Raw genomic sequence first — 57,671 nt, forward strand, 5'->3', positions numbered from 1 at the left:
GGAGGTGGACGACCAATGACCCCAGTTGGGTCGGCCGAATTCGCGATATTACTCTGGGGGACAGTCTCGGCCGTTTCCGCCGTGTTCCTGTATGAGGTGTATGTGATCGCCGCTGAGTTCGGCTGGATCGGTGGCAACGGGGGCCACACGGGCACGTCCAAGCCCGGTGACGAGTTGTGAGCAATCAACGATCCGAACGTCTGTCCACAGGTGGCAGTGCAGTTCGTGCATACCTCAGCGAGATGGGTCCGTCGTGGGTAGCCGGTGCCATCGCCGCCGGCCCGGCGACGATGGCCAGCCTGATCGCCGCCGGTGCGAGCTTCGACTACACGTTCCTCTGGGTTGTTATTTTGTCCGCGGCCGCGGGTGCGGTCGCGCAGTTTCTCGCGATGCGGCTCGGGCTACTCACCGAACGCGGTATCGTAGACGTCGTGGAGGACCACGTCGGTGAGGGGTGGGCGGTCGTCCTCGTTGTCGACGTTGTTGTCGTCGCGGGCGCGGCGCAGTTCGTCATCATGAACACTGCCGCGTCTGTCTCGGCGTCGTTGACCGGTGTCAATGCCCGGATTTGGGGATTGGTCTGGGGGATAGTTCTCGCGGCCGGGCTTGCCGGTCGAGGCTACCGGTTCGTTGAATTCCTCTCTAAGGCGCTGGTGACGGTCGTCGTGCTCGCGTTCGTCGCGTCGCTGTGGGTCGTCCCCGTCGACTACGAGGCCGCTGCGACCGGTCTCGTGCCGTCGTTACCCGCGGGTAGCGGGCTGATCGCAGCTGGCATCCTCGGTGGCGCGGTTCACATCACGCTGATAACGATGCAGTCGTATACGATGCGAGCACGGGACTGGACCGTTCGAGACTACGACCTCGCCGCACTGGACATCAGCGTCTCGATGCTGGGGGCGTTCGGCGTCTACAGTGTCGCCGTGTTCCTCGTGGCAGCGAGCGTGCTGTCCGATCCGGAACTGACCGCGATCGGTGCCGGAAAGACGCTAGGTCCGCTGGTCGGTGACAGCGCCGGGACGCTGTTTCTTCTGGGCCTAGGTGGCGCTGCCGTCTCCACCCTCGGTGGAAACACCGTTGTCCCGCCGTTTCTCGTCGCAGACAAGCTCGGCTGGGGGACATCGGTTTCGGACACGCGATATCGAGTCCTGCTCGCGGGGTTCGCACTGGTGTCCGCTGCTGGCGCGTTCATCGGCGGGGAGGTTATCAGTCAACTCGTGCTCGTCCTCGCATTGGGAACAGTGGGGACGCCGTTCGCCATCGCGATCGTACTCTACCTGCTTAACAGCGATGCGGTGTCCGAGCCGCCTTCCACGCTGGCAAACGCCGGAGGACTTGGCCTACTGGTCGTCTCCGGAACGCTCGCAGTGAATTTTCTCCGAGAGCAGGCCGGAAGCGGTATTGACGTCCTTTCCGGGACCGTCCTCGCGTTTGCCCTCCTACTCGGCGTGGCGACGGTCGTCTCGGGTATTAAATACGTCCGTGAGGAGGTGTTGGTGTGACAGAGACACAGATCCCGCTGACCGGACGGACACTGATCGTCGGGTCATCTGGGGTCGGGAAGACGAGTCTCACCGCACGGACACTCACGAATTGGCTTGAAGACGGTCGGACACAGGAAACGGTTGTCTTCGAGTTCGGCCCCGAGCTGGGTCGAACCGACCGCGTCGTCGGCCGCCGGTTGTGCCGGTTCGTGGAGATTCCCGACCAGGTCTGGATCGACCCCGTCGAAGCAAACGCCCCGCGCTCACAGGGCAGTGAGACGGCAGACGTGCTCAAATTAGCCCGTGAAAATGCCGAACGAGCCAACCGCCGGTTCAACGACGCACCGTCCGCTCCTGCCGCCGTCTTCGTCAACGACGCCACCATCGGATTCCAACATGAGGCGGGAGACCTAGACAAGTTCATCGAGTACTGTAGCCAAGCTGACTGCGTCGTCGTCAACGCCTACGAGGGAGACGAGTTCGGGAGCAATGATCCCGTCTCGCGGCGTGAACAGACGGTTTTACGCCGCCTGAGGAGTTGGACTGATCGAACAATCGAACTCAGTTAACCCTCCCTAAGGAGCTCCCTATTTGGCCGCCGCAAAAAGTTGGCCGACGCGGCCGGGACGTGACGCATCCTACGCCGTGTTCACAGCAGAGGAATCAGAACCGATGCTATTGGCTACTCGTCGGGCCTTGCATCAGTCAGGAACTGCGTTCGCTGTAGGACAAACTCGTCAGCAAGAACCGATTCGTCACCCTCAGTATACACCCACACTGTAATATTTTTCAATTCAGCATCAGCCTTGAAATACTCACACTGTCCGCGGTATTCTCCCCACGTCACCTCCCAGATGGCGAGGTGATTTTTGGGTCCACCGTCGGCGTGCTGGACGCCAACCCATGCCCGTCCGCCACTCTGTTCGTCAAGACGAGATTCCGCACACAGACGGTACTCCGCATCGGGTCTCAACACCGTGTCAAGATTTTGTTCAACGTAGTCTTGCTGCCCGCTGACACTCTGGAGTCGCACCGCATTCGAGCCGTCTATCCCGCCTCCCTCGACAATTTTCGCGGCAGAGGTTGTGTTTCCAGTGCCGTCTTCCCAGCTGTTGTTTCCGCGTTCAAATCCGGGATTCTGGATCAGGTTATCCCCGTAGGTTACAGGGGCCGTCAGATCTCGAAGATCGTCGCTGTATCCCATCGCCGTCATCCCGACAGCGACACCGATGACTACGACGATCGCGACCATGAGTATAGTACCAATAACTGGGGATGCGCCACGATCGTCGATCGATGTCATGGAGTGATTTGCGCGGTTATCATACTAAACGTTTCATCGGTAGCTATCAGTATCGAAATTACAAGTACACGGCTCTGTTGAAATCCTCAGCAGGAGATATGTTCCAGACCGATCACGGTCAATACAGAGAATTCATCGACCGGCTGTTTCAGGTGAAAATCTATCTGATGAATGGGATTTCAACAGAGCCAGTGACCTTATTTGCGGCCTACATCTATTGTCCATCACTTGACGAACGATGCGTTCCGATCAGTCACTCGAGCTTCTTGTCGTGGGCATACTCTATCTTTGCGTATTTGTATATATCGTCGGGCCAGCTCTTGAGTCAGTTACCGGGTTGGAGACGCTTTCTAAGGGATCTAGAGGCGTTGAACGCACATGGAACTTAGTCTCAAATCCACAGGGCTGGTTATTCTGTCTCGGCTACGTTCCCGTACATTTCACGTACCTGTTTGTCCGCGCACGGCTCGCTGGTGAATCGGTTGACTCCTACTGGGAGTAGTCTACCGCCGGTCGAAATGTTCTCTCCGGAATACTTGTGGGGACTTCGATGTATTGAGAACGGTTTGCTGGACTAGTTGGGTCCGCTGTATCCCGTACGCCGACCTGTCATTTCTTAAGTATTTCAACAGAGCCGTGAACTTACTATCGCTTGTCTCGTTCATAATCTTGATCGATCACTCTGAATTATTCAAAACGAAATATATCGAAGGTTAGTGCTAAGGATTCAATTGGATATGACTTTTAAACCCTAAGCAACGTGGCATAAATAATGTCCGGGCAATCCTCCAAACGCGAGTCCCTCGGTTCGCGCCTCCTGTTCCTGATCGCTGGAATAACGGTCGGATTTCTACTGGAAATATTGAGCATTGGTGGGATATGGGCCGTTCCCGTCGGGATTCTCGCTCTCATTTTATTCGGTGAGGCCTACCTGTTTTTTACAGGAAATTGGTCACCGGGTCGATAAGCATCGTCACACTGACCAGCGGTTTTGATAAGGGCATGTCTGAGGAATATGATTTCAACAGATCCAAATGACCGTTATGAGATCCCTATCCCCAACTCTTCTGAAATCGTTCCATCTGACCATATGTAGGCGATACCGAGTAGTACAAACAACAGACTGAGGGCTAGTCCTAAGGGTGTAACCGCATCATAAATCAAACTGAATCCACTTAGTGCGATTCCAAGAAGCACAAACAAGACACCGAGGAGTATGCGGCGTGGTTCAGTATTCATAATTCCTATGTTTGAGAATGAGGGCCTATATATCTACGGGAGCGACTCTATTGAAATCCTCAGTAAGTGAGATATTCTGACTCAGTTGCGGCCAGTACAGAGGAACCTCTTTCCGGTAGGTACTTTGTTCAATTCTGTTGATTTACGATATGGTCTCCCGCGAGAACCAGAAACTAGCCGCCTCTGTTGTAGTTGCCATTGGTGTTCTGATCGCCCTACGGGCATTGACCGATTTTGGACTGTTGTCGAGGTTTACCATTGTCACCGTCGTTATAATCGTTACACAGTCTGTTTTCGAACGGATGTATCAGTAAGCAACTCTCATCGACCGGCTATTTCAGACGAGAACATATCTGAAGAATAGGATTTCAACAGAGCCAAATACACGACTCTGTTGAATCCTCAATCGATAATATCTCTAGATATGATATTGCAGAATATGATTATTCAGAATATTTTTATTCCGCACCACTAATTCAGCGCCATGACAGGCTTCGTGAACCGCTCAGAGGAGTTGGCTCGGCTCCACGGGCTTTTCGACTCGGAAAACGCGAATCTCGCCGTCGTGTACGGCCGACGACGGCTCGGGAAGACGAGACTCGTCAAGAAGGCGCTTGAGAGACGAGAGAACGCGGTCTTCTATCAGGCACGACAGAAGACGCGGGAGCTCCAACTGGAACAATTCGTCGAAGCTGCGGCCGACACGGTTCCTGGTATCGAAGATATCCGTCTTGATTGGGAGCGCCTGTTCCGGTATCTAGCCGACCAGAACGCGATTGTCGTCCTTGACGAGTTTCCGTACCTGATTGAACAGGACGAGAGCCTCCCGTCGGTGTTACAGGCGCTGTTCGACCACGAGTTCGACGAGTCGGAGACGACGTTCGTGCTGGTCGGGTCGTCGATCAGCATGATGGAGGAAGCAACGCTGCTCGGAGACAGTCCGCTGTACGGGCGAACCTCCCTTACACTCGACATCCGTGAACTCTCGTTCGACGCCGCGACGGAGTTTTTCCCGGACGATGCGACGGCGGACGAGGCCGTTCGCGCGTGGAGCGTGTTCGGTGGTGTTCCCTACTACCTCGAGGAACTCGACGCGGATCGGTCCCTCGGCGAGAACATCCAGCAGACGGTGTTAACTCGCCACGGATCGCTCCGTAACGAGCCGGAGTACGTTCTCCGGATGGAACTAACGGAGCCGACGCGCTACTTCTCGATCCTCGAAGCGATCGCCGGCGGGGCAACAGGCCGCAACGAGATTGCCAGCGTGACAGGTATCGACTACAACCAGCTATCGACGTATCTGGATCGGCTCTCCCGGCTCCGACTCATTGAACGGCATGTGCCCGTGACTGAGAAACCTGAACGATCCAAGCGGAGTCAGTACCGACTTCGGGATCCCCTGTTCCGATTCTGGTTCCGATTCTTGTACGGGAGTGCGGATCGGTACGACCAGTTCGGTGAGGAGGCCTACGACCGACTTGTCGACCCCGAGCTGGCCGATTTCGTCGCTCCTGCTTTCGAGCAACTGTGCTGTGAGGCCCTGTGGACCCTGTACGACGAGACGCCGATCGTCGATGTTGGGCAGTGGTGGTATCAAGACCACGAGATCGATGTCGTCGGGCTCACTGACGAAGACACGCTTGTCGTCGGCGAGTGTAAGTATCAGGCATCGCCGCTTGACTACGGCGCCCTGGCATCGCTGGAGACGCACGTCGAGGAAATCCGGTGGCAGCTGTCGGGCGGTGGCTCGCGAACCGTCGAATACGCGCTGTTCTCCCGGAGTGGATTTGCCGACAGTGTCCAAGGCGCCGCCCGCGAGCGCGACGATGTCCGTCTCTATACGATCGACGACGTCGTCGCCGCGCTTGGATAGTAACGGCTGGTTGGCACAGCTTGGAGTCTTCCTGTCCGACCACGAGAGCAGGTCGTTCAACCGAAGCGGTAGCGCGGGTCGGTACGGCTCCGAGCAGTAGTCTGGAGAGCCTCGTAGCGACATTTGACCTCCTCCCACGCCTAAAGTCGCGGGAATCCCACCATGGGATTTCAGGCCGAGCACGGTCTTAAGGTTTCAAGACGCATACGTTCCACGCGTCTCTTGCTGGGTCTTAGCATCGGCGTGGCTGTCTTGTGGGGCGGTCAAACGCCCCCCATCCTCAGCCGAGTCATCGTCATTCTCGTGTTCTCTTGAATGGCTCTCTCCGCTGAGGTAGCGGTCTGTAATGTTTATCGCGCCGTTCACGTCCGCTTGGTACTCGCCCATCCAGCAAGCGTCGTTCGTACACGTGAACGTCGCCTGTCGTGGGCGGTATCCTACCTCACCGCAAACGTGGCACTCCTTCGACGTGTGACGCGGATTCACCGTCTCGACGGGGATACCCTTCTCGACAGCCTTGTAGCGTATCTGCGCGTGGAGTTTGGCGAACCCCCATCCGTGGAGACGCCGATTCATATACTCGCCGTAGTCCATTGACTCCCGTATGTACGTCAGGTCTTCGAGAACGAGAACGGGATTCTCGACGGATTCGGCGTACACCACGACTTCGCGGGTGACGCGGTGGAACATGTCGTCTATCTGGTTCCACAGGTCGTCACCGAACGATTCTGCGATACGCTCGCTTCCGCGCGTCTGAAGCCGCCTTGTGGCGGTAAAGTAGGTCTTGCGGAGCCGACGAACGGTCTTCCCCTCGTCGGCCCACAGTTCGGGAGCGGTCGGAGAACCGTGGTCGTCGCGGTGACACACCGTGACGAGCGACGCTTCCCCAATATCGACACCGATGGGCGTCAGTTTCTCAGCGGACATCTCAGAGCGTTCCCCCACGTCGCGGGTGGCGGTGACGTGGAGATACCACGTCCCGTCCCGCTCAAACAGTTGGCTCTCGCCCATCTTTGCGTCACCAGCGTTCACCGCTTCGAGCCGGTCCCGCTGTTCGGGGTTCGGCTGTGCTGGCATCCAGAGGTGGTAGTCTTCGTGGTGCGGGATTTTGACGTACCACTCGATTGCGTTCTCGGGCTTGTGGTCGAACCGGATCCCCTCGTTGGTGAAGCGAACAGGGTGGTCGTCTTGAAGTTCGCCCGCGTTGTACGTCGTCGTGAGTTGCGGGACGTACTTCTTGAGCGCGTTCTTCGCATACCCGCTCAGGTCGTAGTTGACCACCACGTCATTCGCTTCGGTCTGCGTGGTACAGTTCTGGTTGAAGGCGTCTTGGAGGGCGTGCTGGTACGCTTCTCGCGTTTCACGGAGTTTCCGCCGCTTGTGGGCGTTTGGATCCACGAGCTTGAGTTCCAGCGTTTTCGTGAGTTCGGTCACGAATCGCCCTCCTTGTGTTGCTGGATGTAGTTCTCGACAGTCTCACTCGAAACGTGCCCGGCAGTCCCTGCGTAGTATCCTCGTACCCATCCGATTTTCTCGCCGTCGTGGTCGGCGTATCGATGGTTGTACTTGCGGGAAGAGATACCCTTGAACCAGTTGGCGAGGAGCGCCGGTTCGTTTTTGGGCGGACTACTGACGAACAGGTGAACGTGGTCGGGCTGGACGGTGAGGTCAAGAATTTCGATTCCTTTGTCGTCGGCGATCTCGTGGAGGATGTCTCGCACACGGTCAGCGACCTCGTTGACGAGTACCGAGTTGCGGTACTTCGGCAACCATACTATGTGGTAGTTGAGGTTGTAGGTCGCGTGCCGTGTGGTCTTCATCCGTGTTACACACTATGCCAAACAGGGAGTTAATACTGCCGATGAAACTGTTGGAAATCCGGCCGTGGCGTCTTCGATGGTGGTGTAGGCTATTGTCCGCTTAACCCCCGCCTAAAGACGGGGGTATGCGCTCGTGTCTGTATCAGAGATACGCGCCCTGTATCTTGCAAACCTGTTTTCGCGCTTGAAAATTTTTTATAATATGAGAATATATTACTATATATACATATGCGGAATCAGAGAGGGCCTTCCAATTTTGAGAAGCGTTATGAGTCATTTCGTGACGACGATGGTGAATGGTCGTTTGAAATTCAAGAGTATCAGGATGACCTCAATTTAATCACGCCGTCAGATGTGCCTGCTACCCTTACCCCCAAAGAGGCATACCGTGCTGTTGTCTTTCTTGAAGGGTTTATTCAAGAGAAAAAGAGTACAGAGGAGTGGTCGGACAGTGCGCTTGATAAGTTCAGCAAGTTTGAGTCCACTAAGGAAGTTGAGGCCGTAGCAAAAGCGCTCAGAGAACTCTCGAATCAGAACGAGCCCAATTGAGATAATATGTGAACCGTGCTGAGCGGTTCAACCCGATCAAGCCGGAAGATGACTGTCTGCGAGGTACACGCCCGATATATTTTGTATGCTAACATACTACAATGTAGTACGAGCCAAGTGGGCTGCCCACCGTACGATGAGTTGAGTCGATGACCGACAACTGGATGCCAGCCGAACAAGAGAAACAGCTTCGAACGCGGGTGGCACACGACCGAGAGCGATTGCATTTTCAGTTTCGGTGGGATCAACCCGACCCCGGCGGCTGGATCCACGATATGCTGGTCTACCACGAAGGCGAGTGGCAACAGTTTGCCGACCCGTCACCGTGGGTGAACGACAACGACGAGCACACCGGCTTCTACGAGGACCGTCTGAGCTTCTTCCTCGACGATGGGAGCGTCCGCGGGTTCGAGGAGTTCGCCGGATGGCTCACGGCTCACGAGGGGATGCGCTCGCTGCCGAGTGCAGCGTCTGTAGCCGACGTCGAGTCTCACCCCCACTACGGCGACCGTCTCGGGAAGTCCGATATCCGGAAGTTCCTTCCACAGGCATGTGCCGGCGAGTGGTGGGAAGGCGACTGGCAAGAGGTGCGTTCCCCCGGCGAGCTACGGGCGATGAAGGCCCGCGGCGAGTTCCTCGACCTGCCGATGTGGCGCGCACACCGGTCCGACCCGGTCGGATACGGGACTGATGCTCATGTCCTCGACTATCGGCATGCCGACGACGGCCGTCGAACCTACACGAGCCAAGAGTGGACATCGGACGGGGGGCCAGAGTTGATGTTTGATCCGGATGTCGTAGACGGGGGCGCACTCGATTACCACGCCATCTCGGCCAGCGAGTTCCCCGCACAGGGTTCGGGAACGTACGCGCTTACACCGGACGTGACCGTCTCGTTCGACCCCAGTGTGGCCGAGTGGGAGGGGGCGATGATTCCACGCCGCCCCATCCGCGAGCCCGCCGGAAGTGCCGCCGACTGGACCGCCTCGGGCACGTGGACTGGAGACGAGTGGGTCGTCACGATGTCACGTCCGTTGGTAACCGACGACCCCTCGGACACCACGCAGCTGTCTCCGGGCGAGACCTACCTGTGGGCACCCGCGATTCACCACGGCGCCGGGAAGCGCTGGCACTGGGCTGGCTACACCCACCGGCTTGGTCTCGGGGCGACTCCTGAACGGACGGCAGACCTCCCGCCGCCCTTGGTGGCTCACGAGGTCGAGTCCGCGGCTACTGCGGCCGATGTCGACTGGGCGAGACTCCCTGTGCACACGACGCCGCTCATATTCCCAGGGATTGAGTCTTGGACAGACCTCGTGAACGGGCAACACGCTACGGCCATCCGGAACCTGGAGACTACGATGTGGAAGCTCCACGGACGAGCGGACGAGTGAGCACGGCGGCGAACACCGTTCCGGGCCCGCTGCAAGTGCTGTGTGTTCAACAAGGTCTCGGAAAGCTACTCGGTGACTGTCAGTGTCGATGTGCGAGAGACAAAGGATACAACTGTCACCGACCGGTTGCGCTTAGTTATATTCCCACGCAGCGTCCAAAGCCGTATGATCACGTGGCAGCAATGCTCGGTGACGTGGTGGCGGGATATGGGTGCCGGGGTCGTCGCGGCGGCGGTGGCACTCGCCGCCTCTCTCCTCTATCTGCTCGTGGCGATGGTGGCTCCATTGCGCCTGTCGCCGGACGCGCAGTACTGGGTCGGATACGCGCCTCAGTTCGCGTTTGTCTCAGGGTTCGTCCTAGGCGCTGTCGTGTGGCGACGAGTCGCGTCTCGGGTGTCTACTCCGAAACAGGGAGCGTTCGTGGGTAGTGCGATGGGCCTCGGCATCGTGACAATCGTCCCGACACTGGCAGGAGTGTACGTACTACTGTTTCCGCTCCTCCTCAGTGTCGTTACCGGGCAGGGGTTACAGTACGCAGTCCAACTCTATCCGAAACCGTTGTGAACTGCTGTCGACGTTACCCGAACCGTCGCTACTGCGTGGAGCCCGCTGGTCGGTGCCTTGCTCGTCCCCCTCGGAGCGGTCGCAGGGTGGGCGTCTCAGCGCCGCCGTCGGATCAGCGGGCACTGACTGTTCCGACTCGTGAGCGGCCCGGTGTCAGCGGACACGTTTGCTACCCACCTGGCCGACTCGAGCTCTCTATTCAGCATAGCCTCTCCAAACTATCAGCAGCTGAGGATTTCAACAGATCCTCTACTTTCACTTGATCGTCTCGACGCCTTTAATTACTTTTAATCATAGCAGGTACAAAGCTGAGATCTCGACTTCTGGACGACGAAGAAATTAAGCGTCCAGCTCGTCCAGCTTCTGGCGGATCTCTTCGAGTTTGAAGTAGGATGCCACGGCGAGGATCGTCGTAGGCCAGAGGCCAACGAACTGTCCACGTTGCTTGTCCCCGCGGACGTAGTAGAAGTACAGGGCCAGCGCAACGGAGCCAATCGATGCGATCACCGCAGTACCTAGTCCATCGGCGTCGATATCCTCTGCGACATCAGCCACCGCATCGTCTGTATCAACCATATATTGAATTGAAACTATAGCCGTAAAGATGTTTGCCCCAGCCCATTCATCCTTCTGACGCCGGTGAATTCTGGTTTTGTTCTCCGGCCCTCGCTGTCACGTCGGGTTCGTCCTCAGTGCGCTCGGTTCGTCGTGTCTTTTTCCACGTCTTGTAAATGTCCACGAACGCGAGGGTGCTGAGTAGCACCCCGGCGATGACCATCATTTTGTCTGCGTCGATTGTCGCCATACCGCATTATATGGTCTCAACGCGTAAATGATCCACCGACGATAATGAGAGGTTTTGAGCGAAAGCCACTCTCAGGTGCGTTCGTGCCGCTTGATCTTGACGTCTTGGTGAACGCAGGTGTCGTCTTGCGTCAAGTGGGCCTCCCAAACCTGACCCTCCCGTATGGCGGTATCGCGATCGACTACTCCTTTCAGGCGTACCCAACTGCGTAGTGCGCTGTGATCCTTTCTACTCCGGCTTTACAACCTTCTCACAGGACGGGCACTCCGCGAAGATGCCTGTGTCCCCGTCTGCTTGGTCGTACTCGATGAGCTTCCACGCAGCTGAGATCTCGCGTTCGCAGCTTGGACAGTGTCCAAGTGGCGGCGGGCTGTCGGTCATTAGAGGGGAAGGAGGAGCGTGTGACTCTCCTTCCATCCAGTCATTTAGCTTCATTTAGCATAAACACTGGGAGATTGGCGGTACACCAGAACCCTCTCGAATTCTGCCCCTCTCTATTCACTCGCCACGGATGTCGCAGATCCAAGCCCCGCCAGATTGACATCCTCCCCGCGCTGAAGCGCGAGGATTCCCACGGCACCGTGCCGCTGGGTTGGGATATTGTGGTTTACCACGTGGCCCGTTCTTGAGGTGCGAATGCACCAGTTTCCTTGTCAAACAGGAACGTCGATGGCTGTGCCAACCAGCCGTTACTCCTATCACCGCCATCCGTGGCGGGACTCGGAGATACTTTCTGTCGGATATTCTCTGCCCCGTTCACATCCGCGTTCGCTACCGTCCCACACTCATCGCACACATACAATCCACGTTCAACTCGGTTCGCGTCACGCTTGCGATCACAGCACGAACACGACTTCGACGTGTCCTCCTCGGAGACTTCCTCGACGGTGATACCTTCCATCTCCGCCTTGTATTCGAGAAGGTCGGTGAATCGGTCGAATGCCCACGAGTGCAAGTCGAGGTTACCGTGTTTGCCCCAGTTTTTCGACTCGTCAGAGTCATCCTCTTCACGAATCCCTGAGAGATCTCCCACTACGATCGTTCCAACGCCTTGCTCAACACACCGTTCAACAATGTGTTTCGAAAGCGTATGGAAATAGTGAGTCCGACGAGCCGACTTCTTGTGGTTCAGCCGGGTGGCCTGCTCAGAGTTCGAGTCGTCACACCGGGCAATCCGCTTGCTGAAGTAGTAGTTGTCCTGCTTCAGACAGTTCAGCGGATACAGTTCGCTGTGGCCGTCTTCATAGGCAAGCGCGGCAAAGTTGTTGATCCCGAGATCAACGCCCACCGCCTTCTCACCGGGGGCTTCAGCCACCTCTAGTTCAACCTTACAGACGAAGTGCAGTTCCCATTTCTCACCTGTCCAAACTGCCCGAACCTGTTGGACGTTCTCAACCGTCGAGAGATCGATGTCGGGGCGAGTCTGGTACTTACACAAGATGAAGTCCGACCAATACTCCTTGAGGTTCGACCCCTTTGAGAGTCGAACGCGGTTGTACTGGGTGTCAAGTTTGAAGCCAGCGGCTTTGAACGTCACCGTCGAGCGCGGGTGTTCGTCGCCGTGTTTACGGTAGCCGGGCGGGTTCGCTCTCGTATCTCCGTTGCGTCGTTTACCGTACCAACCGTTGAACGCTTCAGCGAGTTCTTGAAGGACTCGCTGACTTGACTGCGAATGCAGGTCAGCATAGCGTTCGTGGGTTTTGAGGTACGTGGTGAGTTCGGTGTGGTTCGGGATGTGATCGATTTCATCCCAGATCCGGCTACATGTCCACCGTCCGACGTTCCAGAGTTTCGAGGCAGCGAACCCGAGCGAATCAAGGTCGTCTTGCACCCGAGACTGGTTCTGTATGGACGCAGTGTGGGTGCGGGTGACGACCTGTTTCGCTATATGTAACCTATGTAGATATACTTACTTGAAGGTGTGTATTTGCTCAGCGTGGAATATCCAGCCGTACCATCGAACGGTGGAGTGTGAAGTGTAGTGTCGGATTCATCCACGCGCTAAAGCGCGAGGCTTTCTCCTCGATTCTCCGTAAGACAGTATCTCTGACCCATGGCAAGGGCGCCTCACGGAAGAGATCATGAAAAAAGTCGTTGAGGAGATTCTCTATGCGTTCAACAAAGACGTTGGTCGGGTTTGGTTCCAGTATGGGATTTTGGCTCTGTTGAAATACCATTCATCAGACATATTCTCGCCTGAAACAGCCGGTCGGAGAGAGTTGCCTACGCCAGTTTGTAGTAGACCGATGCCCCGCTTTCTGTCTCTACTTCTTCGGTCGTCACGATTCCTTCCTCAACAAGTTCGGTGAGTGCTTCATCGATGTCATTGACGACAATTGTCGTGGCGGCAACATCACCGGCGAAGTCAATCAGACCGTCAACGAACGCCCCGAGTGGATTCCGCGTCCGATTCATGAACACGGGGCTGAAATCAACGCCGAGGACGATTTCCCGCTCGGTGAACGCTCTGTCTGGTCGCTCGCTCAAAAACGATGTGATGAGATCTTTTTCAGTTTCGATTGGCCCCTCTTCGTCGTTGGCAATCGGTTCGTCGCCGCTGACTTCCACCGTTCCTGACTCGAATTCTTCTTCGGAGATTGGCACTGTATTTCGACATGTGGGATGACAGGGGTAATTAATTGTCGGACGTACTGAGAAACATATTATATCTGATAAGTTTCTCGGACTCTGTTATTGTTGGTCTGACCAATACAGAGCGTAAGTCTAACACATCATGTAGCAGATCTGCTCGTATCTGACTTTTGAGTTCGTTTGTAGTAGTCTTTAATAAAAAATATTCCGAGAGTCAAAAATGCGACTGAGGTGGCTGTTTCTGTTGGTGAATATCCTTCTATCAAAACCACCAATAGGCTCATGCAGCCTGCAAATGTATTGGTAATAGCCAACGCCAATAATAGCTGGTTGGAAACTCCCATCTATAAGATTAGTAGCACAACTCCAATATAAGGAAATCGACGTTTGTCATACCTCAATCCTAACGAATATACCCTCTGTATTCACTACAGCCTCAACGAACTATCAGCGATGACGGATTTCAACACGGCCGTCACAGAATGTAGTTGCTCTATTGAATCCGACGATAGCGGCCGGATCAGCGGGCTAGTGATCAGCGTACGAGCAGGGGTCAACGGCAGATAGCTGGTCTGCTCCGGTTTCACTCTTCAAAACCACGGGAGCGCGAACTGCGTGCTCCGGTGTCCCCCATACGGCTCATGCCGGTATATAATATATTTTGTTCACATATACAGATTGAATCTTCTGGTACGAGAAGTACGAGCTGCTATGGCAGAAACCGCATCCGTCCGCATTGGTCACTGTTGTCCGGACGCACCGAACGTCGATGTCCACGTCGACGGCGAAATCGCCTTCGAAGATGTGCCATTCGAAACCATCAGCGAGTACGCCGAGCTGCCAGCTGAAAGCCACGAGATCGCTGTCACGCCGCATGGCGACGACGAGGCAGTCCTCGATCTGACAGTCGAACTTGAGGCAGACCGTGCGTACTCGGCGCTTGCGACTGGTATGCTCGCTGAAGTCGAGTGTACAGTACTTTCCGACGCCCCCGGTGATGTCGAAGCCGACCAAACTCACGTCCGGTTTGTCCACGCCTCACCGGACGCCCCCGCCGTCGACGTGCGAGTCGCCAACGGCGGTCCGACCCTGTGTGAAAATATCGAATTCCGAGGCGCCAGCGAGTACGTTCCTGTTGACGCTGGCTCCTACGATCTCGAGGTCGTCCCGCACGGAAGCGACGACGTCGCGCTCTCGTTGCCTGACACCGAACTTGACGGCGGCGCCGCAGTCTCAGCAATAGCGATTGGGCAGGCGGGTGACGACTCGCTCGGCGCAGTGTTCGCGGACGACACTCAGTAGCCTCCCGACCTCTATTTCTCACGGTACTGTTCGCCAGAGCTGGCCGCTTAGCCGACGTCCCACGGTAGTTTCATGTATGACACGATCGCCAATCTCCAAAGTTCCGCCTAGGTCCACGCCATAGCCGGGTCATTTGAAAACTGCGACCTACATATCGGAAAGGAATCGGTTTCGTCGAGTGGAAACGGGTACAACAGACTGGTTCCAACGAGTATATATTCCACCGGTCGACCTCCGACGCGTGCGTTCACCTATTATAAGGGTTCAAGCAAAGGCTGCCGAATAACCCGGACAAGCAACAGATGACAACAGATACCAACCGAAGGTCGAGGAACGATGAGACGACCGAACGGAAATCGGTGAATCCTGCGTTCACCGGTCTGGTACATCAAGTCGACAGGCGGTCGTCGGGCCCCGATCGGGTCACGGTGTTCCCAGCTGAGGCGACCGATGACGAGCGGCTGTCAGCATGGGTGACGGTGGACGTCGACTCCGTCGTCAAGCCCGAATGCTTCCGATAACCCCCCAGATGTACCGCGACCGCGGCGGGCGAGACGGTGGAGAGGCCCGACGCTGCCAGTCCCCGTTGAATCCGAAGCCGCGGTCGACGCAGACGCAGGTGATTCACTCGCCGTCGATTCGGACGCCGCTCCCAGTAAAGAACGAATCCGAGGTGATCCGCCAGTGGGCATGAACCGACGGGAACTCCTCAACAAAGCGCTAGACCGAGTCGCGCTCGGGGCCGTCGCTTCCTCGGTCCTCGAACTGTCCGATCTGTGGTCTGTGGCGCTGTCTCTTTCTGCGAGCGAACCGACGCGGCCGACACCCATTGACACGAGAGATTCGGTCACTCGGGAACGGACCGTGGACGGCTACGCCATGACGTACGAGTGGACGGACCGGTCCGGGCGTGAGTGGCGTCTGGAGTTCCCGATTGAGCGGTCCGCGTACAGAGAGGCGGCCGACGAGGCGCACGGATATGTAAGCGGCTTCGAAGCGGCGAAGACGAGTGCTCACGCCGAGCAGCTCACGGGGGCGCTCCTCAACGCGACCGCAACGGACAAGTGTACTCGGCGGTCGCTCCCTGAGTCGGTCCTTCTCGACGGGGCGATCGGACTCGTACACTCACTCAGATACGCGACGGATGCGGAATCGATGGGAGCGCCGGACTACATCCGAACCGTTGAGGAGACGCTCGTCGATGGCTGCGGTGACTGCGAGGACCTCACGTATCTGCTGGTTGGGATACTTTCCCAACCGGCGTTCGGCTACCGGACCGCGATGGTGATTCTTCCCGGTCATATGCTGGCGGGCGTTCACAGGGACGACCTCCCGGCGGCGTACGCCGACGCGCCCACCCTCCCGGGAGGAACGCACGTCGCAATAGAGTGTACCACGCCTCGCCCAATTGGCGAGTTCAAAGACGAACCCGTGCTAGCGGTGTACGGCGACGGCGTCAAATACATCGACCAGTCGGCGATCGCCGACATGGGCGAAGATCTGCTTCAAGACCCGACGCAGTTTCAGACGATCGCCGACGCGTCGGCGAAGCGGCCACAGTGAACTACCCTACCCTACTCACTCGCCGCTGACGCGGCTCGTTCCTTGAGGGTAGGGCTTCCTGCTTCCACGACGCGCTTTGCAGAAACCGTGGTGGTTCCCGTAGGGAGCGCAGTCTCCACAGGCGTTAATTCGGAGCGTCCCGCTCCTACTTGCTCGATACCGCGAGAAAGAATGTTCCACGCCGCGTTCGCATCTCTATCCGTCTCGAAACCGCAGGCAGGACAGGAATGTTCGCGGACCCACAACGGCTTCTCCGTCGAGACGCCGCACGCCGCGCACTCTCTCGTCGTCCCTCTCGGGTTGACCGCCACGAAGTGCGTCCCCTCTCGCTTGCACTTGTACTCGAGCATCCGAAAGAACGTTCGCCACGCGGCAGACGCCGTATTGCGGCTGTTCGACGACGATTCGAGCATCCCCTTCACGTTCAGGTCTTCGACCGCCACGAGGTCATACTCCCGGGCTTAGTACGCCGAGAGCTTGTGGAGGAAGTCGCGGCGCTTCCGTCGGAGGTAGGCGTGACACTCCGCGACCCGCCGCCGTTGCTTCTCGTAGTTGTTCGACCCGTGTTCCTTCCGCGAGAGTTTCTGTTGCTCGCGTTCCAATCGCTCGCGTTCGTCCGAGAGGTCGAGTGATTCGACGGCGTGACCGTCCGTGTCGTGGGCGTACTTGAGAATCCCCACGTCGATACCGACGCACGTCTCGGGGTTCTCAGGCTGTTCGGGTGGTTCGCGATCCATTTCGACGCCGAAGGTGGCGAACCACTCGCCCGTCGGCTCTTTCTTGAGCGTGACTTGCTTGAGTTTCGCGTCGTCGGGGATAGGTCGGTGGAGTCGAATCGGAATATCCGCGAGCTTCGAGAGTGACAGCACAGTCTGACCGCCCTTCTTGTCGAGCTTGAAGCCAGACTGGCTGTACGTGAAACTGCGGAACTCCCGTGGTGGCTTCCACGTGAGCTGACCGACGCCGTAGCCGTTCTCCTTGAGCTTGGAGAGGCCTTTGAGGTTGTCGAACAGCCGTTCCACAACGGTTTGGAGAACCTTTGAGTACACGTCCGAGAGGTCGTCCCACCACTTCTTGAGGTCGGGGAGTTCCGACCGAAGCGTGGTCATGGACAGCAGTTCGCCGTGGGCGTCTTGGTACTCGTTGAGGCGGTAGAGTGTGTGGTTGTACAGTTGCCGACAAATATCGCGGTGGCGGTCCAACTCCTTGCGGTGGGCGTCGGACGGGTTGAGGCGGTACTTGTAGGCGTAGTACATCCGTTACTCTCGTTCCTCAATCAGTTCGTCCAACTGCTCGCGGACGAACGACGAGAGGTTGAGGTGTTGGTCCTCAATCCACTCGTCTTGGTCCTCCCGAATCGTGATTGTCTTCCGTTTCACCGTAATGCGCATTTTGCACGCTACACGCATAACACTTCGGTAGACGTAGGCCTGTGGGCCTGCAACAGAACAGTGTACGAACAGATGATGACGGCGCTGTATCCCCGCCCTACTGCGCTACTCGGGCTACGCCCTGCGTTGCTCGTTGAGGACGGGGGCTTAGCGCCTGCATTCAGCTAAGCAGCTTGAGTGAACGACTGGAAGTGGCAGTCCACGGTAAAAGTGCTTAGAAGGTCGATTCGTGTTCCCATTCAGCCACCGACGATTGTATCGACACTCTCCTACAAAAGAGTGAACCTGTTATCTCACCCAGTGACCCTGGCCGCGTCATCGGGTTCAACAGCGGAGAGACTTCTCAAAAGCGATAACTTGGCGAGAGCGATTAAGTAGAAGGTCGCGTAATAACGATTTACGTGTCTGACAGACACAGAATCGCCACTTCAGCAGTACGTAGAGAACACGCCGAAGGGCACAAAATTCCTGACGAGACCTACCGGCATCGCCGCACGGTGCGCGACGACCAAATCGCGATCACGAACTGACAAAGCACTTCACAAGATGTTGACCCAACGTCGCTTGTACCAAGATAAGACATCGCTCGCTCGGTTCCGTCACAAGCCCATTGGACCGTGGCGTGACCGAGGCGTCGGCAGTCTCGTCCACGTGCTGCCCGCGAGTTCGAATGATGAGGACCGTTGCCTCGCTTCGGCACATTTCGACTATGTCGTTGAGTTCGCGACTAAACGCCAGACAGTTGTGACCCGGATTCTGGAGAAGTACAACGTGCAACCGACATGCCGCCCCCTCGGTGCGTCTGGGGTCATGGGGGAAATTGGGGCATGAATTACAGGTACGCTGACACGCCCGAATCGATACGCGTGGCGGTGCATGAGGTGGCATCGCGAGACGGTGTCGAGGGTATCCTGCTGTGTGCCGCTCCGGACGACGGGCTCGACGAGTGGCTCGACCCGTTCCTTCGGGAACTCGACGTGAGCGTCTTCGGTGGCGTCTTTCCCGAAGTAATTAACGACGGTGAGAATAAGGCGAGCGGAGCGGTCATCTGCGGACTCTCATCGGAACCACATGTGACGACGATCCGCGGGCTGAGCGGCGCGGACCCGGACTACACATCAGCCTTGGACGCCGACCTTCCGCTCGACGGGTACGAGACGGCGTTCGTATTTGTGGACGCGTATGCAACGAACATCGAGGAGTTCATCGAATCGCTGTTCAGAACGTACAGCGTTGAGCTCAACTTTATCGGCGGTGGGGCCGGCACGCTCGAAGCGGAACAGCGTCCTTGTCTGTTCACTAACGAGGGGATCATCGGGGATGGCGCCGTGATGGCTGCGGTGGAGTCACCGGTAACCCTCGGCGTCGAGCACGGGTGGCGCGAAATCGCGGGTCCGTTCCGAGTGACCGACTCGGACGGGGGCACGCTACACCGTCTAGACGGCCAGCCGGCGTTTTCGGTGTATAAATCCGCCGTGGACGAACATGCTGAGAGCGAACTCACGGCCGATGACTTCTTCGAGATGGCGAAGGCGTACCCCTTCGGAATCGCTCGGATGGACGGAGAGCAAATCGTTCGTGACCCCTTCGAGGTGACCGAAGAGGGCGGTCTCGACTGCTTCGGGGCGGTACCCGAAGGCGAGTTCGTTCACGTCCTCGAGGGGGAACCGGAGTCACTGATCGACGCTGCACGTCGCGCAAAGACGGAGGCGTGGGAGTCAGATGCGCCCGTAGAAGGGCTGTTTTTCTTTGATTGTATTTCACGGGTGCTGTACCTCGAAGACAAGTTCGAGCGCGAACTCTCCGCCGTCAAGACGGACAACACGCCGATGATCGGCGCCCTCACGATCGGCGAAATCGCCAACGACGGCTACGGACACCTCGACTACTACAACAAGACCGCGGTCGTCGGCGCGGCAGAGGAGGTATGACTTCGCGACAGCGGCGCGTCCAGACCCTCTACGAGATTTCGCTCGCCATCGAGACCCGTGGGAGCATCGAAGAGACAGCTGACCAAGCGCTCGCCGCGTATCTTCAGAAACTGAACTGTTCCGTCGGCGGTGTATTCGAAATCTCCGCGTCGTCAGACGGGGCGGAACCGACGCTCGTGACATCTATCCCCGCGAACCCGATTCGGAACAAGCTGTTCCGCAGCGCCCGAGAACACCTCGTAGAGATCGCTGCCGGCGCTCGGAGCGGCGTCTCGGGGCGAAGCGACCGGACGGCCGAGTCCGCAGCCGTGGCGTCGAAGTCGACGACAGTTCGGCGGTTCGCCGACTCCCTGCCCGCTACCGGCACGGTCGACGGCTCAGGCATGTACTATCTCTTCGATCTCCCAGGGTTTGGCGTCATGATCCTCGGCAAACAAGGGGGATCGCTCGACGTTGAAACCGTCTCAGCGTTGGACCCGTTGAACAGTCGGTTGGCACAGGCGTGTCGGTCGAACCGAAGGGAGCGAGCGCTACGCAGGCAACGCGACCGCTTCGAAGCCATCTTCGCCGCGACCGGTGAACCGACCGTCGAGGTTGTCGTCACAGAAGACGGAACAGAGCGGATTCATCGCGCAAACGACGCATTCAGATCGACGTTCGGATACCTCAACGACTCACTCCGCGGGCAGAGTCTCAACGAACTGATTACGCCCGAGGATCAACCCGTAGAGACTGACTCACTCATCGAGACGCTTGAGACGGGAGAACCGTTTCGGCAGGAGGTGCGGCGAGAGACACCCGATGGGGTCGGGTACTTCCTCTTTACGGCCGTTCCGGTGACTGCGACCGAGCGGATCGAGTACTTCGGTGTGTTCGTCGATATTACCGACCAACGCGAGCGCGAACTGACGCTACAGGAGCTCTACGTCGCCGCACAGGATATCCTCACTGAGGGCTCTCGTCATCGGATCTGCCAGGCGGTCGTTCAGACCGTAGAATCTGTTCTTGGACACTCGAGCGTCGGCGTTCACTTGTACGACCGGGACTCGGGAGCACTCGAACCGGTAGTCACGAGCGCGGCGGTCCGAGAGCGGCTGAGCGAGGAGTCGATAACCTATACTGACAGGGACTCCGTAGTCTGGGAGGCGTACGAGCGAGAAGAGCTGATCCGGATCGATGACATCGCCGCGTTCGACGGACATCTTCCGAACGAGGAGACCCCTGTCGGAAGCGTGCTCATCGTCCCCGTCGGCAGCCACGGCGTCGTCGTGACCTCGGCTCCCGAGCGGAACAGCTTCGACGACGAGGACGTGTACTTTCTACGGGTGCTGAGCCAGCTCACGGCGATCGGACTCGACAGGCAGTTGAGCGAAGAGGGGCTCCGGACGACCCAAGAGACGGCCCGTCGCGCGCTTCAGGAACGCTCTCACGAGGAGATGGCCGAATCCGTCCTCACAGACATCCCAGAGGCACTGAACATGCCGCTGATGGGCATCTGGAAGCATCGCCCCGCACAACAGCGGCTTGAACCGGTTGCGGCGACCGATCACTCCGAGCGACTGCTCGGAGACTTGCCGTCACTCTTGAATGGAGACAGCCTCGCGTGGCAGTCGTTCGAAAACGACACTACGCTCGTCGCCGCCGATGTCGCCACGGACCCGGACGCCTACAATCCGGAGACGCCCATCGAGGAGGAGGTGATCGTTCCGATCGGTGACTTCGGGGTGCTGATCGCCGGCTCGGCGTACGCCGAGAGCTTCAGCGAGCTCGACGCCGAGATACTCGACTCTCTCGGGACAAATCTTGAAGCGATCACCGAGGTGATTGACACTCGCCGGGACATCGACCTCCTCAATCAGGTGATCGCAAGGATCCTCAGACACAACGTCCGGAACAAGCTCACCGCGATAATGGGGTACACGTCTCAGATAGAGGCGAAGGCTGAGGAGCCGATACGCGGGTACGCGAAGCAAGTCTTGGAGAATTGCCGCGACCTAGAGAAGACCTCGAAGCACGCCAAGGAGATGCGTAAGGTCGTAAACAGTCGGGACGAGACCACTACCGTCGCGCTTGAGCAGGAGGTCCGGTCCGCCGCGTCGACCGTCGACGGAGAGTTCCCGGACGGCGAACTCGAAGTCGATGTCTGCGACGCGGCGACGGTGACGGCTCACCCAGAGCTGGAAGCCGCGCTCGCTCACCTCATCCGGAACGGGTTCGAACACAACGACAGCGACGCCCCCGCGGTTGAGGTCGCCGTCCGCCGGAGTGACGAGGATGTGCGAATCGAGATCAGTGATAACGGTCCCGGAATCGATCCGTATGAGCTTGACGTGATCGATCAGCACGGTGAGTCCGCGCTGGAACATGGGAGCGGAGCGGGGTTGTGGATTGTGGATCGCGTGGTCCGATACTCGGAGGCTGCGCTCGAGATCGACAATGAGGATGGGACGACAGCGACGATCGCGTTTCCCGGTCACTGACGACCGACCGAACCCCGAACTGAACGCTCGGTTCGGCGCGCTTGCCAAGGACAGCGCCTACGGTGCCGCACCGTATACTGTATCGTCGGACTTGTCTCGAACGGCTACAGTTCGGTTGACAACCAGACGAACGCACCAGTCACCGTCGCGACGGACCAGTTCGTTGGCCCGAATGTCGCCTCCACGGACGATGTCCTCGTACTTGGCTCTACTGACAAGTCTTAACCAACAGCGGCTGCGAATCCGTGGTTTTGTTGGTTAAGACGGTGGGGACGGCTCCCGTACTCGCTGGCTGTAACGCTACTTGAAACTTCTTTATAAAGTAATTTCGTACTATGTTACACCGTGCTCCGGCGTATCGAACTTGAGGTCCTCGCCACGGTTGACCGCGGCGACACGATCTCCGAACTCGCGACGAAGCTCGACCACAGCGAGAGCTACCTCTCCCGTGCCGTCGCCGACCTCGTCGAGAAGGGGCTCGTCTACACGGAACGCGACGGCCGTCGAAAACGCGTCGTCCCGTCGGATGCTCGCGCCGTCGAGCTCTATCAGGACCTCGTCCGCCAGCACTCCCACATCGAGTTCCCCGAGCTGCTGACCGGCAAGGCACTCACGGTGCTGTACTACCTCGACCAGCCGCGAACTGTCTCCGAAATCGCTGACCGGAGCGACAACTACCGCAACACGGTCAACCGAGTCCTCAAGCGGTTTCGCGACCGGGGTCTTGTCGGGACAGCCGACGGCCACTACGAGTTCAACGCCGACTTCGACCGTCTCCACGAGTTCGCCCGGGAACTCGTACATCATCTACATCGCCAGCGTCTCGAAGCCGTTGCCCCGAAGGGGACGATTCTCTGGGAGGACTACGACGAATTCCTCGCGCAGGCAGAGACGGAGATCGACGCAGAGGGGTTCCACGAAACTGGCCTTGCTCGGTTCGCAGCTTTCGACCTCCAGTTCCTGCTCACCGGCCATCGCTACTACGTCTACTCCGAGGATCTCGACGCAGTCTCGTTGGCGGAACTTTGCTGTCACACACTACTGATCGACGACGCCAGCCGCCACCGCTCGTATTGTCTCCTCCTGCTCAGCCACGTCGACGTCGACGAGGCGGACCTCCGAGCGCAGGCGGCGAAGTATGGCCTCGAAGACGAAATCGACGCCCTGCTCCGCTACCTCGAGACGTACGGCGAGGTTGATGACGAGCAGCTCCCGGCGTGGGACGAGTTCCAGAAGCTGGCGGCTGACTATGGGGTGCCACTATCCTGAGACAGAACCTCGTCACCAGCTGTAGCGTCAGTCGGCGTCAGTTTGGATCGTAGGGATTCGTTGCTGTATCGAGTCGGTAGACATCCTCGACAGCGTCAAAATCGTCGTCAAACGCATACAGGTAACCGAGCCCCTCGGTTTGCATATACGCGACAATGCAGGCGTCGACGAACGAGAGGGGTTCGTGTTGGCGAAAGAGGGCCTTCCCTGTCGCGAGGGCGTCGGTGGTGAGTGAGTCGATGTGGAAGCGGGCGTTTTCTTCGATGCGATCGAGGAGATCGACGGCTGCGTCGTGGCCGGCGTGGGTCGTGAGGCCGTTGAGCGTTTCAGCGAGTACGTAGTCGAGCACGACTGCCTCCGGAAGTGTTCCATTGTCGATGCCCTGGAGCACGGGAAGCGCGGCATCGTGGGAACTATCCCGCCGGTATGCGGCGGCAAAGAGGACTGTCGTATCAATGAGTGCACGAGGCATTTACTCGACGTCGACGCCCCAGGCGTCATGCTCGCTCGTTACATCGGTCGACTCCTCACCAGCGTAGCCGTCGAAGTCGGCGAACGTGCCCGTTTGCTGTTGGACCACTTGGACCCGAATGCTCCCATCGTCTTCGAGATGCCAACGGAGCTGATCGCCATCGTCGATATCGAGTTCACGCCGGATCCGGGCCGGAATGTTCGCCTGATTGCCAGACACCTTGCTTTCGGCGTCAATTCTGTCGCTGCTCATGTCTCCCGATATGTGACGGGCCGTGAAAAGCCTAGTGTGCCGCCACACTACTCAGTACCAGAAGAGCGATTCCGGCGGAGAGGATGGTGATCTACCATGGGGTCGTTGGGAGCCGGCCGTCTGGGCGGGGAACACGGCCCCGTTTGATTTCGTGATCGACGCGGCGCAGGTGCTTGCAGCCGCCCTCGGGTGAGCGCTGCTGCCAGTCGGGACAGGTACACGATTCGTCGATGACGTCGACTTCGTACCGGTTCCCGGACGCAGACTGTACCTCGTAGCGGCCACCCTTCGAGAGGAGTAAGGCGTCCATCGCTTCGGCGACGACACCCCGGGCGGACCCACAATCGCGGGGTCAACGGCACAAGTGACGGAGGGTCGACAGTCGATAAGCCGACGACTCCGTCACCGGACGACGGTCACGGGAACGGACGACCGACGAACTATTTTTTCCGCGATGCTCCCGAGCAGGAGACGCGAGACGCCCTCACGGCCGTGGCTCCCGACGACGACGTGGTCCACGTCGTCGCGGGCTGCGTGGTCAACGACGGTCCGGGCGGGGTGACCAACCTCGTGGACCGTCCGAACCGTCGTGTCCGACGCCCTGGGCACCTCGAAAGACGTGAACACCTCCTCAGCGCGTTCAGCGGCCAGTTCTGTGAGTTCTGTGTCCGTGCCGAAGGGGTCGGGTGCCTCGTAGCCCGCCTCTCCCGGGTCGTAGACGAACAGGACCGTCACCACGTCGGGGTTGAAGCGGTCGAACACGACCTCCCGAGGATGACCGCCGCGTGGACCGGGCTCGCCGACGGCGACCTTGAGGCCGCGCTGGTCGCGATGGACGTGAACCTGCTTGCGGCCGTCGCCATCCTGCCGGCGTACCTCTCGATGCTCGTGCCTGCCTCGGTCGCGTTGCACCCGACGGCGCTGTACCACCAGCTGGCACAGGTCGTCGTGCTCCCGATGGTCGCCGGGAACCTCACGCGCCGCGTGCTGCTCCGACAGTACGGCTCCGATGGGTTCAAGCGACTCAAGCCGACGTTCGGCGGCCTGAGCTCCGTTGGCGTGATGTTCATCGTCTTCATCGCGATGACGATGTGCTCACAGAGCATCCTCGCGGACCCCGTCGCCTCTGCCAGCACTATCGTCCCGCTCGTGTTCTTCTACGCCGTTCTCCTCGCAGTCGGCGCGGAACTCGGGCGGGCGCTGCTCGACACCGAGCGCGGCATCGCGCTGGTGTACGCGACGAGCATGCGCAACCTCTCCATCGCGGTGGCCATCGTCGTCGCGGCCGGGTCGGTGCCTGCCGAGGCCGTCCTCCCCATCGCGCTGGCGTACATCCTCCAGCCGCCGCTCGGCGCGGTGTACATGCACTACCGCCGGGACGTCGTCGGGGAGGGGCTGAGTCTCCGGGAGGCGGTCGCGGAGATCGTCTGACGACGCGCGATCCTGACGGCTTTCGACGGGTTCAGGACGCACGACCTACGAAGGGTAGTGTGCCCAGTATGCGACGTCGACCGCGGTGCGGACCCCGTCCTGTGGCTACTGTCGTGGCGATGGCAGAGGGTGATCCGGACGGATGAGCGAGTGGACGCCGACGACCTGTCTCCGGTGTGCGGTCGGTTGCGGTCTTCAGCAGCACGGTGAGGACGACCGCGGCCTCGTCGCTGTCCGCGGCGACCCCACACATCCCGTCACACGGGGCCAAGCCTGCCGGCGTGGAATCGACGAGACGGTCTCGGGTGGCGAGCGCGTGACGCGCCCGCTTGTCCGCGAGGGCGGTGACCTCGTTGCCACCGACTGGGACACCGTGCTGGACATCATAGCCGAACGCTTCGAAACCGCACTGCGGGCGAGCCGCGACGGCGTGGCCGTGCTCGGTAGCGGCCAACAGACGAACGAGGCGGCGTACGCCCTCGGCAAACTCGCCCGCGGTGGTTTCAGAACGCGCTACTACGACGCGAATACGACGCTCTGCATGGCCTCGGCGGTCACGGCCTACCACCAGACGTTCGGGAGTGATGCGCCGCCACCGACGTACGACGACATCCCAGCGGCGCGTACACACCTGATCTGGGGAGCGAATCCGGCTGTCGCCCACCCGGTCCTGTACCGGTGGATCGCGGAGAGCGCCACCGACCCGGACAGTCGGCTCATCGTCGTCGACCCGGTCGACAGCGAGACGGCTGAGGACGCTGACCGACACGTGCGGCCCGAGCCAGGGACGGACTTGGCCCTCGCGCGGGCCGTCCTAGCGGCTCTCGTCGAGGCCGACGCCGTGGACGAGGAGTTCGTCGGGCGAGTGACGACCGGCTTCGACGCGCTGGCGGCGCGCCTCCCGTCGGTGGGGGCGGCCGCTGACACCGCCGGCGTGACTGTCGAGACGGTCGCGGCTCTAGCCGAGGCGTTCGCCGACCCGACGCTCGTCTACTGGGGAATGGGCGTCAACCAGAACGTCCAGGGGACCGCGACGGCGCGAGCGTTGATCGACCTCTGTCTCGCGACGGGCAACCTCGGGCCGGGGAGCGGTCCGTTCTCGCTGACGGGGCAGGCGAACTCGATGGGCGCGCGCGTCTGCTCCGCGAAGGGCACCTGGCCCGGACACCGTCCGTTCGAGGACTCCGACCACCGTGACGCGGTCGCGGAGACGTGGGGCGTCACGGCCGCCGATCTGCCGGCCGACCCCGGACCCGGTCCGGTCGGCGTTGTCGACGCACTCCGGCACGGGCCGGTCGACGCCTGCTGGACGGTCGCCACGAACCCCGTCGCCGGGATGCCGGACGCGTCGGTCGTCCGGGCGGCGCTCGAGGACACGTTTCTCGTCGTGCAAGATGCCTTCCGGACCGAGACGACCGACCTCGCCGACGTCGTCCTCCCAGCGGCGACGTGGGGAGAGTCAGAGGGGACTGTCACGAACATGGAGCGGACTGTTTCACGGGTTCGGGCAGCGACGGCGCCGCCGGGGGCCGCCCGACAGGACATCAGTATCATCGCACAGATTGCCAATCGGATGGGGCTGTCACTCTTCGAGCACACGACTCCAGATCCCGAGGCGGTCTTCACAGAACTGGCAGCGCTGACGGCCGGGACGTCTGCCGACCTGTCTGGTATCACCTACGAGCGTCTGGACACCGACGGGGCCGTCCGGTGGCCGGCGCCGGATGGAGAGACACAGGGGGGCTACCGCTACCTGACCGACGGGGACTGGTCGTTTCCGACGCCATCGAATCTGGCACACTTCTCGAGAGGAACACACGACGACCTCGCAGAACCGACAGACGAGTCATACCCCCTCACCCTCACGACTGCCCGCCGGGCCGACGCGTACAACACCGGCGTGCGAACCCGAGCGGACGAGGCCGACCCCCCGGTCGCACGGATCCACCCGAAGACGATCCGGGCACACGCCGCGTCGCTCGAGTCGAATCGGGCAGTGGTCGAATCACGCCGGGGGGCTGTCGAGAGCCGAGTCGAGCGAGACGACGCCATCCCGCCGGGGATGGTCTGGCTTCCGATCCACCATCCGGCGGTGAACAAACTTACGCTCCCGGTTGTCGATCCCGAGTCGGCCGAGCCGAACCTCAAACAGTGTGCCGTCGCTGTCTCGCCGCTCGAGTCCCGTGCGGACGACAGCTCACGGTCGTCGTGAGACACTCCGAGCCACCGATTCGACCGTCAGGTTGTCTCTCGCCAGACGGACACGTTACCGTCTCCGACGCAGAGAAGCGAGCCGAATGTCGTCTGGCTGGCTGGACGGACACACACGTGTCGGAGCGAGCGCCGGGACCCACGTGAGACTGGCGCCGACGAGTCGGGGAAGTGACCGGACAGCGGGACGTGACTGGAGGTGGCCGACACACTGGTCGCAGTTCCGTCCGGTTTTTGTCTCGCTAGCACTTCAGACAGTCCTGTACTGGAGAAGGTACTCGCATTCCGATTGTAGGGGTGTCGCCACCGAAACCGAACCGCACACGCACCGCGTTGCACACACGATGTCGGACATCGAACAGGACCGAACGGCGAGACGTATCGAACGAGAGACGACGCGACAGGTCGATGCGGTCGACCCGACTAGCGAATATGCGACGGCACGGCGTCGGCGGCCAGCAGGTCCATCTGACCGCAGCGCGGCAAGGGGTGACCAGCAGTGAAGAGTCCGATACGGATGACGAAGTACCGGACCCTCTTGCTGGCGACTGTCGGGTTCAATTTCTCGTTTCTCATCTGGTTCTCCTTCGCACCGTTCACCGGACCGATAGCCGAGGAGTTCGGCCTCACGGTCACCGAAATCGGCGTATTAGCGAGTGCAGCAATCTGGTTGGCGCCGTTCGGTCGAATCCTGACTGGCTGGCTTTCGGACAGGTTCGGTGCACCGGTCGTGTTCGCGATCGTCCTCGCGTACGTCGGCGTCTTCTCGATTTGGAGTGCGTTCGCAGCGTCGTACGCGGTGTTCTTCGGCACGCGACTGATCGTCGCAACGGCCGGCATCACGTTCGTTATCGGCATCCAGCACGTTTCCGAGTGGTTCGCCGAGTCGGAGCTCGGTACCGCAGAAGGGGTCTACGCAGGTATTGGGAACGCCGGGGCCGCAGCAGGTGCACTGGTCTTGCCCCGCGTGTTCACCGCCGGCTGGAACGGCCCGCTGTTCAGTGCGAACTGGCGGGCAGCGTTCTTCTACACCGGCGTCGTCTCGATCTTCCTCGCGGGCGTCTACTACGTCTTCGGCGAGGCGGCTCGGTCAACCGAGAAACGGAGGGCGACGAAGCAGGGAGCGACGCTCCGAGAGTGGATTTTCACTGCCACGCGATACGGCACTGTCGTGCTGGCGCTCGCATACGTTATGACGTTCGGGCTCGAACTGTCGATGAACGGCTGGCTGGCGACCTACTACCGGGAGGGATTCGACACGCAAAATCTTGTGATCGCATCGACGTTCGCGGCGACCTTCTCCATTGCGGCTGGCCTACTCCGCCCCATCGGCGGCTACGTCAGTGACCGACTGGCGCGGGCAGAACGGAACATCCTCCCGGTGTTCACCGGTCGCTACCGGGAGCAGTGGACGTTCTTCTCGCTGTGTCTCGTCGTCTGCACGATGCTCGCGATGACGCTTGCAGGGCTACGTGGGACGATCCTGCTCGCCGTTGGCGTCGGCTTTCTCGTCGGGATGGCCTGTGCGTTCGCCGAGGGAGCGATCTTCGCGCAGGTGCCGGCGATGTTCCCGAACAGCTCTGGCGCCGTCGCCGGCGTGGTGGGCGGGGTCGGGACAGTCGGCGGCATCGTCTACCCGCTCGTGTACGCCGCACCGGTGCTGCCGAACCTCCATGTCGGCTACGCACTCGTCGCCATCTCGATGGTGCCCATTGTCGCCCTGACCGCGTGGGTGTTCCAACCGGACGTCGCCGAACGCGCGAACGAGGACGGCCTCGTCAGCCGGCGTGACGCGCCTCGTGTCACTGACGATTGAGGAGTTCATCTCGCACCCTGCATCACCACCGATTCACAGCCGTACGCTGGCGTCGATCAGGGAGACGCGAGTGAGTCGTCTGCCTCTTCCACGCTCTCGTCCCCGTCGTCTCCAGTCTCGACCGCTTCGATGACGTAGCCTGCGATGCCGGCTGCGGCCAGCCCGACTCCGAGTGCGCGTATCTGGCGGAGATACGAGTCACGAAATCGACCGAACCCGGCGCACCAATCTCGGAGTCAGGCCGGCTGTGACTCCAGTTTCTTGTAGTCGACGTAGTCCGCACCCCGGAGGTGTTCAAGGAGGTTGATTGCAGCGGAATGGGCGCTGAAGCACAGCCAGCCTGCTCCAGCATCGACCTCCTCCCGCGCTTAGAGAGATGCGTCAACTGTGGCATGGGTTGCACAGACACTCACACTCAATACCCTGTCCATCGTAGATTAAGGAATGGCCGAAGAAACACTGTTCGAATTCGAACGGAACATGGACACAAGTGAAGTTGCACAGTACCTTCGAACCGTCGCAGACCACTTGGAGTCCGGTGATGAATTCACCCTCGAATCCGGTACCGAGTCGGTGACACTCACTCCCCCGAGACGCGTCGAGTTCGAGGTCGAGGTCGAACGCGAAACGTCGAAGTCTGGGGGATCAGCGGAGATAGAACTCGAGTTCGAGTTGGAGTGGGACGAAGACGGAACTGGCACTGGAGATCTCAATATCGGGTGAGGAATCTCTTACAAGCCGAAGTCAATACGATGTTGAACACGTGGCACAGAGCATCGAAACGAGAGGTGGCCTGAACACACTTCGCCTGTATCGGGCGAGGGTATAAAGTGGCAACCACACGACACGAGACCCGCGCGATCAGGACCGTTCGACGTCGACTGCCGATGGGTTTGACCCATACAGTGCAGGCACCCAGTTCTGGCCGTCGATCGCCGGGCGTTCGTAGTTGGGATCCTGCTGACGGTCCGGCAACTCAGTCGGCCCAGGCATGGTGTCCTCGTACTCGATCTGTGAGAGGAGGTGACTGATACAGTTGAGCCGGGCATGTTTCTTGATATCGGCGTTGATCACGTGCCACGGCGAGTTACTCGTATCCGTGTGGGTGAACATCGCGTCTTTTGCCCGCGAGTACTCGACCCACCGCTCTCTGGCTTCGAGGTCGATCGGGCTGAGCTTCCAGCGGCGTTTCGGGTCGTTACTGCGCTTCTGGAAACGTCGTTCCTGTTCCTCATCGCTGATCGAGAACCAGTACTTGATGAGAGTGATCCCCGAGCGCATGAGCATCCGCTCGAACTCGGGGGCTGACCGGAGGAACTCCTGGTACTCTTCGTCGGTACAGAAGTCCATCACGCGCTCGACAGTCGCACGGTTGTACCAGCTCCGATCGAACAGCACCATCTCACCGGCCGCCGGAAGGTGCGCTACGTAGCGCTGGAAGTACCACTGACTCTGCTCTCGTTCGGTGGGCTTGCCGAGCGCGACGACTTTCACCACCCGGGAACTCGTCCGGCGAGTGATTCGGTGGATCGTTCCGCCTTTACCGGCCGCGTCTCGACCGTCGAAGAGCACGACGACCCGGAGTCCCTGCTCTTTGACCCACATCTGGAGCCTGACGAGTTCTTCTTGAAGCCGCTCGAGTTCTCGCTTGTAGTGTTTTTTCTTAATCTTGCCACTTTTCTTGTAGAGATTCTCCTCGTCGACGGTGGTCAGCACGGATTCCTCGGCCGGTAACACCGGGTGCTCGGTCATGGGAGCTGCCGCTCCTCGTCTCCGCCACCGATCGTTGATACGTACATGTAAGAGTATCAATGGTAGTAATAGATAAACCCCTATCCCCACGAAACGCAGGTCGCTTGGCCGACTGTGCGGTGTTCAGAGTTGTTTTATTTCGTATTGACTCAATCGCACGGTCTAAGATGAGCGGCTCAATCTGATAATAGAAGACCAGATGAGAGACTGTCTTCACCTCACCGGACGGCAAGGCGGACATCTTTCGACGAGCCCGACACGATGAGACACACACCCCTCTATCGATGTGTTCTAACTGAGTAGGCCAAACGGCGAAGAAGCTCGATTCTCTGCTACAAACCTCGTGTTCGGCAAATAATGTCGATAGCGTCTCTCTATCCCTGGATGATCGTGTTCAAGCCGAGTGTACCTCTGTCGGTGTTCTAGCGACACATTGTCACTGGCCGAAACACATCGAACACATCGATAGAGGGGTGTGTGTGTTTGTGTTGTTAAAAGAAGAGAAGAGAAGAGAAGAACCGACTCAATATGAGTGATTATGAGACAACGAGAACGTCCCTTCTCTGTTCTAAGCAGATACGAGGGCTGTATCGTCCGGTTAGCTCAGACAAGATCTCGTCACACCCCCACCCCGTGAAGACTTCGAACACATCGATAGAGGGGTGTGTGTCTTCGACCGCGTGTTGCGAAACACATCGTCATCGGCTACGGCCAGTTAACCCATCCTCACGGATATTATGCGGTTAACCGGTTATTGCAGGTTTCAAACGGCTAATCACACTTCGATAGAGGTGGGGAACCTTTTTCATACAGGCGCGTATCAATTGGCCTATGGGTACTGACGACTCCGATGATCCCGCAGAGGATCCGGGACCGTCGGAGGACGAGATGACGGCTCAAGCTGACCTGTCGAGTATGCCACAGCCGGCGTCATCGCGACAGGCGTCATCGTCTCACGTCACTAACGGTGATTCACAGCCTGACGAAGGAGCAGATTCCGAGGGGTCATCACAGTCGATCGAAGATATGCTCCTCGAATTTGACAATCAGGAGGGGCTAATCCGGGACCGAGAGCTACTCGATCCGAACTACGTTGTTGAAGAGGATCGCATCGTGGGCCGTGATGAGCAACTCCAGGAAGTCACCAAGATGCTTCGGGTTGCGCTCGGGGATAACCGACCGCCAAACCTGTTCCTCTACGGCCCGTCTGGAACAGGGAAATCGCTAATTACGAAGGCAGTTTGCCATAATATCAGCCGTATCTGTGAGAGCCGCGATATTCGGTTTGGCACTGTTGAAGTGAACTGCCAGGATCTAGACACGCTTGGTATCGCCGTGTATGAACTCGTTCAGCAGGCTGCTGATGCGGCAGGTGTCCCTGTTGAGGTGCCAAAACACGGCGTGGCAACGAAAGAGAAGTGGGATGAGCTCTACCGGATCGTCAACGAGCACTTCGACTCTGTTGTGTTTGTCCTCGATGAACTGGACATGCTCGTTGGCCGGCGAGACAAACAAGAACCTGCGTTTTCACGGCTCCTGTATCAGCTCTCGCGGGCAGGGGCAAACGACGAACTGGACGCGTACATCTCCGTCGTTGCTATTTCAAACGACACGAAAATGATGGAATCTGTTGGGAGTCGCGCTGTCAGTTCGTTCACCCCAGAAGACGTCCATTTCGACGACTACGACGCAAACCAACTCCAAGCAATTCTTCGACGGCGTCAGGATGCGTTCCATGACGACGTCGTCGACGATGATGTGATTCCACTCGCAGCGGCATTCGCGGCACAGACGCATGGTGACGCGAGGAAGGCGATCGATCTCATGCGGGTTGCCGGCGAGCTGGCTGAGCGTGAAGGCGACAACCGCGTTAGCGAAAAACACGTCCGTACCGCACAGGAGAAAGTCGAGAAGAATCGGGTGTTAGAGGTCGTTCGTGGTATCAGTACACAAAAGAAGCTCTGTCTGTACGCAACCGCGGCCGTTGCGTCCCAAACTGACGGCGGGAGCGCCAGGAGTACAACCGGCTATCGTGTGTATCAATACCTGACCGACGCCATTGACGCGGATCAGTACCATCAAGAAACGTACGTCAATAAGATGAAAGAACTCACGACGTACTCACTGGTCGACTTCGAGCGACGGAGCCATGGGCCTAGCTCGGGGATGTTCCTTGAGTTCCAGTTTGGCGAAAGTCCAGGGACAATTCTCGAGACACTCCGTGAAGATTCGCGTATTGAGGCGATTTCTGAAGAAGAGGTCACCTCTGTGGTAAAAGCGCAGATCCGGAACCAGACGTGAACCGCCTCGGGGTCAAGCCCCGAGGCACTCGCCTTGCTTATTTGTAGACATTTCAGTTATTGATGTGGTCTTTTGGGGCACGGTGTCACCTGTCTTATGACCATTTTCCATTGTTTCTGATAGACACCCCTCTATCGATGTGTTCGGTGTGTCGACTACCGTGCTCTCCCACCCTGCATATGAAAACTTTCCATTATGTCTGATAGACACCCCTCTATCGATGTGTTCGGTGTGTCGACTACCGTGCTCTCCCACCCTGCATATGAAAACTTTCCATTATGTCTGATAGACACCCCTCTATCGATGTGTTCGGTGTGTCGGCTATCGTACTCCCACACCCCGGCTATGAGACTTCTCCATGATTTCCGATAAACACCCCTTTATCGATGTGTTCGATGTGTCGGCTATTGTGCTCCCCACCCCTGAAATATAATTTTTCTACGGTCGCTCTTCTGTAGGAGATTGTTGATACTGGCGAGCTGTCGCTGTCGTGTCGAAGAGGACAAGGACACCGCGTCAGCGGTGTCCGACACGGATGATTCCGCTAGATGTGTTTGGGTCGGAATCGGTCGCAGCGGACCTGTTACAGCAGGTTCGCTGGCGTGACGGCGTTTCCTGTCCTCGCTGCCGTTCTGACCGAACGGTCAGAAACGGCAGCTACGGGCAGTTTCAGCGGTATCTCTGTAAGGATTGCGACCGCACGTTCAACGATAAGACTGGCACGATCTTCGCTCACTCGAAGATCGCACTCCGCAAATGGTTGTTCTCGATCTACGCTTTTTTGCGGTTTAACACCAGTCTCAGGCGACTACAGTGCGAAATCGATGTCACCTACAAAACGATCCACAGGCGTGTCGAGCGCTTCACCGAAGCGCTCGACGCGCCGTCACTCGATCTCCGTGGCCCGGTTGAAATTGACGAGTTCTACGTCTCTGCCGGCTTGAAAGGCCGCGAGCGCGATCGCTGGTCGCGCTCTCGCGGCCTCTCACGACGCGGACGCGGAACGTATGATCGAGACAAACCACCCGTGTTCGTCCTCGTGGATCGTGGCACCGAGCAACGGTACGTTGTGCCGGCGAAATCCGCAGACGAATCGACGATCCGGCTCCTGCTGGCTGACCGCCAGCAGGAGCCTCTCACTGTCTATACCGACGGATTCCGTGCGTACGATCCGCTTACTGAAGACGAGCAATTCGACCGCGAATACGTCGTTCACGGAGACGGTGAATACGCCGACGACACGGTCCACGTGAACACCTGCGAGAGCCACGCGTCGCTGGCGCGACGGTGGCTCTCGCCGCATCGAGGCATCTCAAAAGATCGCCTCACACAGTATCTCCGAGCGTTCCAACTCAGACGAGAACTCTACCGCAAACCCGGACGAGAAGCACTCAAAGACGCCGTCAAAGCCACTCTCTGAAATCAACAATGTGCTACACAAGAGCGTCTACGGTTTCCGATATACACCCCTCTATCGATGTGTATTCGGAGTTTGTTATCAGGCCTCACTTAATATCTAAGTTACTTATACACGGGTGTTTAGTTATTTTCCAGTGTTTCCGATAGACACCCCTCTATCGATATGTGATTCTCCGTGAGAGCCGCCAAAACGAACATATTCGGCGGATAAATATCACGTGCTCACCGACACCACGATCCCTCTCAAGTTGAGCGACCGTCATACGAACTACTCGGCCAGTAGCTGTATCGATTTGTTCTCCCTACCCGATCCTCGTCGACACCCCTCTATCGATGTGTACGGGATTAGGGGACAGGAGTGGTCACTCGTCGGGGTCAACCGGCCCTTTATACTTTGACTTCACTGAGTTTCCGTCCCGCCACTGCCAGTAGTAGTAGCGGTTGTCATTGATCTCCTTGATTGTAATCGTGGCCTTTGAGGGGACGTCATCCGGGAAGTCGTCGGGTCGCTCATCCCGTTCGGCATCATCGGACTCTTCATCGACAGCGACCCCACGAGCCTTGTGCGATGCCAAGGCCTCGGCGTAGCGTGCGACGTACCGGAGTTGTTCAGGCGAGTAGCTGTTGAGTGTGTCGACCATCTCTGTTGAGAGGTCAGTTGGTGGCGTTGGTGGCTTGTGGGACATCTGCGATCTAGTGTTAACCAACAAAACGCGTATCGGCATAGATTTGTTGGTTAATCCGATATCGACTCGTCGCGGATTGAAGAGCATGAATAGCAAACTATCGATAAATAGCAACCCGAGAACGCTGTCGATGTCAAAACAACGGCAATAATTCACTGGCCCTCATGCTCTTCCCACTCCGGACGAGGTGTCGGGGACGGGAGTTCGTCTACCAGAGTTCGGAGTTCGTCCCCTGTCGTCCACGGGAAGCACCGTTCGTGGAGTTCGAATTTGCGGAACTTGTTGAGATGGACCCAGCTGTATGTTACTGGCTCTCCGCCCTCATTTGTCCGGTCGTCGATCACATCCCACACCTCTTGTTCGTCGATGTCGAGACCGCTCTCTTGGGCGCGATCAACGAGCGACTCGACTTTTGCCTGGACGTCATCCGCCGGCAAATCGTCTGCGAACGCACTCTCAAGGGCGGCCTGAACGATGTGCTGTTTCGAGTCAAGGTTCTCGTCAGTCACCCACGCGTAATCACGTGGGAACACGTACGACTTGTCGAAATAGGGTGGGTCATCAATCTCGCCCAATTCAGGCGCCTCCCCACCACTCTCCTTCTCAAAGACCCCAACGATGTAGTCGCTGTACGTCGCGAGCAACGAAAACATGATATCGAACGTATTGAGGCGGTCAGTCGGAAGTTCGAGGAGATCACCCATGATGAACGGATAGGCACCGAGCTGCTTCGTGAGTTCGTTCTGGACGGCGCGAAGCCGTCGGATATAGGGGTCGCGATAGCTCCCCAAGATGAAATACGATGTCCGCTGACTCCAGAGATACGGCAATTCACGCTGGGCGAACCGCCAGATTTCCCGTTTTTCTGCAGGCTCAAGTTCGATGCCCCCGACGGCCTCGTGAACAACGGTCATAATCTCCCCAGCGTCCGGCGGCGGGCTTGGGTCGGTCATTAGCTGCTGATTCAAACCACACCAGCTTATCGCTTCTGAATCACTTTGGTATTTTCTGAATTAACCAACTTGGTTGACCCTAACTGTTATACCGTCCTGCCTCGTATCAGCACGTATGAGCGAAACCGACACTGGTGCGGCCGATGCAGGGCCGTTCGCGGAACAGCAGCGGCTGTTCAAGCTGCTGTCCCAGGATACGCGCCATCTCATCATCCAGGAGCTGCTGGGCCATCCCGCCCATCTAATGTCACTCGCCGAACTCGAGTATATGACCGGGAAGAGCCAGGCGGCCATCAAAGACCAGTTGGAGACGTTGATCGACGCCGGGCTCCTCGCACGCTACACGTACGACCCAAGCGAGGGGACACGTGACCTCCCCTCCCAGTTCTACGGATTCACGGAGCGGGGCCTCGAGGTCCTCCACGACTACAAGTATCTCCGTGGGCTTCCGGTCGCACGCGCGCTCTACGAAAACACGCGCAAGACCGAGAAAATCGAGCGCCACGAATCGGCCCCTCGCCCAGAGCTTCCTGACGCTGTCGCGAACGCACTCGAGTTCGACGAGCCCGATCTCGACGCCGTCGATGGTGGCACAAATTCATAGTTCGTCGTCGAACAGTATCGTTCTCAACGCTGGAGACTGAGGGTCCCGGGGCGTGACTAGGGGAAACCACCTCGCCTCCGTCTCGCCCCCCGGTCGGTGACACGTAGCCAGTTGATTGTCAACCCTTCGGGTTGGGGAGAAACCAAGCAGACTGTCGTTCGGCGTGTACACCCACTAGAAACTGTCTCAGAAGCCGGGTTATTAAATGCTGTAGTGAGTACTAACACTACGTGACGGCCGATATGTATGTTGACAGGCCGCGGGTGCTGCTCGTTGACGATGAGAAGGAGGTCGCCGACGCGTACGCCCTCCGGCTGGACGCAGTGGCTGATGTCACGGTCACTTACAGCGGTCCTGAGGCGTTGTCTGCGGTCGATGAGTCTGACCCGCCGGATGTAATTCTCCTTGATCGGCACATGCCGGATCGATCTGGTGACGACATCCTCCGTGAGCTACGAGAGTACGACATTCACACCCGGGTTATCATGGTGACCGCTATCGACCCGGGATTGGAACTTCTCGACCTACCGTTCGACGACTATCTCTGTAAACCGGTCGACCGTGAAGACATCAGGGCTGCTGTCGACCAGCAGTGTCAGGTCCTCGCATACAAACTCCTCGGCCAGTATTTCGGAGTCGAATCGAAGCGAGCGGTTATCGCCGCTGAGTTGCCACAGGACCGTCTCGAAGACCACGACCAGTTCTCGTCGCTTGATGAGCAGGCCAACAGTTTACGGGACCGCATTTGTCGGCTTCTCCCCGACGCAGACGAGCTGTTAGATCAGTTCACCGGTATTGAGCGCGAAGGGTACTGATCTCCGACAAGAGACGCGACCCGGGCTGAATGTTGACCCGACTCGTCTCCCGACTACACTAGTCAAGGAGGCCTCTGGTGCTTTTCCCGCTAACTAAAAGGTGATTTCAAACCGCGCACCGCCGTCATCCGCTGCTGTGAGCGTCAGATCCCAGCCGTGTGCTTTGACGATTCGGTCGACGATCGCTAGGCCAAGTCCGGTCCCACCACTCTGCGTTGAATACCCGGGAGTGAATACGACGTCACGCTTCGCGGGTGGGATCCCCGGTCCGTCGTCTGCGATATAAAACCCCCCTTCGACTGGGTGAACAACTACCGTCGTGCTCTCAGCTGTCTGATCGCCTTGGGCGCCCGAATGGCCTTTTGGTGGTGACTCTGTGGTTTGTTCGCTACCCGTTTCATCGGTTGAGACACCGTGTTCAACGCTATTTCGGAACACGTTTTCAAACAACCGTTGGAGCCGATCGGAGTCCGCGATAACCGTCGGCAGCGACTCCGAAACCGTCAGCTCGACTTGTTCGGTATCGATCGACTCCCATGCGTCTCTCGCAGCGGTTTCGATTGCGACTTCCTCTGTGGGTTGAACGACAGCATCATCGCGCGTCAGCGTTAGGACATCACGGATGATCTGTTCCATCCGATCGTGTGCGTCTGCGACCGACTCGAAGTGTTCGTGGTCACCGGTCTCCTCTGCTGCCTGTAGGTGGGCCTTCGCGACGTCGAGCGGGTTCCGAAGGTCGTGGCTGATAACGCTGCTCACTTGATCAACACCCGGTGAATAGCCTTCGTCGGGACACTCACGAAGGTCAGAAAACACGAGGTATCCGGTGTCGTCATCTGACGGGATTACGCGAGCAAAGAACGGGCCTCGGTTGCCGTATCCGTCCAGACGGATGCCGATCCGATCGCCGCGGACGAGATGTGAGACTGGCTCTCGATCACCGGTCGTATCGCAGCTGTTGAACCGGTCGAATATCGTCGACACGCGTCCGCCCACCAGATCCTGTTCGAACTGCTTCTTGAAGACATCGTTCGTGGCAGTCACGCGAGCATCGTCACCGTCGACGGTGTATGCGAGCGCAGGGTCTGGGAACTCACGTAACGGAATTGCCGTGTGACGATCGTCACTCATCGGTTGCTCACATCTCTATTTGGTATTGTTACCGCGCCCGCTTCTCCGTGCGAGTACGCATAGTAACTGGTCGGACCACCACCCGATACAACACCTGTCATCACTTTGGCCCGGCTACCTGTTTAACATTATTTCTTGCTTCTATGTCAGAAACACTCTTTTTTATAATAGATTTTATATCTAAATGAAACTATCTATATTGGGAACCAGCTATGCGCTCCGAGCAGCGCGTTTCAGTATCTGTGGCGTGACAAGGAAGTCAGCGACAGCAACCCCCACCATCGCTAATCTAAGTGTCTGATCTTCAACAACGAGGAACGCGATAGCTACGATAATCGTGGCCGTCATAGCGGGTATCCCCCAACGGACGACCGGACTGCGGAATACATTCGCTGATTGCGACATACCAGACCATCAGTATACGATCATATATTGATGTTGGCGTGTTTCTGAACCAGAATAATACCCGGTAGAACCATTACCGCTGTCACAACCACGCGCACTGCCGCCCCGCTGATCGAGACCTCAGACCCGATACGACTGACTGGCCGCAAGCGTGTGCTCATGTGGGCAGACCAAGCGTTCCTTCAGTCCTAGAAACTCAGACTGACCGACGCCTCAATATCGCCACCGTCGAGCGACACGGAAAGGTGCTGTGCGGAGGCGCTGAACTGCTCCCGGTGGTGGCCGTCGGGTGCGACGTAACACTCGCTCGTGACCAATCCGGCGTCCCGAAGTTCATTGAGACGCCGGTAAGCCGTCGGCCGAGAGACGTCGGCGGCCTGCGCGACAGCGCGCCCGCCGCGAGGCTGTTCGGAGACCGCCTCGAACACTCGCCGGGTGTATTCGTCTCCGAAGAGGTCGAGCAGCTCTTCCGTCGATAGCTCGTCGGTCGGTTCCTCAGTCCGGTCGCCGCGCGACTTGTGTCGCACTGCCATGTGACGATGATGTAACGGAACACCCTTGATGGAATATGCTCAGTATTCAGAGTCTCCGCAGCGAGGATATCTAACTATCCAGACTCGTCTTCGTGTGAGAGCAATCGGCTGCACGCCGATTGGCTACGACCCGGCGAATTGCGACCGCTATCCGCTACTGTCGTCGTGTTCGTCGTAGAATGCGTCCAACAGCTTTCGCTGGCTCGCCCGGAGATGGTGGAGCAGCGTCGATCCGGTAATCCCGAGCGATGTCGCAACCTCCTCGGCCGTACTTCCACGCGGGGAAGTAAAGTAGTCCGCGAGATACGCCGTTCGCAAGACGGTTGCCTGTCGGTCAGTAAGCCGTTCATTGAGTTCGTTCCGGAACTCCCGCGCGGTCGTCGGTGAGCGGGTTTTGTCCTGCCGTGCGAGAACGGGTGCCGGTCCGTCATCGCCGAGCACGTTTGCCAGCCGACGCACGTTTGCGTCGGGAGACAGTTCGACGATCAGCTGGCTGTTATCACCATTGAACATCCCCCCCTGTATTGTCGCACCACGGTTGATTGCTGTAATGAGCGGAACCTCCTCACCTAGCGTCACCTGGATCCGGCCGCGCTCTGCGTCCGATTGACGGATCACACGACCATCCTGAGCACTCGGAAGCGCTTCAAGGGTCTTGGCGACAGTGTCCGGATTGGCACCCGATACCGACAGGAAACACGTGAGACCCGTATCACTCGCCATTACCGTCCCCTCAAGTGTGAGTTCCGCATCGCAAGTATCGCTCACACGTACCAGCGGAGAGTTCTCTGTGAGTCCGAACGTAACCTCGGTGAGGGTGTCGGAAAGCAACAGCTTCCGATTCTGTGTTGCGTTGATCGCGTACCCGGCAAGTTCGCCGAGTGTCTCAAAACTGGCCTGTACGTGATCGCTGAATGCGGTTTCGGTTCCAGCATAGACACCGACGACGCCGTACACGCTAGAGCTGTACACCAGCGGGAGCGCAAACACCGACTGAACTCCGTCTGCGAATCCGGCGGCCCGAACTGCGTCCGGGACTGATGGGTTCTCGCTCAACGACTGAACCAGCGTTGGGTGTTGCTGTGTGACCGCTCGCCGTTCTGGAGTAGCCTCTCCCTGTTTTATCGCCTCGCGAACGGCTGGAAATAGCTCTCCTTGTTCACCCGCAACGCCGGTGATGACGAGTTCGTCACTGCTGACTGCGTACTCGCCAGTCCATACGAATCGATACTGGTCCGATGTTCCCAGTTGGTTCCGGATTGTCTTCATGATCGCGTCTTGGGACGTAGCTCCGACCAACCCCTCAAGCACGTCGGCGATCAGCGTATCGACCATCTCGGCCCGCTCGGACTCCGAACGAAGCCGTTCGATCGTTTGCCTGTTGGTGCGTTTTTCAGTGATGTCGGTGACGTAGACAGTTGCTGCATCGCCGTCAGGAACAACTGACACGGACAGCCAGCGGTCAACTTCTGGATAGTACTCTTCGAATGCTACATCAGATACCGATGTCCCTTCGAACGCCTTGGTGAGAGACCCTTTGACAGACTGGGGAAACACCTCAGCAATTGGCTCATCGTCGGGTGTGTCAGTTGTAAGAATATCGGCTGCCCTATCATTCCACGCGCGCACCATCCCATCTCGGACGGTGATAACTCCCATCGGTGCTTCTGCGAGACGATGTTCCAACTCCATTCACGTGGGGACCTCCCCGTTGTATCAGTGTTTTCCCGTCGGCCAGTATATACGTGTCGTCCGGTTGATCCGCGGTTCACGAGCGTATATCCTAGTCACTAACACCGGTGTTGTTCTGTCACTGTTTCAGAGTGAGCAACCCAAGAAGTGGATTATAGGTATAGTTGTAGAATACAGCATATGCCCTTGAACACCCAAGACCGTCTAATTTCTCAAGTCTGGCACGTTGTGATTCTCGGAACTATAGCCTCACTACCCGCAACTGCTGTATTGACATCCTCCTCCGCGTGAACACGGAGGAATCCCGACCGTAGTTGGGATATTAGGGTTTGCAGTCCACCACCTCTCGTTGCGGTTGGAATCCGCAGGAGAGGTCATACAGGTGGACTGCTGGCTGTGCCAACCAGCCGGTACTCTTATCTCCACCCAAATCGGGCGCAGACTCGGAGTTACTTTCGTTGATGTCGAGACGGATGTTCTCCGCCCCATTCACGTCCGCATTATACGCAGCATCACAGTCCTCACACACATACAGGCCGCGTTCGACACGCTGACTCTCGTCTTCTCTCCCACAAACGCAACACGTCTTACTCGTGTCGCGCTCGGACACTTCCACGACTTCGATTCCCTTGACCTTCGCCTTGTATTCGAGAATCGAGGTGAAGCGGTCAAACGCCCACCCGTGCAAATCGAGGTTGCCATGTTTGCCCCAGTTCTTCGAGTTGCCGTTCTCGTTCTCGCGTACACCTTCCAAGTCCCCGATGTTGATGCGACCCACACCACGCTCGATACATTTCTCCACGATGTGTTTGGCGAGACTGTGGAAGAGATGGGTACGGCGTTCCGACCACTTGTGATGGAGTCGCGTGGCCCTGTCGCCACTGCTGTCGTCGCAGTTGGCGATCTCCTTCGGGAAGTAGTAGCCGTCCTGCTTCAGGCGGTTGCCGGGGTAGAGGTCAGCGTCCTCGGTGCTGTATGCGACGGCGGCGAAGTTGCTGATGCCGAGGTCAATACCCGCTGTCTCGTTGCCGGGAGCGTCGGGGGTCTCGATCTCGTCCTTACAGACGAGGTGTAACTCCCATCGCTCCTTCGATTGGTCGTAGACAGCGCGAACTTGTTGTAGGTTCTCAACCGTGACGCCGGGGCGTGTCTCGTACTCGACGAGGATGTATTCCCGCGCTCGGGGGTGTTCTTTGTGATTCGCGCCTTTTGACAGGCGAACGCGGTTGTTCTTGGTGTCGTGACGGATGCCATTCTGTTTCCACGTCACCGTCGAACGGGGGTGTTCTTCGTGGACGCGGCGACCCTCGTCGTCGTAGTAGTTTTCTTTTCGGTAGCCGGGCGGATTGTCTCGTTCATCGTCGGAGCCGTACCACGAGTTGAAGGCTTCAGCGAGTTCCTCTAGAACCCGCTGACTGGACTGGCTGTGTAGTCCTTTGTAGTTGGGATGGGTCTTCAACTCGTCTTTCAACTCGTCGTGGTCGGGAATCTCGCCCGTCTCCTCCCACACGCTGCGGGAGTGGTAGTTGGCGACGTTCCAGAGTTTGCTGGCACTCCACCCGTGCTGGTCGAGCGACTCCACGACCTGCGAGTGGTTGCGGATTGTCGCTTGATAGGTGCGATGGACTTCCAGCATCGTGGAACGCCTGTATAATCGCTTATACTCGTTTTATTTGTAAATATTGGGATTGGACCGGATGAATATCCTGCGGTGCTATCGACGGTGGACTGTGGAATGGGTCGTCGGATTCATCCCGCGCCTGAAGGCGCGGGTATTCTCCTTGCTCCTTATAATTGACGCAAATGCGGCGATAACACTTATTGCTGTAAGTGCCACCGCACTCCCCACACTCAGAGACACCTCTCTCACTCCTGTCTTTGACTTGGAAACGTCATTCTGTGTTTCCATATACCGTTCTCAAACGACGTTAGCTAATGATAGCGAAGACCGAGTTTCTGGCCGTGAAAACCCGTTCTGCTCCGACTAGTTCACTCAGAGTGGTGTGGAACCACTGATTGACATCCTTCTCCGTGTAAACGCAGAGGAACCCCGACCGGTGGGAATTTCGGGTTTACAGTTCGCTCACCCTGATCCTTATTGGGTCAGATTTATCTCATCGAATTCTGCGTTTCTGCTCCCGAAACACTCTATTAGCCATTATTAACGCGATTATCGTACAGAACCACATGATACTGGAACATTATCAGTCATCGTCTCTTCGCAGAAAAGTTTGTTTCTTGATAATTAATGCGGGTCGCTGTGGTTCCGATCGAGCTAACTACTCTGCCGCTCTCACCCGGAGATCACATGCTCTCAGTACGGACAGACAGTCACTAACGGAGGAATCGTGCCGTGGGTCGGCTACCGTCCATGGACTCTGAGCAACCACTAGTCTTCAACGGAGATAGCCGCTGGGTCGTCGCGTTCGTGGCGTTACTCTTTGTACACAACGAGATCCACGAGATCGCGCACACGGGGGTCGGTCGTCTCATTTGTGGTGCGTGGGGCCCACGAAATTTCAACAGTTGGCGGCTCGCTTGTTCGAAAACGCCGGAAATTGTTCTGGCACCACTCGCAGGACTCCTCTGGAGCTACGGGTTGATGTGGATCGGGTATCGGTTATTGAATCCGGCAGAGTCACCGGTCAAACGGTCCGTTGGATTTTGTCTCGTTTTCGCGACAATGCCCTTCGGTCGGCTGTACACCGTGGCGCAGTCCGGAGGTGACGAAATGGTCATCCTGCGTGGAGCCTTCCCGACCGTTGATCCGACCGTGCGCCTCGCTGTCGGCCTCAGCATCGTTCTGCTACTTATTGGTCCCCCACTATACCGGGCCGCTAGTGTACTGTCAGAGCGACGGCGGTGGATTATTTTTACCGGGATGCTTCTCATTCCGTTTGTTCTATTCTTAATTGCCGTACTGCGAATCGCAAATCCACTGCTCGCATCCGGGGTCTTGGCTAGTGAGGGGCTACTCGGCTCACCGCTCCTCGTGAACCTCTGGACCGTGTTCTGGGTGATTGCCTTGCTTCTATCTTGGCGACGATTGTCCGCGACACTTGTACCGCAAGGGGAATCGACTCACCTGACCTCCCCGAGGAGGTGATCGTCGACGATGTGCTCGCAGAGACGTTGAACGGCCTGACGACGCACGCTGGGCACTCCGCCGCCGTCGATTTTTCAATCGACTCGACGAGAATGCGTGGATTCACATCGACTCGCTCACGTCGGACGGGTTTGCCACGGCGAAAGGACTCTTTCGGCAGTACGAGCAGTTCTCGTTCGTTGATGCCGCGGTTGTCGCGTACATACAAGCAGAAGTACTCGGCTACCTCTACGCGTTCGACGACGATTTCGACGCCGCCGCGGATGTCGACCGACTCGATACCGCGACAAACCCCTATGGACTCGGGTGACACTCTGGTAAATTAGCCGTCCACCGGCCCAGCACGGGCGTAGCGTTATTATTCCATAAACCTCAACCCACAGAGAGAATGCCCGAGGCCTTCACGCAACGACACCCGACGATTGGCGTGGTGGGGCCAGCGTCGGTCGAAGAGACACTCCGAGACGCGAAAGATTCGCTCGATGTGGCCGTTTCGATAGCACCTGCCGCACGTGACGCTCCCGGCTCAGTCGATGAGTTCGATTGTGTGATTGCCGCGGTAACGCCTGAGTTGAGCACCGCCGACCGGACAGATGCCGATACAGCCGCGTCACTGACCGAGGTCAGCAACTGGGCGGTCCGGAACGCCGCCCGTGACTCCGTTCCTCCGGTGGTGTACGTCGCCCCTACAGAAGCATTGATCGCTGAAGTGCTTGAGGCCGGTGTATCGGAGTATCTCCCGTGGGAACTGCTGGTCCAGTCGCCGACGACAGTGCTCAAGCGGGTGATCACCGCGACGGAGGTACAGCCGACCCCCGACTACCGGACCATCTACGACAACGTCTCTGAGCCACTCACACTTCATGACCCCCAGACGGGAGAGTTGATTCATGCGAACCGGCGGCTTTGTGAGTTGCTGAAGTATGACCGAGCTGAGCTCATTTCGATGCAGGTTGGCGACTACACTGCGAGCATTGACGGGTACGATCAGGCCGCTGCCATGGAAGTTATCACCTCCGCCACCGAGAGCGGAACTATCGGTCCACTTGAATGGCCGCTTGAGACGGCTGACGGCGAACACGTTTGGGTCGAAGCAACGTTGACGACAGTCACGATAGACAACCAGAAACTGGTGTTGTCGACCGCCACGGACGTAACCGACCGTCGACGGCAGCGCCGTCAGCTCCGCGAGATATCGACTCATATCGATGAGGTCGTATATCTAGCACGTGCGGACCTCTCGGAGGTTCTCTTTATTAACGAGGCCTACGCAGATTTGTTCGACCAACCGGTCGAACGCCTGTATGATGACCCGATGGCCGTTCTCGACGCTGTTCACTCGGATGACCGCGAGGCGTACCGCTCGGATCTCATCGCTATGAGCGAACATATCCGCGAGGGGGAGTCGGGCCCGTACACGTTCAGTCACAGACTCCGCGTAGGCGGTGAGACACGTTGGGTTGAGGTACGCGGCTATCCGAGCCGCGGTCCAGGCGGTGCCGTTGATCGGATCGTGGGGGTCATTCGAGACGTTACCGACGCGCGACGTCGCGAGCGCGAGTACGAGCAGATATTCAACGGCGTTACCACTGCGATCGCAGTCCACGACCCCGACACGGGTGAAATAGTCGATGTGAACGACAGTTACGTTGAGCTGTTTGGGTACGACTACGATACGATCCTTCAACAGGGGATCAACGGTCTCAGTGTCCCTGATGAGGCGTATACCGGTTCACGAGCAAGAAATCTCATTACCGATGTAGCCGAGAATGAGGAGGATGAGACCGTTGAGTGGCGCATCGAGACTGCCGACGGAGAACACCGTCTCGTCGAAGCGAACCTCACAGTCGCAACCGTAGGCGGACAGCGCCGTGTTCTCGGCTTGATACGCGATATTACCGAACAGAGACGCCGCGAGCGAGAGTACGAGCAGATCTTCAACGGCGTCAACGACGCTATCGCCATTTTCGACCCAAAGACGCTCTCTTTTGCCAGTGTGAATGATTCGTACCTCGAGCTTACAGGATGCGACAATATTGAAAATGTTCGCGAACTCGGTATTGAGGGTCTCAGCGCAACTGAGGACGGGTACACAGCGGAACGCGGTAAAGAACTGATTCAGGCTGTCGCCCGTTCGGGTGAACCGAAGACCATCGAGTGGAAACTCACCCCGCCGGACGAAGAGCAGTCATGGATCGAGGTCACGTTGGCGACGGCTGAGATCGGTGGTGAACAGCGAGTCCTGTCGATCCAGCGTGATATCACGGAGCGAAAGCGTCGCGAACGAGAGTTCGAACAGATCTTCAACGGCGTGACGGACGTGATCGGAATCTACGACCCGCAGACTGCGGAGCTGGTCGACGTCAACGACACCATGTGTGCGATCCTCGGGTATGACCGCGACACGATCATCGATATGGACCCGGAAGAGGTGACGGCGACAGCACTCGGATTCGATGCGGACACGATCGGAGAAGTCGTCCGCGACGTGGCCGAATCCGGGGACCCGGTGAGGGATATCGAGTGGGCGTTGCGGACCGCCAGCGGCGATGTCGTATGGCTTGAGGTTAACGCGACCCTAACAGAGATTGGCGGCGAGCGGCGTGTGGTCACTATCGCTCGGGACGTCACTGGACGGCGCGACCGCGAAGAGCGTGTACAAGTGTTGAACCGTGTACTGAGACACAACGTGCGGAACGATATGGACGCGGTCTTGGGATACACGGCTACAATTGAGGAGACGGCGGAAGACGAGACCGTCCGGGAATACGCCGAAAGCGTTCACAACATTGCGAACGGCCTCTTGGAACTAAGCGGTAAAGCGCGTGCCGCCAGTCAGATGCTTCAGGACAACAACGACCCGGAAAATCGCAGGGTTGGAACGGTACTGGAGTCCGTCGTCGCCGACCTCCGTGAGTCTCACGACGAAGCGACGATTCAGTTGTCCTCCGCTGAGGCTCCCGCACCGGCCGATACAGCTGTCTTTCGGTTGGTCTTGAGTGAACTCGTCGAGAATGCCGTCGAACACGGCGGGGACTCCCCGGAAGTCGAAATTGAGACGACGCCGTTTACGGCCAATGAGGAGACGCGAATCACGGTGCGTGACGACGGACCCGGAATCCCCGACCGCGTGCTCACTCCGTTCCAAGCTGACGGTGAGTCGCCGTTCCAGCACAATCATGGAATCGGCCTCTGGCTTGTCAACTGGGGCGTTCGGCAGCTCGGTGGCGGTATCGAGTTCGAGCGGCCCGCCGATGGCGGAACTGCCGTTCACCTTTCTTTACCAAATGTATTGCGTTGACGGCTGTAAATGAAGTAGCAGTCCCGGTTCCAAACAGGCTCGTTCGGCTTTGTTGAAATTCTTCGCAGGTGATACGTTCTACTACGATTACGATCAATACAACCTACGACGTCACGTTCTTTTTTTGACTCTCTCGTAGTTGGGTGAATGTCTCTGCCGAGGTCGCAAGAATGAGTAGCGAAAACGGAAGTCCGACAACATCTGACAGCAGGATTCCCATTGCTTGCCCGCCAATGGCACCGACCATTAACGATGTCATCGCTGTTAACACACCTGAGACGAGCCCAATCCCAGCGATAATCATTGCTAAGGCATGTTGAAGCCTCATCACAGTGAATTTGACAGCTGGTGCCTTTTATGCTGTTTCAGAACTAGCCACGACAACTGTGAGAAGATCATCAACACAATATCACAGGGACATATCTATCACGAGCAAATAATCCGCGACATGCGCGGTGTGCCCTCCACAGTATCGAGGCGGTCAGCTACGGATCTCGTAATCATCGGTACAAATCTGCTCCCTTTGGCTGGCATAGTCTATGGCGATTGGAATGTTTGGACTCTTTTGTTACTCTACTGGATTGAAGCATTTAGTACAGTCCTCTTCGGCGTGCTAAAGTCGTTGTTCGCAAAGCAAGGATCCCCCGATGTCGTCGGAGAGCGAGAACCACTTCATGAACTACGGCACAAACGAGGCGGTTGGCGCCCTCTCCCAACGCTTCCACCGATATACCCCCGCAATGTGCCTTTTGCGCTGTCAATACTCGGGATCTGGGCTTCCACTATTGTGCCGATTACGATACTCTCCTGGGTGTTGGTTGAGACATCAATAGCGCTTTCGTGGGAGGTCGCTGTAAGTATTGGTGCCCTCATAGTCGCACACGGCATCGAGTTTCACCGTGAGTACTTGGGGGCCAAAATATACAAGAATGTGTCCGCTCGTGAAATCCTACAACAACCGTCCCAGCTCACGCTCGGGGTGATGTTTTTGGGGGTGATCGGCCTATCAATGGGCCAGTCAGCCGGAGTAGCTGTGCTTGGGGGATTTGTGATTATTAAAACAGTTCTCGCTGTATCGTGGGAGTCTGCCGGTCCAATAGCAAGCGCATTCCAAGGACTCTTTGACCGACTCAGTGCTGACCGCGAGTTCAGTCAGTCGCAACCAGAGCTTAGCCTCCCAGATGAGCCGGTTCAGGCACGTGTGAAAGTCAACCCTCGATCTGTACTACTTGGAAGCACCACCACAATACTACTCACGGTGGTCAATCGCGGTGTCGCGCTGCTGCTGGTTGGCGTTGTCGCCGCAATGGTTACAGCGCATTTTTTGTGGGGTGGCATTGGCCTCGCCGTACTACTGGGAATTTTTATAATCCGAGTTGGGAGCTACTACCTCCGGTACGGCACTATTGAGTACCAACGGCGTGGTGAGAAACTTGTCGCGTACGACACCGTACTTGGTGCGCCACAGTGGTTGGTTCCGATTCACTCACAAGCACGATTTGAAATCAAGAACGCCATTCCTGACCGCCTATTCGGTACCGGGACACTACGGATTTCAAACGTTGAGGCAGCCCCAACAAACACAGTTCAGTTTGGTCCTGTCGCTGATCTTGACCACGCGACTGAGACACTTGACCTGCCGATCAGACACGAGGAGCGCCCTGAGCAGGATCTCGCGGTCGTGGGTGCCGCACTCATGTTGGCACTGGTTTTTCTTAGTGTTCCACTACTGTTGCTCGGCTCTCCCCAGGTGAGTGGGGCAGAAATGGCAGCTGTAATAGTCTTGATCGCACCGTTTTTTATGATTTTACTCAGCATTCTCGTATATGCGATGCTCGCTCGAATCTAAACGACCTGCGAGGGCGAGTTCATCAACCCACCGAGGTCGAAGGGAAGTCAGACACTCGACTCAGTGTTTTCTCTTCTGGAGATACCATTCAACCACTTCTCCCGACACCGCTCCAGTTGTTCCCGCATAGCATCCAACTGTAACCTTCACAGAGCGAGAAGTTCCCGCGCTCATTCTGTGCGGCTTTTTATGATTCGTAGTTGACGCCATTTGGCTCGGATCAATGTGTGGCCCGTCCTGCTAACGAGATTATGTTTACCGCTGCTGTTGAGGGATGTGCGACACGGTCACAATTATCTGTCGGAGAGAGCGGCTTCCGATATAGAACGGAAAGCGCTCGCAGCGCTCAGCTTACGCCGAAACAGCGGACGCTTTCGGTGATCACCTCGGCTGAGCCTCGAAGCACTGTGTCACCTCGTGGAACTCGCGATCAACACTCAGCAGAACCGTGAAATACGATTCACGGACGAAGTCGCAGTTGTTTCCTAGAGACACTCTATCAAACGGTTTCACCGCCAGAGACACCCCGAACGGGTTTAATCCAAAACCACATCAATAGCAATACGCCTTCCAACGATGAATCGACACACGCGTTCGTCACCCGACTCCGTCACGAGACGTCGAGTTCTCGCAATTGGTGCCAGTGCCGCCGTAGCGTCCACCGCCGGCTGCTCGACAGTGCTTGATGCGATCGGCAACCAAGTCTTCGAAGAGGTCAACCTCCTCAACCAGATGAATCAGGAGGTCAGCGGGTCGATCGAAGTCGTAGATCCCGAGGGCGAGACGGTCCTCGATACCTCGTTCAACGTCCCCTCGACCGAGTCAGACGGTGAGAGTAATATTGTCGCCTACGCCGACGTATGGACCACCACCGGCGAGTACCAAGTTGACTTGGAACTCGCGGATACCGTGATATCAGGGACCTCACAGCTGAATCAGCAATTTTCGATTACTAGTACTGAAGAGGACATCGTCGCTATCTCTATTGGCTCGAGCGATGAAAGTGAACCAATCGCGCTTCGAGTCGGAGAGTCGTTCTCGGATCTCGGTCAGACAAACGCGACCGGCTAACTGGGGACAAAGAGTTTCGCGAGTGTCCATCTGATAGCGGGGTCCTAGGCTGAATCAGCAACAAACAACACAAAGCGCCCGGCTGCGTGTACCAACACTGTCACCGGAAGCCCGATTGCGGCTGCTAGCACGGTAACTGAGAGTATTGTCGGAACGTTACCCACTGAAACCGCTAGTCCGAGCATTGTGAGGAACCCACCGATGAATATTCCCGCCGCGACCGTCTCTACTGTCCGGATGCTATCATATGCTAACGTCTGCGTACTGCGGTCTCCGACGAACGGGACTCCCCGACGATCCACCTCTAAATAGGCGTAACTGAGTAGCACGACTGCCAAACCGAGTAGTAAGACAGTACAGAGGAGAACGATGGCGGTTCCGCCGGCGAGTATCGACTCTTCTCCGCCGATCGCTGCCAATGATCCGAAAGCCAAAAGCGGGATAGCAAGTACTCCGAGCGCTATCACCACCACGGAAATCCCGGCCCAGACGTAGAGTCCGTTGCGTGAAAGCCACGTGTATGCTCGGTCTGAGTACGTGTTGGAGTGTGCTGTAGCTCGGTCAACCTCCGGGGTAGACCCGCTTGTCTGGGCGTCGTCTGTCATACCGGCTGATCGATCGTCTCCGGTATACCTCCTGTCGTGTGTCTCGGGCCGAGAAACACGGCCAAAGTCAGTGTCCCAGTGATATCTTCGCGGAGATCCCAACGGCGCTGCTGCCGCGGTCACCGTGTCGGTTCTGTATCGCTCACGTCGTAGCGCCGAACGCGACAATCTTCGTCGAGATCGAACTCAATTGACCCGTCAGCGAGACGGACTACAACCTGCGCGGCGGTTGGCACCGCGTCACCGGTACGTACGTTGCTCACCTCCGTAAGACTGTGCGGTCCGATCTGCGCATCACGCGGACGCAGACCGTGTGCCGCGTACAGTGACTCGACGGCGTGATGGCCGAGAACCGTCTGTGCGATCGGGATCGGATACGATAGCCAGCAGGTGTCACATGCCGCGGTGGCATACGGTACGTCTCGGTGGAGATACGTCTCTGGAACGGAGTCAGAGGGGAGCGATAAACCCGCCGCTCCCCAACAGTGCGGGCAGACCCCGTTACGCAAGAGCCGGACGTCACACGCGTGGTTTCGGAGCGTGGAGTCGATAACTGCGTCGAGTGACCGGTTTTCAGTTGCCCGCGGCGGCGTCGGGTACGCAACGGCGGCGCCGTGGTCCGGACAGCCAATATACAGGTGGTGCTCTCGGTACGCAGCGACGAGATGCCGATCGCAGTGGGGACACCTATACTCCAGCTCCTGCTCTCCGATTTCGTACCGTTTGTCGCCGTTCTGTGTCTTATAACTCCCCGCCCGAATTGCGGCCACAATCTCCAAGGCGGCTATTCGGGGACGATATCGCCCGTCCACCTTCTGAATGAAGTCGTCTTGAAGCTCGGACAAGTGGTAGCTGAACCGGCTCGTGTCCTCAACGCCGACTTGCTCTCGTAGCTCGGAGAACGTCGGCCACTCGGATGACCACGCTTCGTCGTACTGATCTGCGAGAGTTAACAGGATACGGACCCGTGTTTCGTCGGTCAACGCCGCATACGCTGACTCACTCCCCTCACGTTCACCTGTCATTGGTGTACAACACTGCTGTTGTTTCCGCTCGGGTATCTGATTTGTTACCGAATCAACTTAATAGTCGTCCAGATAACACTTACAACCCAATCACTCATTTCGTCATCTATGGTCGATTTGCCCTCCACGCTAGAAGCGGACGTGCCGAATCAACTTAATGATGAGACTGGTGCCGCCAGTGCGGTGGCGTTTCTCGCTTTCACGATACCGATCACCGTTTTGTTGAATTTGGCTGCCTCACTTGCTGCTGTCTCAGCCGTCAGTTCTGATGCCAGGGAGACGCTCATATTCATCGCTGGAAGCGCCGCGACCGAACTTTCATTTCTGCTCGTTGGCATCGGGTACGTTTCATTTCACTCGTCGTTCCAGGTTCCGGTTCACGTTCCAGACCGAGACTCTGTCTCTGCTCTCATCGGTGGACTGGGGATGAGTTTCGCAACCGCGTTCCTCTCGCTTGTAAGCACTGACGCGGTTCTTCCGAGTGTCGAACTCTCTCCTGGATTTATGCAGTACACAAACCTCGCAGCACCGACGGGTGTCGGCCTCGTCATCGCGGCAGTCCTGTCGCTTGCGTTGATCGGTCCTGTCGAGGAGTTCTTTTTCCGGGGCGTCATCCAGCAGCGGCTCCGTGCGTCGTTCTCGGCTAGAATCGCGATCGGTACGGCCGGCCTCGTGTTTGCGCTGTTTCACGTCTACCCCGTCCTCCTCCTGTCGCCGCCGATGGCCGCAGTTGCTCACATGACGCTTTATTACTCTCTGATGGGAGGGATATTCGGGTGGGTGTTCGAACGGTCGAATACCTTTGTCGCGCCTGCGCTCGTTCATGGTGTGTTTAATGCCGTGATATTTGTCGCGCCCCTACTCACCTGAGATCCGGTGAATTCGCGCTTCGAGGCTTGAAACACTGCTCTGGGATTACCATTCGAAAGGGTACACCGTTGAGGTAGCCGCCGGTCGGAGGCGGTATTCAGATAGGTATCCGACTGATGAGCATATCCCATCGCTGTGGCATAGTCTGGTGAGATCGCCCATCATTTTTTCCGCTCTCCATCGGCTTCTGGGACGGTTTTGACTGATCGACGCCAGCGATGGGGCCTAGCACTTGCTGCCGTGCTCTGTCTCCTTGATACCCGTTCAGCTACCTCTTGCGACACCGTGTTCCGAGCCGTGAATTTCCTCACTATTTTGTGGGTTGGTCATCTGGGATAATCCATGTCTGATACGGCCCTCCAAGACATATCAGAAGACGGCTCAACGGATTCCTCAGAGTTGGATCTCGACTGGCTCACGCTTGAAGACGGCGAGTCTATCCAGTGGTCAAGTACCCCACACAAGTACAGCGTCCTTCCTGCGTTTATCATTGGGATTCCGCTATCACTCGTCCTTATTGGCATCCCAATTGTTGCTGCGTCCTATCTTCAGTACACCAATACGAACTACGTAGTCACCAATCGTGGCCTCTACAGCAAACGTGGGGTACTCTCACGTGACGTCCAACAGATTGGGTTCGACAAAGTCCAAAACATCTCGTACTCACAGTCGGCGCTCGGCTCGTACTTTGGATACGGCTCCGTTGACGTCAGTACAGCCGGCGGATCTGGGATCGAACTTCAGTTTCGGAGTATCCCTGCCCCAGCCGCAGTTCAGGAGCTGATTGCTAGAGAAATTGATAGTCGACAGCAGACCGAGTCCGACTCGACGAAAGAGGATGTTCTTGATTCGATTCTTACGGAACTACGCGTCATTCGGCAGGCCGTCGCCGATGACCAGAGTGGGTCCCAGACCGACTCGACTGCCTCGTCTACTGACGAGTCAACACATACTGACACAGGTAACACAGATGAGTGACGGCTGGTGGTATCAACACGACGGTGAACGCGTTGTCTGGAAGGGTCGCCCGCGTCTCTCAGCGGCTCTTCCAGACATAATCGTTGGAAGCTCTATTTCCGTACTTGCCCTTATCGGCGCTGTCAGCGTCAACCTTTGGTTGCTAATGGGGGTCCCTGTCGGCGTTGCGGTTCTCAGCTGGGGGCTACTCAGGGTACGACGGACGCAGTATCTCTTGACGACACGAGCAGTATGGGCGAAACGAGGCGTCCTCGGACGAACAATTCGTCGCGTCCGTGTCGATAAAATCCAGAACACTTCATTTTCTCAATCCGCCACAGGCTCGTTTTTCGGCTATGGGAGAGTGTCTGTTGAGGTCGCCGGAGGCCGCGATCTGGAGTTTCGCCGGGTTGATAACCCGAAGGATGTCCAGACGACGCTCGCGGAGTACATGGGTAGTGAAGAGTACGCAATCCCCGGGTCCCGAGAGCAGTGGGAATCTGTCCTCAGCCTTGTCCGTGAAATCCGCGCCACGGTGGCGCCCACCAGAGATGATAGCGAGCCTTTGACCGGAAAATAAGGGAGTTCATATTGGGTCTCAAACGGTCTGCTGCCAATATTGAAGGCTGTCAGTTACTGTCCCCCGTCAGCGTTAGCAGCGTCGGCGAGAGATCACGTGGTGACCGGGAGATTAGTTTCCGGTAGGATAACCCGTTTATAAATGATCAAGTAGGAAACTGTCGCGAGAAGATACACCCCGACTGTCGGCAGTGGCGGCCAGTTCAAAATAAAAATCACGAACGCTACCCAGAATCCGGCTAATAGAATCCCACACAGTGAGACGACATGTAACCCTTCCTGTGTCTGAACTTGGACGTCGCTCCCCGTCAGCAGCCGGACGCTGATCATCGCCACAGTAAGTGTCGCCCAGGTCAAGACCGGGAGCCCGAATACTGTCCATATGGTGACCGCTAACTGTGGAGACTCACTGAGCAGTATTGGCCACCCGACTATCCCGAGTGCTGCCCAGCCAATGCTCCGAAAGAACTCTTCTCGCAAGATTGAACGGACGCGTGGGTGGTCAAGGAATTCGCGGAGGGGGTGCGTTGGAGTAGTCTCATCGGCTGTCAGCGCTTGCTTTCCTTCCGGCGATAGCGGCCACTCCGACTCCGGGTGGTTGAGATAATACAGGGTCAGTGAATCAGCGAACGACTCCGTCGCGACGACCCCGTGTTCCTCGAGTTCCGTTAACCGGTTCCGGACAGTCACCTTTGAGACGTCTGGCTTGATCTGCTGTTGAATTTGCTGGAGCGAGAAGAACGGCCGATCTGCTCGATACATCGTTTCGACGACGTGGCGGCGGGTGAGTTTGGTGTTTACCCGCTTGTCCTGGGGCAGTTTTTGTGCGATCCAAGGTGGGAGGGCCATGTGTTATGGGTCGGTCACGCGCAATATCTTAGCGAGTCAAATTGTATGTTTTGCTCTGGCGGGGCCACAGAGCGGTGCGGTGCTGTTTCAGCAAGTGAGACCGCTCGGAGACTGCGAGGCCGGCCCAAAGAGTCAGGTAGTCGCTGTCGAGCCTCTGCCCGTCGGGTGAACGTACCAGTACCAGAGGGAAGTCACGGCCGCGACCGCGACGTAACCGAGCGTGATCCACTGAGCGGGGTATCCACCTCTTATGACGAGATACACCGCGGCGACACCCCCGAGCATGATCCCGAGGGCGAGGCTTACGGATATTCCGCTTGTCGTCTGGACGCGAAGATCTGACTCGGTCACGCTCCGGATTCCGATAGCACTTGCCGTCAGCACGGCCCAGGTGACCACGGGAAGTCCGAAGACCGTCAGGGGTGTCATGTTGAGCCAACTAATTTCCATCGTCGCTAGCGGCCAGCCGACGAGTCCGGCTCCGAACCAGACGATACTTCGTAGCAGTTCCGTGCGTACGATCTCGCGTAATCGTGGCGTCATGTCCACGCACTCGCCTAGCATAGCAACCGGTAAAGCAGCGCCGAGAATTTTGTGTTCACAGAGGCGGATTTTTCGAGCGCAAAGGAGGATTTGTATCCGGAAAGCAGAGGGATCGCGTCACGGACTGTCGCGCCAGGCGGTCACCAGCCGATCGTATTAATCCTGGCGTGAGATGCGGGAGACAGCGAAGGCTCGCAGCCAATCTTGAGCTGTCTCTAGCGCGACGTTGCTGAAACTATTCGTGGCCGAGAACTTCGTCGCTCTATTTTTCAAAAAATACGTTCGATGGCATTCCAATGTCCCCTGCGGGTACGAGTAACGGCTTCGTGGCAGAGTCAGTGATCGACAGTTCATAAAGCTCAGATCCTCAACCATCCGAATCACTGGGAGTAACATAGTGATCCCGGGGACCCCACGATATCAGTCGAGGGGGCACGTCACTCTGTATACTTAGACCGATACGTCTCGTCGGGTCTGTATTATTAGCTCTTAGTTACAGGGAGATCCAGCGCACAGATACTACCGAAGACGATGATGCGTATATTTCAATATCCAACCCCTGTGAGACACGGGTTCTACGAGCAACCAGAACTCAGCATCTGTAAGCACTGGCGGGAAAGGGCCCTCGACAGGCTGTTGCCGGGAACAGAACACTCAGTTCGACGATCGAGAGGTCATTTAGGAGCCAGTTCCCGAAATCACATTGCTTGTCACCCGCTCGGTACAGATCTTTCAGCACTACCCGCGGCAACTCAGTAACGACAACGTTGAGAGCCATGTGCTTACAACAGACACTCTATCCGATCGGACTGGCCAGTACCAACATTGCGATAGGCTGGCTGTCTTATTACTTATCTGAGCCGATCCTTGGGGGGCTGCTCGTCGTG

General features: G+C 57.7%; 48 protein-coding genes and 4 pseudogenes (1 of these 52 only partly in view). 28 read left to right on the plus strand and 24 right to left on the minus strand.

What is annotated here, in order from left to right; all coding sequences use genetic code 11:
• From EXE50_RS12645 to EXE50_RS12655, 4 genes are all read left to right on the plus strand, one after another.
• Positions 1-19, plus strand: partial view of a sodium:proline symporter gene (locus EXE50_RS12645; protein WP_137705232.1) — the 3' end only. 1,517 nt of this gene lie to the left of the window's left edge; only the last 19 of its 1,536 coding nucleotides appear in the window; its start codon lies off the left edge, out of view; its stop codon occupies positions 17-19.
• Positions 16-180, plus strand: coding sequence for a hypothetical protein (locus EXE50_RS17200; RefSeq protein WP_158293670.1), 165 nt, complete (start codon positions 16-18; stop codon positions 178-180). The genes EXE50_RS12645 and EXE50_RS17200 overlap by 4 nt, the downstream gene beginning before the upstream one ends.
• A 62-nt stretch (positions 181-242) precedes the next feature.
• On the plus strand, positions 243-1,499 hold the full coding sequence (locus EXE50_RS12650; RefSeq protein WP_137705268.1) for an NRAMP family divalent metal transporter: 1,257 nt from the start codon (positions 243-245) through the stop codon (positions 1,497-1,499).
• The gene (locus EXE50_RS12655; RefSeq protein ID WP_137705233.1) at positions 1,496-2,050 is read left to right on the plus strand and encodes a hypothetical protein; all 555 of its coding nucleotides are present in this window, start codon (positions 1,496-1,498) and stop codon (positions 2,048-2,050) included. Before EXE50_RS12650 ends, EXE50_RS12655 begins: the two co-directional genes overlap by 4 nt.
• 113 nt (positions 2,051-2,163) lie before the next feature.
• Here the strand turns inward: EXE50_RS12655 and EXE50_RS12660 are convergent, their stop codons facing one another.
• On the minus strand, positions 2,164-2,784 hold the full coding sequence (locus EXE50_RS12660) for an archaellin/type IV pilin N-terminal domain-containing protein (RefSeq protein ID WP_077152443.1): 621 nt from the start codon (positions 2,782-2,784) through the stop codon (positions 2,164-2,166).
• A gap of 1,723 nt (positions 2,785-4,507) precedes the next feature.
• On the opposite strand from EXE50_RS12660, the gene EXE50_RS12675 reads away from it, so the two are divergent.
• Complete coding sequence (locus tag EXE50_RS12675; protein WP_137705235.1) at positions 4,508-5,896, plus strand: ATP-binding protein; 1,389 nt, start codon at positions 4,508-4,510, stop codon at positions 5,894-5,896.
• A 195-nt stretch (positions 5,897-6,091) separates the two neighbouring features.
• Here EXE50_RS12675 and EXE50_RS12680 read toward each other — a convergent pair whose 3' ends face one another.
• Positions 6,092-7,330 (minus strand): RNA-guided endonuclease TnpB family protein, encoded by a 1,239-nt coding sequence (locus tag EXE50_RS12680; RefSeq protein WP_137705236.1) that lies wholly within the window; start codon positions 7,328-7,330, stop codon positions 6,092-6,094.
• Positions 7,327-7,716 carry an IS200/IS605 family transposase gene (tnpA, locus tag EXE50_RS12685; RefSeq protein ID WP_137705237.1) on the minus strand — a complete coding sequence of 130 codons (390 nt, stop codon included), beginning with the start codon at positions 7,714-7,716 and terminating at the stop codon, positions 7,327-7,329. The genes EXE50_RS12680 and tnpA overlap by 4 nt, the downstream gene beginning before the upstream one ends.
• Before the next feature lie 228 nt (positions 7,717-7,944).
• Between tnpA and EXE50_RS12690 the strand changes: the two genes are divergently transcribed.
• The 3 genes from EXE50_RS12690 to EXE50_RS12700 all read left to right on the plus strand — a co-directional run bounded on the left by EXE50_RS12690 (position 7,945) and on the right by EXE50_RS12700 (position 10,223).
• Entirely contained in the window at positions 7,945-8,265 is a 321-nt protein-coding gene (locus tag EXE50_RS12690) for a hypothetical protein (RefSeq protein WP_137705238.1), read from the plus strand.
• A gap of 149 nt (positions 8,266-8,414) precedes the next feature.
• On the plus strand, positions 8,415-9,659 hold the full coding sequence (locus EXE50_RS12695; protein WP_137705239.1) for an ethylbenzene dehydrogenase-related protein: 1,245 nt from the start codon (positions 8,415-8,417) through the stop codon (positions 9,657-9,659).
• Between the two features lie 165 nt (positions 9,660-9,824).
• Positions 9,825-10,223, plus strand: a complete 399-nt coding sequence (locus EXE50_RS12700) for a hypothetical protein (RefSeq protein ID WP_241982680.1) — start codon at positions 9,825-9,827, stop codon at positions 10,221-10,223.
• A gap of 339 nt (positions 10,224-10,562) precedes the next feature.
• Here EXE50_RS12700 and EXE50_RS12705 read toward each other — a convergent pair whose 3' ends face one another.
• From EXE50_RS12705 to EXE50_RS12730, 5 genes are all read right to left on the minus strand, one after another.
• Complete coding sequence (locus tag EXE50_RS12705) at positions 10,563-10,799, minus strand: hypothetical protein (RefSeq protein ID WP_121600554.1); 237 nt, start codon at positions 10,797-10,799, stop codon at positions 10,563-10,565.
• A gap of 46 nt (positions 10,800-10,845) precedes the next feature.
• Positions 10,846-11,028: a hypothetical protein gene (locus EXE50_RS12710; protein WP_137705240.1), complete on the minus strand. Its 183-nt coding sequence runs from the start codon at positions 11,026-11,028 to the stop codon at positions 10,846-10,848.
• Positions 11,029-11,635: 607 nt separating this feature from the next.
• Entirely contained in the window at positions 11,636-12,916 is a 1,281-nt protein-coding gene (locus EXE50_RS12720; RefSeq protein WP_137705242.1) for an RNA-guided endonuclease TnpB family protein, read from the minus strand.
• A 335-nt stretch (positions 12,917-13,251) separates the two neighbouring features.
• Positions 13,252-13,632, minus strand: a complete 381-nt coding sequence (locus EXE50_RS12725) for a hypothetical protein (protein ID WP_137705243.1) — start codon at positions 13,630-13,632, stop codon at positions 13,252-13,254.
• Between the two features lie 128 nt (positions 13,633-13,760).
• Entirely contained in the window at positions 13,761-13,964 is a 204-nt protein-coding gene (locus EXE50_RS12730; RefSeq protein WP_137705244.1) for a hypothetical protein, read from the minus strand.
• Between the two features lie 367 nt (positions 13,965-14,331).
• Here EXE50_RS12730 and EXE50_RS12735 point away from each other — a divergent pair, with 367 nt between their 5' ends.
• Positions 14,332-14,922: a DUF4397 domain-containing protein gene (locus EXE50_RS12735; protein WP_137705245.1), complete on the plus strand. Its 591-nt coding sequence runs from the start codon at positions 14,332-14,334 to the stop codon at positions 14,920-14,922.
• 690 nt (positions 14,923-15,612) lie between these two features.
• Positions 15,613-16,485, plus strand: coding sequence for a hypothetical protein (locus tag EXE50_RS12745; RefSeq protein ID WP_137705269.1), 873 nt, complete (start codon positions 15,613-15,615; stop codon positions 16,483-16,485).
• A gap of 11 nt (positions 16,486-16,496) precedes the next feature.
• Here the strand turns inward: EXE50_RS12745 and EXE50_RS12750 are convergent.
• Positions 16,497-17,741 (minus strand): annotated as a pseudogene (locus EXE50_RS12750) (RNA-guided endonuclease InsQ/TnpB family protein).
• A 962-nt stretch (positions 17,742-18,703) separates the two neighbouring features.
• Between EXE50_RS12750 and EXE50_RS12755 the strand changes: the two are divergent.
• From EXE50_RS12755 to EXE50_RS12765, 3 genes are all read left to right on the plus strand, one after another.
• A complete protein-coding gene (locus tag EXE50_RS12755; RefSeq protein WP_158293546.1) occupies positions 18,704-19,807 on the plus strand; it encodes an FIST signal transduction protein in 1,104 nt (367 codons plus the stop codon).
• Positions 19,804-22,287, plus strand: a complete 2,484-nt coding sequence (locus EXE50_RS12760) for a GAF domain-containing protein (protein ID WP_137705248.1) — start codon at positions 19,804-19,806, stop codon at positions 22,285-22,287. The genes EXE50_RS12755 and EXE50_RS12760 overlap by 4 nt, the downstream gene beginning before the upstream one ends.
• Before the next feature lie 345 nt (positions 22,288-22,632).
• A complete protein-coding gene (locus tag EXE50_RS12765; protein ID WP_137705249.1) occupies positions 22,633-23,556 on the plus strand; it encodes a MarR family transcriptional regulator in 924 nt (307 codons plus the stop codon).
• A 37-nt stretch (positions 23,557-23,593) separates the two neighbouring features.
• Here EXE50_RS12765 and EXE50_RS12770 read toward each other — a convergent pair whose 3' ends face one another.
• From EXE50_RS12770 to EXE50_RS12785, 4 genes and pseudogenes are all read right to left on the minus strand, one after another.
• Positions 23,594-24,028 (minus strand): PIN domain-containing protein, encoded by a 435-nt coding sequence (locus EXE50_RS12770; protein ID WP_121600559.1) that lies wholly within the window; start codon positions 24,026-24,028, stop codon positions 23,594-23,596.
• Positions 24,029-24,280, minus strand: a complete 252-nt coding sequence (locus tag EXE50_RS12775; RefSeq protein WP_053772389.1) for an AbrB/MazE/SpoVT family DNA-binding domain-containing protein — start codon at positions 24,278-24,280, stop codon at positions 24,029-24,031. It lies immediately after the preceding gene.
• A gap of 91 nt (positions 24,281-24,371) precedes the next feature.
• Positions 24,372-24,602, minus strand: a pseudogene (locus tag EXE50_RS17775) (hypothetical protein); the annotation flags it as partial.
• A gap of 80 nt (positions 24,603-24,682) precedes the next feature.
• Positions 24,683-25,042 (minus strand): universal stress protein, encoded by a 360-nt coding sequence (locus EXE50_RS12785; protein WP_137705250.1) that lies wholly within the window; start codon positions 25,040-25,042, stop codon positions 24,683-24,685.
• Positions 25,043-25,054: 12 nt separating this feature from the next.
• Between EXE50_RS12785 and EXE50_RS12790 the strand changes: the two are divergent.
• The 4 genes and pseudogenes from EXE50_RS12790 to EXE50_RS12805 all read left to right on the plus strand — a co-directional run.
• Positions 25,055-25,711, plus strand: a pseudogene (locus tag EXE50_RS12790) (arsenic resistance protein); the annotation flags it as partial.
• Positions 25,712-25,853: 142 nt separating this feature from the next.
• Positions 25,854-27,923: an assimilatory nitrate reductase NasA gene (gene nasA, locus EXE50_RS12795; protein ID WP_137705251.1), complete on the plus strand. Its 2,070-nt coding sequence runs from the start codon at positions 25,854-25,856 to the stop codon at positions 27,921-27,923.
• Between the two features lie 516 nt (positions 27,924-28,439).
• Entirely contained in the window at positions 28,440-29,738 is a 1,299-nt protein-coding gene (locus EXE50_RS12800; RefSeq protein ID WP_137705252.1) for an MFS transporter, read from the plus strand.
• Between the two features lie 444 nt (positions 29,739-30,182).
• Complete coding sequence (locus EXE50_RS12805) at positions 30,183-30,461, plus strand: amphi-Trp domain-containing protein (RefSeq protein ID WP_137705253.1); 279 nt, start codon at positions 30,183-30,185, stop codon at positions 30,459-30,461.
• 138 nt (positions 30,462-30,599) lie between these two features.
• Here EXE50_RS12805 and ppk2 read toward each other — a convergent pair whose 3' ends face one another.
• Positions 30,600-31,490, minus strand: coding sequence for a polyphosphate kinase 2 (ppk2, locus tag EXE50_RS12810; RefSeq protein ID WP_137705254.1), 891 nt, complete (start codon positions 31,488-31,490; stop codon positions 30,600-30,602).
• 831 nt (positions 31,491-32,321) lie between these two features.
• Here ppk2 and EXE50_RS12815 point away from each other — a divergent pair.
• Positions 32,322-33,791 carry an orc1/cdc6 family replication initiation protein gene (locus tag EXE50_RS12815; protein WP_369333733.1) on the plus strand — a complete coding sequence of 490 codons (1,470 nt, stop codon included), beginning with the start codon at positions 32,322-32,324 and terminating at the stop codon, positions 33,789-33,791.
• A 535-nt stretch (positions 33,792-34,326) separates the two neighbouring features.
• Positions 34,327-35,211: an IS1595 family transposase gene (locus EXE50_RS12820; RefSeq protein WP_137705255.1), complete on the plus strand. Its 885-nt coding sequence runs from the start codon at positions 34,327-34,329 to the stop codon at positions 35,209-35,211.
• Between the two features lie 361 nt (positions 35,212-35,572).
• Here EXE50_RS12820 and EXE50_RS12825 read toward each other — a convergent pair whose 3' ends face one another.
• A complete protein-coding gene (locus EXE50_RS12825; protein ID WP_137705256.1) occupies positions 35,573-35,896 on the minus strand; it encodes a hypothetical protein in 324 nt (107 codons plus the stop codon).
• Between the two features lie 152 nt (positions 35,897-36,048).
• Positions 36,049-36,849, minus strand: a complete 801-nt coding sequence (locus tag EXE50_RS12830) for a hypothetical protein (protein WP_137705257.1) — start codon at positions 36,847-36,849, stop codon at positions 36,049-36,051.
• Positions 36,850-36,964: 115 nt separating this feature from the next.
• Here EXE50_RS12830 and EXE50_RS12835 point away from each other — a divergent pair, with 115 nt between their 5' ends.
• Both EXE50_RS12835 and EXE50_RS12840 read left to right on the plus strand, forming a co-directional pair.
• Positions 36,965-37,453 carry a winged helix-turn-helix domain-containing protein gene (locus EXE50_RS12835; RefSeq protein WP_137705258.1) on the plus strand — a complete coding sequence of 163 codons (489 nt, stop codon included), beginning with the start codon at positions 36,965-36,967 and terminating at the stop codon, positions 37,451-37,453.
• Between the two features lie 242 nt (positions 37,454-37,695).
• Positions 37,696-38,268 carry a response regulator gene (locus EXE50_RS12840; RefSeq protein WP_121600594.1) on the plus strand — a complete coding sequence of 191 codons (573 nt, stop codon included), beginning with the start codon at positions 37,696-37,698 and terminating at the stop codon, positions 38,266-38,268.
• Between the two features lie 93 nt (positions 38,269-38,361).
• Here EXE50_RS12840 and EXE50_RS12845 read toward each other — a convergent pair whose 3' ends face one another.
• From EXE50_RS12845 to EXE50_RS12865, 4 genes are all read right to left on the minus strand, one after another.
• Positions 38,362-39,399: a HAMP domain-containing sensor histidine kinase gene (locus EXE50_RS12845; RefSeq protein WP_121600572.1), complete on the minus strand. Its 1,038-nt coding sequence runs from the start codon at positions 39,397-39,399 to the stop codon at positions 38,362-38,364.
• A 593-nt stretch (positions 39,400-39,992) separates the two neighbouring features.
• Positions 39,993-40,337: a winged helix-turn-helix domain-containing protein gene (locus tag EXE50_RS12855; protein ID WP_121600574.1), complete on the minus strand. Its 345-nt coding sequence runs from the start codon at positions 40,335-40,337 to the stop codon at positions 39,993-39,995.
• Between the two features lie 147 nt (positions 40,338-40,484).
• Positions 40,485-42,029, minus strand: coding sequence for a bacterio-opsin activator domain-containing protein (locus EXE50_RS12860; protein ID WP_137705259.1), 1,545 nt, complete (start codon positions 42,027-42,029; stop codon positions 40,485-40,487).
• Positions 42,030-42,351: 322 nt separating this feature from the next.
• A complete protein-coding gene (locus EXE50_RS12865; RefSeq protein ID WP_137705260.1) occupies positions 42,352-43,665 on the minus strand; it encodes an RNA-guided endonuclease TnpB family protein in 1,314 nt (437 codons plus the stop codon).
• Positions 43,666-45,041: 1,376 nt separating this feature from the next.
• On the opposite strand from EXE50_RS12865, the pseudogene EXE50_RS17780 reads away from it, so the two are divergent.
• From EXE50_RS17780 to EXE50_RS12890, 4 genes and pseudogenes are all read left to right on the plus strand, one after another.
• A pseudogene (locus EXE50_RS17780) lies at positions 45,042-45,445 on the plus strand (VapC toxin family PIN domain ribonuclease).
• Positions 45,446-45,523: 78 nt separating this feature from the next.
• Complete coding sequence (locus tag EXE50_RS12875) at positions 45,524-48,436, plus strand: PAS domain S-box protein (RefSeq protein WP_137705261.1); 2,913 nt, start codon at positions 45,524-45,526, stop codon at positions 48,434-48,436.
• Between the two features lie 448 nt (positions 48,437-48,884).
• Positions 48,885-50,285: a DUF6498-containing protein gene (locus EXE50_RS17785; RefSeq protein ID WP_241982681.1), complete on the plus strand. Its 1,401-nt coding sequence runs from the start codon at positions 48,885-48,887 to the stop codon at positions 50,283-50,285.
• Positions 50,286-50,963: 678 nt separating this feature from the next.
• Entirely contained in the window at positions 50,964-51,356 is a 393-nt protein-coding gene (locus tag EXE50_RS12890; RefSeq protein WP_233561724.1) for a hypothetical protein, read from the plus strand.
• A 44-nt stretch (positions 51,357-51,400) separates the two neighbouring features.
• On the opposite strand, the gene EXE50_RS12895 is transcribed toward EXE50_RS12890, so the two are convergent.
• Both EXE50_RS12895 and EXE50_RS12900 read right to left on the minus strand, forming a co-directional pair.
• Positions 51,401-51,961: a hypothetical protein gene (locus EXE50_RS12895; RefSeq protein ID WP_137705262.1), complete on the minus strand. Its 561-nt coding sequence runs from the start codon at positions 51,959-51,961 to the stop codon at positions 51,401-51,403.
• A gap of 119 nt (positions 51,962-52,080) precedes the next feature.
• Positions 52,081-52,986 carry a winged helix-turn-helix domain-containing protein gene (locus EXE50_RS12900; RefSeq protein WP_137705263.1) on the minus strand — a complete coding sequence of 302 codons (906 nt, stop codon included), beginning with the start codon at positions 52,984-52,986 and terminating at the stop codon, positions 52,081-52,083.
• A gap of 108 nt (positions 52,987-53,094) precedes the next feature.
• Here EXE50_RS12900 and EXE50_RS12905 point away from each other — a divergent pair, with 108 nt between their 5' ends.
• The 3 genes from EXE50_RS12905 (at position 53,095) to EXE50_RS12915 (ending at position 55,393) form a co-directional block, all read left to right on the plus strand.
• On the plus strand, positions 53,095-53,856 hold the full coding sequence (locus tag EXE50_RS12905) for a CPBP family intramembrane glutamic endopeptidase (RefSeq protein WP_121600581.1): 762 nt from the start codon (positions 53,095-53,097) through the stop codon (positions 53,854-53,856).
• A 342-nt stretch (positions 53,857-54,198) separates the two neighbouring features.
• Positions 54,199-54,834: a PH domain-containing protein gene (locus EXE50_RS12910; protein ID WP_121600582.1), complete on the plus strand. Its 636-nt coding sequence runs from the start codon at positions 54,199-54,201 to the stop codon at positions 54,832-54,834.
• The gene (locus EXE50_RS12915) at positions 54,827-55,393 is read left to right on the plus strand and encodes a PH domain-containing protein (RefSeq protein WP_121600583.1); all 567 of its coding nucleotides are present in this window, start codon (positions 54,827-54,829) and stop codon (positions 55,391-55,393) included. Before EXE50_RS12910 ends, EXE50_RS12915 begins: the two co-directional genes overlap by 8 nt.
• 92 nt (positions 55,394-55,485) lie before the next feature.
• On the opposite strand, the gene EXE50_RS12920 is transcribed toward EXE50_RS12915, so the two are convergent.
• Both EXE50_RS12920 and EXE50_RS12925 read right to left on the minus strand, forming a co-directional pair.
• Positions 55,486-56,241 carry a transcriptional repressor gene (locus tag EXE50_RS12920; protein WP_121600584.1) on the minus strand — a complete coding sequence of 252 codons (756 nt, stop codon included), beginning with the start codon at positions 56,239-56,241 and terminating at the stop codon, positions 55,486-55,488.
• A gap of 132 nt (positions 56,242-56,373) precedes the next feature.
• Positions 56,374-56,805, minus strand: coding sequence for a hypothetical protein (locus tag EXE50_RS12925; protein ID WP_137705264.1), 432 nt, complete (start codon positions 56,803-56,805; stop codon positions 56,374-56,376).
• Positions 56,806-57,671 lie beyond the last annotated feature (866 nt).

It is taken from the genome of Halorubrum sp. ARQ200, from assembly GCF_005435115.1.
In the GTDB taxonomy this organism is placed as follows: Archaea; Halobacteriota; Halobacteria; order Halobacteriales; family Haloferacaceae; genus Halorubrum; species Halorubrum tropicale.

Bases quoted from the DNA above. Each gene is read 5' to 3' on its own strand.
- EXE50_RS17200 (WP_158293670.1), top strand. From the start codon at position 16: ATGACCCCAGTTGGGTCGGCCGAATTCGCGATATTACTCTGGGGGACA.
- EXE50_RS12650 (WP_137705268.1), top strand. From the start codon at position 243: ATGGGTCCGTCGTGGGTAGCCGGTGCCATCGCCGCCGGCCCGGCGACG.
- EXE50_RS12660 (WP_077152443.1), bottom strand. From the start codon at position 2,784: ATGACATCGATCGACGATCGTGGCGCATCCCCAGTTATTGGTACTATA.
- EXE50_RS12675 (WP_137705235.1), top strand. From the start codon at position 4,508: ATGACAGGCTTCGTGAACCGCTCAGAGGAGTTGGCTCGGCTCCACGGG.
- tnpA (WP_137705237.1), bottom strand. From the start codon at position 7,716: ATGAAGACCACACGGCACGCGACCTACAACCTCAACTACCACATAGTA.
- EXE50_RS12690 (WP_137705238.1), top strand. From the start codon at position 7,945: ATGCGGAATCAGAGAGGGCCTTCCAATTTTGAGAAGCGTTATGAGTCA.
- EXE50_RS12695 (WP_137705239.1), top strand. From the start codon at position 8,415: ATGACCGACAACTGGATGCCAGCCGAACAAGAGAAACAGCTTCGAACG.
- EXE50_RS12700 (WP_241982680.1), top strand. From the start codon at position 9,825: ATGATCACGTGGCAGCAATGCTCGGTGACGTGGTGGCGGGATATGGGT.
- EXE50_RS12705 (WP_121600554.1), bottom strand. From the start codon at position 10,799: ATGGTTGATACAGACGATGCGGTGGCTGATGTCGCAGAGGATATCGAC.
- EXE50_RS12710 (WP_137705240.1), bottom strand. From the start codon at position 11,028: ATGGCGACAATCGACGCAGACAAAATGATGGTCATCGCCGGGGTGCTA.
- EXE50_RS12730 (WP_137705244.1), bottom strand. From the start codon at position 13,964: ATGGGAGTTTCCAACCAGCTATTATTGGCGTTGGCTATTACCAATACA.
- EXE50_RS12735 (WP_137705245.1), top strand. From the start codon at position 14,332: ATGGCAGAAACCGCATCCGTCCGCATTGGTCACTGTTGTCCGGACGCA.
- EXE50_RS12745 (WP_137705269.1), top strand. From the start codon at position 15,613: ATGAACCGACGGGAACTCCTCAACAAAGCGCTAGACCGAGTCGCGCTC.
- EXE50_RS12755 (WP_158293546.1), top strand. From the start codon at position 18,704: ATGAATTACAGGTACGCTGACACGCCCGAATCGATACGCGTGGCGGTG.
- EXE50_RS12760 (WP_137705248.1), top strand. From the start codon at position 19,804: ATGACTTCGCGACAGCGGCGCGTCCAGACCCTCTACGAGATTTCGCTC.
- EXE50_RS12770 (WP_121600559.1), bottom strand. From the start codon at position 24,028: ATGCCTCGTGCACTCATTGATACGACAGTCCTCTTTGCCGCCGCATAC.
- EXE50_RS12775 (WP_053772389.1), bottom strand. From the start codon at position 24,280: ATGAGCAGCGACAGAATTGACGCCGAAAGCAAGGTGTCTGGCAATCAG.
- nasA (WP_137705251.1), top strand. From the start codon at position 25,854: ATGAGCGAGTGGACGCCGACGACCTGTCTCCGGTGTGCGGTCGGTTGC.
- EXE50_RS12800 (WP_137705252.1), top strand. From the start codon at position 28,440: ATGACGAAGTACCGGACCCTCTTGCTGGCGACTGTCGGGTTCAATTTC.
- EXE50_RS12805 (WP_137705253.1), top strand. From the start codon at position 30,183: ATGGCCGAAGAAACACTGTTCGAATTCGAACGGAACATGGACACAAGT.
- ppk2 (WP_137705254.1), bottom strand. From the start codon at position 31,490: ATGACCGAGCACCCGGTGTTACCGGCCGAGGAATCCGTGCTGACCACC.
- EXE50_RS12815 (WP_369333733.1), top strand. From the start codon at position 32,322: ATGGGTACTGACGACTCCGATGATCCCGCAGAGGATCCGGGACCGTCG.
- EXE50_RS12820 (WP_137705255.1), top strand. From the start codon at position 34,327: ATGATTCCGCTAGATGTGTTTGGGTCGGAATCGGTCGCAGCGGACCTG.
- EXE50_RS12825 (WP_137705256.1), bottom strand. From the start codon at position 35,896: ATGTCCCACAAGCCACCAACGCCACCAACTGACCTCTCAACAGAGATG.
- EXE50_RS12830 (WP_137705257.1), bottom strand. From the start codon at position 36,849: ATGACCGACCCAAGCCCGCCGCCGGACGCTGGGGAGATTATGACCGTT.
- EXE50_RS12835 (WP_137705258.1), top strand. From the start codon at position 36,965: ATGAGCGAAACCGACACTGGTGCGGCCGATGCAGGGCCGTTCGCGGAA.
- EXE50_RS12840 (WP_121600594.1), top strand. From the start codon at position 37,696: ATGTATGTTGACAGGCCGCGGGTGCTGCTCGTTGACGATGAGAAGGAG.
- EXE50_RS12845 (WP_121600572.1), bottom strand. From the start codon at position 39,399: ATGAGTGACGATCGTCACACGGCAATTCCGTTACGTGAGTTCCCAGAC.
- EXE50_RS12855 (WP_121600574.1), bottom strand. From the start codon at position 40,337: ATGGCAGTGCGACACAAGTCGCGCGGCGACCGGACTGAGGAACCGACC.
- EXE50_RS12860 (WP_137705259.1), bottom strand. From the start codon at position 42,029: ATGGAGTTGGAACATCGTCTCGCAGAAGCACCGATGGGAGTTATCACC.
- EXE50_RS12865 (WP_137705260.1), bottom strand. From the start codon at position 43,665: ATGCTGGAAGTCCATCGCACCTATCAAGCGACAATCCGCAACCACTCG.
- EXE50_RS12875 (WP_137705261.1), top strand. From the start codon at position 45,524: ATGCCCGAGGCCTTCACGCAACGACACCCGACGATTGGCGTGGTGGGG.
- EXE50_RS17785 (WP_241982681.1), top strand. From the start codon at position 48,885: ATGCGCGGTGTGCCCTCCACAGTATCGAGGCGGTCAGCTACGGATCTC.
- EXE50_RS12895 (WP_137705262.1), bottom strand. From the start codon at position 51,961: ATGACAGACGACGCCCAGACAAGCGGGTCTACCCCGGAGGTTGACCGA.
- EXE50_RS12900 (WP_137705263.1), bottom strand. From the start codon at position 52,986: ATGACAGGTGAACGTGAGGGGAGTGAGTCAGCGTATGCGGCGTTGACC.
- EXE50_RS12905 (WP_121600581.1), top strand. From the start codon at position 53,095: ATGGTCGATTTGCCCTCCACGCTAGAAGCGGACGTGCCGAATCAACTT.
- EXE50_RS12910 (WP_121600582.1), top strand. From the start codon at position 54,199: ATGTCTGATACGGCCCTCCAAGACATATCAGAAGACGGCTCAACGGAT.
- EXE50_RS12915 (WP_121600583.1), top strand. From the start codon at position 54,827: ATGAGTGACGGCTGGTGGTATCAACACGACGGTGAACGCGTTGTCTGG.
- EXE50_RS12920 (WP_121600584.1), bottom strand. From the start codon at position 56,241: ATGGCCCTCCCACCTTGGATCGCACAAAAACTGCCCCAGGACAAGCGG.
- EXE50_RS12925 (WP_137705264.1), bottom strand. From the start codon at position 56,805: ATGCTAGGCGAGTGCGTGGACATGACGCCACGATTACGCGAGATCGTA.